The sequence below is a fragment of the Thermodesulfovibrio yellowstonii DSM 11347 genome (assembly GCF_000020985.1).
GTDB classification, from domain to species: Bacteria; Nitrospirota; Thermodesulfovibrionia; order Thermodesulfovibrionales; family Thermodesulfovibrionaceae; genus Thermodesulfovibrio; species Thermodesulfovibrio yellowstonii.
Window position 1 is genome coordinate 1 of the sequence record NC_011296.1, and the last position, 57,671, is coordinate 57,671.

Below are 57,671 nucleotides of genomic sequence, written 5' to 3' on the forward strand. Positions count from 1 at the left end.
AGGCTTCTGTCAAATGTATCCCCGAGTTCTTATAGCAGGTGTTCGTGGTGGAGCAGGAAAAACAACTGTTACACTCGCAGTTATTTCAATTCTCAGAAAAAAGGGGCTGAAGGTTTTTACTTTTAAAAAAGGACCTGACTATATTGACAGTGGTTGGTTAAGTCTTTTTTCAGGAAATCCCTGTTATAATCTTGACACATTCATGATACCTCCTAACAAAATTCTTGAATCATTCACAGAAAGAGCAAAAGGAGATGTCTCTGTAATAGAAGGAAACAGAGGACTCTTTGATGGGCTTGATACAGAAGGCTCTGTAAGTTCTGCTGAACTTGCTAAGCTTTTAAAATGTCCAGTAATTTTAGTAGTTGACTGCACAAAAATAACCCGTTCAGTAGCTGCATTGATTAATGGGTTTATCACATTTGATAAAGAGGTTCAGATAAAAGGTGTCGTATTAAATCAAGTTGCCAATCCAAGACATGAAAAAATAATAAAAGAATCAATAAAGAAATACTGCTCTGTTGAAGTAGTCGGATCAATACCAAGATTTAAGGATTTAAAAATGCCTGAAAGACATATGGGGCTTTTACCCTATCAAGAACATGAAATGCAAAAAGAAGCAGAAGATTTCATAAACAGGGTCTCTGAATATTTAGATAAAGAAAAAATCTGGCAGATAGCAAAAAATGCTCAGGATATATCTGATATTCAGAAAAGTAATAAATTTAATATAAATGATGCTGGAATTAAAATCGGCGTTATAAGAGACAGAGTATTTCAGTTTTACTATGAAGAAAATCTTGAAGAATTAAAAAAATATGGGATGAAGCTCGTTTTCATTAATTCTCTTGAGGATAAAGCTCTTCCAGAAGTTGATACCTTATATATAGGAGGCGGTTTTCCTGAGACTAATGTTAAATTTCTTTGTAATAATCTTCCATTAATGAAAGACATAAAAGAAAAAGCAGAAAAAGGACTTCCCATATATGCTGAATGCGGTGGATTAATGTATTTATGTAAAAGCCTAATTACAGATGAAGGAGAATTCCCCATGGTGGGGGTCTTTCCATTTAGACTAAAGATGTTTAAAAAACCTCAGGCACATGGATATGTCATAGCTAAGGTAAATAGTAATAATCCTTTTTATGAAGAAGGAGTGGAGCTAAAAGGGCATGAGTTTCACTATTCAAAGGTGATAGACTATAATACTTTGCCTCACATGAGCTTTATTATGATGAGGGGCGAGGGAATCATAGAAAAAATGGACGGTGCCTGTTATAAAAATACACTTGGCACTTATGTTCATATTCATGCTCTTGGCTGTGATGATTGGGTAAAAGGTATCTTAAAAAGAGCTAAAATCTATAAGGAGTCAAAAAATGCCTAAAAGAGAATTGCCCACCTGTCTTTTTTGTGGAAGAGCAATAAATCCTCCTCAGGAAACTTTTACAGAAATAGGAGACGTAATATATGGGAAATGCGCCTGTGGTGCAATTTATGTATGCGAACCAACAGGTCATAATCAAGGAGATGCTCTGGTTGATGCCATGCTTCTTGCCTCTCCTGAAGGAATTGATAATGTTGAATTGGGAGTAAATTTTGAATTAAGAGAAAGAGACTATGACTTGAGAACTCATCAGTATGTTTATATGAAAACTTCACGTTTTAATGGAAGACTTTTTTTTATTAAAGCATTGACTGGAGGATTAAAGTCCGCTGTTCATGAAAAAATTAATATCAATAAAAAGGACTTTATATCCCTTCTTGAAAACTTAGATTTTGAAACAATTGAAAAAGCATCTTTACAAAATAAAAATATATTTGGATGGCTAATTTCTCTTTCTTATGATAAAGACAATCCCCTTTCATGGAAAGCAATAGAAGCAATGGGGCATGTAGCAAAAGCACATGTTTCTGCTCAAGATATAGAACCTCTCAGAAATACTATTAGAAAGCTTCTATGGTCAATGACCGATGAATCAGGTGGAATTGGATGGAGAGCTGCTGAGCTAATAGGCGAAATAATATATGCAGAGCCTTCACTTTTCAGTGATATAATACCAATACTGTGGTCACAAAGAGAGGAAGGAAGCTTTCTTGAAAGCGTTCTAAGAAGCATGATCAAACTTTCCAATAAAATCAATCTCAGTGATTATATAAAAATTAATAAAGAAGAATTAGAAAATCTTCTAATTCATGAAAATGATGAAATCAAGGCTCTTGCAGCAATTCTGATTAGCAAAATTAAAAGTCATATTCCTATTCCTGAGGATATTAAAAATATAATTTTATCAGTTTATACCAGAGGCAACATAATAAAACTTAAAACCTCTAAGGCTGAAAAATTTTTATAAAATTATAAACTAAATTTATTTGACTTTAAAACTCATTATACTTTAAAGTTGTTTTACTTTTTAAAATGCAAATATAACTTGAAGTTCTTTTTCTAAAGAAGTTAAAATATTTGCAAAAAAAACTAAAAGGAGGTTGGAAAATGCCTTACATTGAATTTAAGGGAAAGCAAATTGAGCTTGATGAGGATGGTTACATTCAGAATCTTGATGATTGGACACCAGAGCTTGCAGAGTATATGGCACAGCAAGATGGGCTTACATTAACTGAACAACATTGGGAAGTTATTAACTTCTTAAGAGACTATTATCAAAAATATCAAATTGCACCAATGATTAAAATTCTTGTTAAAGAAATGGCAAAGATGTTTGGACCTGACAAGGGTAATACAAAATATCTCTATGGATTATTCCCAGACGGACCAGCAAAGCAAGCCTGTAGATACGCTGGTCTTCCAAAACCAACAGGATGCGTATAATTTCTTTTATAAAGGGGCAGGAAACTGCCCCTTTTTTTCTACCGAAAGGGGGGATAACAAAACTAATTACAGGAGAAGGAGATGCCTATTAAAGACCTCCTTTCAAAAAAAAGGAAGGCAATAGTTAACAAATCCTTTGAATTAACCATAGCTACTTATCCTGAGGAAAGTCAGAGTTTTTTAAAAGACAGTTCAAGACAGTTTACTAATCCTATTGGATACAATCTTTATCAATCAATTGAACAGATAGTAGAAAAAATAATCAATGAAGAACCTATTGAAAGCTTTCTTCCTCCCTTAGAGGAAATCATTAAAATAAGAGCAGTTCAAGATTTTACTCCATCTCAGGCAGTAGGATTTATATTTCTTATCAAAAAAGCTTTTCAGGATGAACTTGAAAAGGAGATAGAACCGTTTCAAATATTGGATTTTCTCTCAAGAATAGATTCTCTCTCACTTATAGCTTTTGACATATTCATGAAGTACAGAGAAAAAATCTACGACCTGAAATCAAAGGAACTTATAGACAGAACATGGTGGATTTTAAAAAAATGGAACATTGTTTCAGAGATTCCAGACAAAACAGTACAAACCAAATAAAAATTAAAAAGTGAGGTAGGGTGAGATGGGTATAGGATTAGCTTTTATAATTGTTTTAGGTTTAATCCTTTTTGCCTACATAGGTACAGAACTTTTAGGCTTAAAAAGCCTATTCGCTGTTGTTTTCCCTTATGCAGCCCTGATTGTTTTCTTGATAGGCTTTATTCGCAGGATGGTTAAGTGGGGTAAATCTCCAGTTCCATTCAGGATACCAACAACAGCAGGACAGCAGTTTTCACTTCCATGGATTAAGTACAGCAAAATTGACAACCCGGCTACAGGCTGGGGGGCGGCTTTAAGAATGTTTTTTGAAATTGCCTTTTTCAGATCTCTTTTTAGAAACACTAAAGCTGAGATAATGAATGGAAAACTCTATGTTGGTTCAAACAAATGGCTATGGATTGGAGCTTTAGCCTTTCACTATTCATTTCTTATTATACTTGTCAGACACCTGAGATTTTTCATGGCGCAGACTCCATGGTGCATATCTGTTGTTGACTCTGTAGATTCCTTCTGGCAGATAGGTCTTCCAATGGTCTATATGACTGATATAATTATCGGTGCGGCTCTTCTATATCTTCTTGGAAGAAGAATTTTCAATCCTCAAGTTAAATACATTTCTCTTCCATCAGATTATTTCCCTTTATTCCTAATTATTGGCATAATAGCCACAGGTGTAATGATGAGATATTTTGCAAGAGTTGATATTACAGCAATAAAAGAACTCACCTTAGGACTTGCATATCTCAAACCATCAGTTCCTGAAGGAATAGGAAGCCTCTTTTACATTCATCTTTTCCTTGTAAGCGTCCTTTTTGCATATTTCCCATTTAGTAAACTTATGCACATGGGTGGAGTGTTCTTAAGTCCGACAAGAAATCTTGCAAATAACAACCGAATGGAAAGACATGTGAATCCATGGGATTATCCGGTTAAACATCGTCATTATGAAGAATATGAAGATGAATTTAGAGAAAAAATGAAAAAAGCTGGAATACCAGTAGAAAAGGAGTGAGACCATGGGACTTCCAAGACCAGAAGAATTAATTTCAAATGTTAATTTAAAGAAGATGCCATCCAAATGGTGGATGGATACTTTGCCAGTTGAATTTAAGCCTGGCTTTTACTGTTATGGTGCAAAGGGTAAAAATTTAGAGTATGTAAACTTCCCCAATGCAAGAGATTTTCATGTTACTGATGAAGACTGGAAACTTCCAGAAGACTGGAAGAAAATTGTCATTGAGGGAATTAAACAGAGGCTTGAGAGATTTAGAACCTTCCATGTATTCATGGATATCTGTGTTCGTTGCGGTGCCTGTGCTGATAAGTGCCACTTCTTCATAGGAACAGGGGATCCAAAAAATATGCCTGTTCTTAGAGCAGAACTTTTAAGGTCCGTGTACAGAAAATATTTCACCTCTGGCGGAAAGTTATTTGGAAGAAATGGCGGAGCAAGAGACCTTGATATTGATGTTTTAAAGGAACTCTGGTATTACTTCTACCAGTGTACAGAATGCAGGCGTTGTTCTCTTTTCTGCCCCTACGGAATTGACACAGCAGAGATAACAATAATAGCAAGAGAACTGCTTAATCTTCTTGGGTTAAATACTGACTGGATATCAGGACCGGTTGCCAACTGTTACAGAACAGGTAACCATCTTGGAATAGAGCCTCATACAATGAAATCTACTCTTGAATTTATGTGTAATGATATTGAAGAGATTACTGGTATCAAAATTGAGCCCCCAATAAATAAAAAAGGTGCTGAAATTCTCTTTATAACCCCTTCAGGAGACCTTTTTGCAGACCCAGGAATATACAATGCCATGGGCTACATGATGCTTTTCCATGAACTCGGGCTTGACTACACATGGAGCACCTTTGCCTCAGAAGGTGGAAACTTCGGTTTCTTTACATCAATGGAGATGGCAAAAAGACTCCATTCTAAGATCTATGAAGAGGCAAAAAGACTGAAGGTTAAATGGATACTTGGTGGAGAATGCGGACACATGTGGAGAGTATGGCATCAGTATCATAATACATGGTATGGTCCTGTAGATTTTCTTGAAGAACCCGTGTCTCCAATTACAGGGACAAAGTTTGAAAATGCAAAATCAAATAAAATTGTCCACATAAGCGAATTTACAGCAGATTTAATAAAACACGGTGTTTTAAAATTTGACAAATCAAGAAATGACAACCTTATAGTAACCTTCCATGATTCCTGTAACCCCTCTCGTGGTATGGGAATTTTTGAAGAACCAAGATATATTATTAAAAATGTATGCAATCACTTTTATGAAATGCCTGATGAAACAATAAGAGAACAAACATTCTGCTGCGGGGGTGGTTCTGGATTAAACGCCGGTGAGATTATGGAACTAAGAATGAGAGGAGGCTTCCCCAGAGCCAATGCAGTAAGATATGTTCATGAAAAATTCGGCGTAAACATGCTTGCAAATATATGTGCAATTGACAGAGCAACGCTACCACCACTTATGGATTACTGGGTACCAGGAGTTAGAGTATCAGGAGTTACAGAACTTGTAGCCAATGCAATGATAATGAAGGGAGAAAAAGAAAGAACAATGAACTTAAGGATGGAGCCACTACCAGGAAAGGAGGAAGAGTAAAATGTATGATGGATGGAAAATAATTCTTGGCTTAGTAGTTTTTGTAATAATCGTAACGCTGCCTTTTACAATGAGTATAGGAAAAACTTATGTGCAGCCTAAACCAAGTATTGATACTCCTGAAATCCAAAAAATGGAAAAGAAACAATGTATTGAATCAAAACAGTATATGCGCGAAGCTCACATCAAGCTTCTCTATTCCTGGAAAGATTATGCTACAAGAGAAGGTAAAAGAGTTTATATAGCATCAGACGGCAAACAATACAATATAAGCCTTCAGAATACCTGTATGAAATGCCATTCTAACAAGGAAAAATTCTGTGATGAATGCCACAACTATGTGAGTGTTAAGCCCTATTGCTGGGATTGCCATATTGAGCCTAAGGTGGGAGGGTTAAAATGATAAGTAGAAGAGATTTTCTAAAGATAACAGCCTTCACTTCTTTGCTCGGCTTGGGTGGTGCATTTACTATTAATGCATTAGAAAAAGAGTCAGGGCAGAAAGTATTACAAGATATTAAAGCAATGAAGGGTAAGAGATGGGCAATGGTGATTGATACAAGGAAATTTAAAACTGAACAAGACTTTGAAAAAGTCATCAAAGCCTGTCATAAAGCTCACAATGTTCCTGAAATTATCAATCCTCTTCACGAAGTAAAATGGATATGGACTGATGATTATGAGCATTCCTTTGCTGGGACAGCAGAAGAATATATATCAGAAGAGATCAAACATAGAAAATTTCTACTTCTTTGCAATCATTGTGATAACGCACCCTGCGTAAGAGTTTGCCCTGTTAAGGCAACATTCAAAAGAGCTGATGGTATTACAATGCAAGATATGCATCGTTGCATAGGTTGTAAATTTTGCATGGCTGGATGTCCTTATGGTGCAAGAAACTATAACTTTCTGCCACCAAGAGACTATATCAAAGAATTAAATCCTGAATATCCAACAAGAACAATCGGCGTTGTTGAAAAATGCACATTCTGTAATGAAAGAATAGATAAAGGTCTTCTTCCATATTGCGTAGAGGCTTCAGAGGGGAAAATAGTATTCGGGGATTTATTTGACACTAAATCTGAAATCAGAAAAGTTCTTTCTGAAAATATAGTTATTCGCAGAAAAGTTGAACTTGGCACACAACCAATGGTTTTCTACATAATTTAACGGGAGGTAAGAGATGCTTGATTTAGCGTTAAAAGGCAAACCAAGATACTGGATTTGGGTATCCTTTTTAATAACAATGATACTTATTGGATTTATATGCTGGATGAGAGAACATCACATCGGCGCAGCTTTTACAACAGGATTAAGCAGAGATGTAACATGGGGATTTCATGTTGGACAATTAACCTTTTTTGTTGGTGTTGCTGCTTCTGCTGTACTTGTTGTTCTCCCATACTATTTTCATAACTATAAAACCTTCGGAAGACTGGCTGTAATTGGCGAGTTTCTTGCTGTTGGATGTGTTTTGATAGCCATGCTATCTGTTTTTGTTATCATGGGACAGCCTTCTCGTGTATGGAATGTCTTACTTCATGCTACACCTCATTCAATTATCTTCTGGGATATGGTGGTTCTTATAACTTATTTATCTTTAAATTTACTCTGTGGATGGACAGTTCTTCATGCTGAGAAAAAAAGCGCTCCACCGCCAAAATGGATCAAACCATTTATATATTGGGCAATTCTGTGGGCGCCCTCAATCCATACAGTAACAGCCTTTCTATATGCCGGTTTACCTGGAAGACCTCACTGGATGACAGCCCTTCAGGCAGCTCACTTTCTTGCCACCGCCTTTGCAGCAGGACCTTCATTGCTCATAATTCTTAGCATGATAATAAGAAAAGTCTCCAAGTTTGACCCAGGGCAGCAGGCAATCAACAAGCTTGCAGAGATAGCAACCTATGCATTAATAATTCATCTGTTCTTCATCGGGCTTGAATTCTTTACAGCATTCTACAGTCAGATACCTGATCACATGAAATCATTGATATATCTATATTACGGACTTGAAGGACACGAAAAACTTGTTCCATGGATGGCTATATCAACACTACTTGCATTTGTTGGATTGATTATTTTCATATTTCCGCCTCTTAGAAAATGGAATGTAACCAAATTGATTGCTGCTGTTTGCATATTTTTCTCAATATGGATGGATAAGGGATTTGCATTTGTAGTAAGCGGTTTTATTCCAAATCCATTTGACAGAGTAACAGAAGCATGGATTGCTTTAAATGAATTTCTTGTTGCTGCTGGCGTATGGTCAGTAGGTGCACTTGTCATAACTGTTCTTTACAAAATTGCTATTACAGTAAAAGAAAAGTCAGTTTTTGACAAATACGGGCAGAAACAGATTGTTGATTAAAAAAATTATTGGTTATAACTAATAGAGAAGCGGGAGACATTCTCGCTTCTCTATTTATTCTTCTCGTAAATTTTCTCTATTCTTGATGCCACTTTTTATTGGTTCACTAAAAATTAAAAAGAGAAGGCTTTTCCTTTAAAGATGCTCTTATGAATTCTCTGAATAAAGGATGAGGTTTAAAAGGCTTTGATTTAAATTCTGGATGAAACTGACATCCTAAAAACCACGGATGTTCCTTTAATTCAACTATCTCTACAAGTTGTCCATCAGGAGAAGTGCCGCTAAAAACAACGCCTTTTTCTTCAAGAATGGGAATGTATTTATTGTTAAATTCATATCTATGTCTGTGTCTTTCTGAAATTTCTTTTGTTTTGTAAGCTTCATATGCTTTTGTCCCTTCTTTAAGCATGCACGGATATGCGCCCAATCTCATTGTGCCACCCTTTTGAGATTCTATTGTTCTAATTTCATATCTGCCTGTTCTTGGATTAAACCATCTTTCCATAAGATAAATAACAGGATGTTCTGTGTCAGGATCAAATTCTGTAGAATGTGCATTAAGTTTTGCAAGATTTCTACTTAACTCTATAACTGCACACTGCATTCCAAGACATATTCCAAAGAAGGGAATTTTATTTTCTCGTGCATATCTTATTGCTTCAATTTTACCTTCAATTCCACGGCTTCCAAATCCTCCAGGAATCAAAATACCATGAGCGTCACTGAGATATATTTTTGCTCCGTCCTTTTCTATGTCCTCTGAATTTACCCATAATATGTTAACCTTAGAGTTATTAGCTATTCCTCCATGTATTAAAGCTTCATTAAGACTCTTGTAGGAATCCCTTAAACCAACATATTTACCCACCACAGCAATATTAACCTCAGTTTTTGGATTTTTAATCTTGTTTACTACTTCTTCCCATGCTGATAAATCCTCTAATCTATGCGGCAGAGAAAGTTTCTTTTCAATAAGAAGGTCAAGCCCTTCATTTTTGAAATTGAGGGGAACTTCATAAACTGTCTCTACATCGTGAGCAGAGATTACAGCATCAAAGTCAAGATTGCAGTGTAAGGCAATTTTTTTCTTAAGTCCATAAGGAATAGGTCTGTCTGCCCTGCATAGTAAAATATCAGGCTGGATTCCAATTGCTCTTAAACTATTTACACTGTGCTGAGTTGGTTTAGTTTTAAGTTCACCCGCACTCTTGATGTATGGTACAAGTGTTAAATGAATATAAAGAACATTTTCTCGTCCAACATCATATCTGAGTTGCCTAATTCCTTCAAGAAAAGGAAGTCCTTCAATATCTCCAACTGTGCCTCCAACTTCAACAATCACAATATCATATTCATTATCTCCTGCAGCAGATTTAATTGCTTCTTTTATTTCATCAGTAACATGAGGTATAACTTGCACAGTATGTCCAAGATAATCACCTCTTCTTTCTTTAGAAATAACATTAAAATAAATTTTTCCAGATGTATAATTATTAACGTGAGAGGTAGTTAAATGGGTAAATCTTTCATAATGCCCCAAATCCAAATCTGTTTCACATCCATCGTCAGTTACATAGACTTCGCCATGTTCAAAGGGACTTAATGTTCCAGGGTCAACATTTATATATGGATCAAGTTTCTGTATTGTTACTTTAAAACCCTTTGCTTCAAGAAGTGCACCTATGGCAGCAGCTGCTATCCCTTTTCCTAAGGCTGATACAACACCTCCTGTTATGAATATGTATTTAGGCATTTTTCTGCTACCTCCAAATCTTCTGGGGTATCTATTCCAAAGGAATCATATTCGGTTAAACCAACTTTAATTTTTATTCCATTTTCAAGTGCTCTTAATTGTTCAAGAGATTCTATTTCTTCAAGCCTTGACATAGGGAGTCCTACAAAATTTTTAAGAATTCTTACATTATAACCATAAATTCCAATATGCTTATACATAAAGTTATTCTTAGAAAAACCTTTTATGAACTTTTCTCTGTCAAAAGGAATAGGACTACGTGAAAAATAAAGAGCATATCCATTTTTATCAAATACTACCTTAACAATGTTAGGATTGAAAAAATCATCTTCTTTTTCAATACGCTTTGCAAGCGTACCTATTGAGTCATTTTCATTTTTCATTAAATCTATTAATTGATCAATCATCTCTTTTTTAATGAGAGGTTCGTCTCCTTGAAGATTTATTACAATTGAGCTTTCTTGTAAATTATATCCTTCCTGTAATAATTTATCAACTGCTTCAGCAATTCTATCTGTTCCTGAAGGATGTTTAGAGGATGTCATTATAGCTTTACCGCCAAAGGATTCTACAGTGTGTAAAATTCTACTGTCATCAGTAGCTACAAAAACTTCATCTATCATTTTAGAAGATTTAGCCCTCTCATACACATGCTGAATAATGGGTTTATTTTTTAAGAAAGCAAGAGGTTTTCCAGGGAATCTTGTTGAACCATATCTTGCAGGGATTACACATATAGTAACCATAACATTAATAATTATGATAACATAAATATCTAATGCTTTGGCCAGATTTTATAGAAGAAACAAAAACTTATCTGATTAATGGACTAAAAAAATATTTTTTGGTAGCATTATCAGCTTTTGCTTTAATCTTAAGTTTTCCACCTTTTGACCTTTATTTTCTTGCATGGTTTTGTCTTTTACCATTTTTTTTCTTCCTATATAAAACCACCGATTACAAAACTATTTTTAAAGGTGGTTTAATTTTTGGTTTTCTATATTTTTTAGGAAATGTTTACTGGATATATCATTCCCTCTATTATTATGGCTCTGTTCCTCTGATTTTAAGCTATTTTATTGTTGCCCTTTTGGCTTTATATCTTGCATTATATCCTGCATTTTTTGCATTGATATATAAAAATTTATTTAAAAATATGCTTCCAACCTCATTTTATGCTCCTTTTATATGGGTTAGTCTTGAGGTTTTAAGAAACTATCTTTTTACAGGATTTCCTTGGGCAATTATAGGTTACACCCAATATAAATTTTTAATAATTGCACAACTTGCTGATATTACAGGAATTTATGGTATTTCTTATCTTGTTATTTTATTTAACTGTTTTATCTTTGATTTGTTAATCTTTAAGAAAAATAAAATCAGATATCCTCTTTTATCATATATACCTACTGTTATAAGCATAATTCTTGTTTTTTTAGTTTTTCTTCTAACTATAGGGTATGGAATAAAAAGATTTTATGAACCAATTAATGGAAAAATCTTTAGAGTTGCTGTAATTCAAGGAAGCATACCTCAAAATGAGAAGTGGGATTTTAATAAAATAAATGAAATTTTAAATATTTATAAAAATCTTACACATCAAGCTAAAACCTACAATCCTCAATTAGTTGTCTGGCCCGAAACAGCAGTTCCTTTTATCTTTGAAAAAAATAAATATTTTAGTTCGGAATTAGTAAACTTTGTTAAAGAGCAGAATATATATTTACTTTTTGGGAGTATAATGGAAAGACAGCAGGATAAATACACAAACAGTGCTGTTTTAATTGATCCAAATGGTATTATGGCTTATTATTATGATAAAATACATTTAGTACCTTTTGGTGAGTATGTTCCATTAAGAAAAATTTTATTTTTTATTGATAAATTAACAGTAGGTATTGGAGATTACCAAGCTGGTAATGGTTACAATATAGCAACCACCCCCTTTGGAAATTTTGCAACTTTAATCTGTTATGAAAGTATATTCCCTGGGCAGGTAAGAAAATTTTATCAGAAAGGTGGAAGTTTTATTGTAAACATTACAAATGATGGGTGGTTTGGAACTACATCAGGACCTTATCAGCATTTTTCAATGGCTGTGTTTAGAGCCATTGAAAATAGAAAACCTTTGATAAGAGCTGCTAATTCTGGGATTTCAGGTTTTATAGATAGTAAGGGAAGAATTATAAGCAAAACAAAACTATTTGAAAGAGTTTATTTAGTTGAAGATATTCACGGAAATGATAAAGTAAGTTTTTATACAAAATATGGTGATATATTTGCTTATGTCTGTATAATTTTTTCGTTAATATTTATAATTGGAAATATAAAATTTGGAGGTAAAAAATGGTTACATCTGAGGATTTAAAAATTTATTTAAAAGAAATTAAAGAAAAAATTTTCTCTTTAAGAGGTTGTCTTTGAAATAGAGAAGCTTAAAAATAGATTAGACGATCTGGATAAAGAACTTCAGAAAGAGGAAGTCTGGAATGATTTAGAAAAGATAAAAAAAATTCAGCAGGAAAAAAATAAACTTTTAGAAATAGTTGAACCTGTTGAAAACATTACTAATCGTTTTTCATATATTGAGGAAGCTTTGGTTATTGCAGAAACAGAAGAAGATGGATACTTACTTTTAAAAGATTTAGAAGAGGAAGTAGAAAATATAAAATCACAAATTGAACATCTTGAAATAAAGCTTTTACTAAAAGGAGAGCACGATAAAAATAATGCTATAGTGTCAATTCATCCAGGAGCAGGTGGCACAGAAAGTCAGGATTGGGCTGAGATACTCATGCGTATGTATTTAAGATGGGCTGAAAAAAAAGGTTTTAAAGTTGAAATTGTTGATTTACAATTAGGCGAAGAAGCAGGAATTAAAGATGTTACTTTTACAGTTGAAGGTCAATATGCCTATGGATATTTAAAATGTGAATCCGGTGTTCATAGACTTGTAAGAGTTTCACCTTTTGATGCAAATAAAAGGAGACATACTTCTTTTGCTGCTGTGTCTGTTTTGCCTGAAATAGAAGATAATATTCAAGTTGAAATAAAAGATGAAGATATAAGAGTTGATACTTTTAGAGCTTCAGGAGCAGGTGGTCAACATGTAAATAAAGTTTCATCTGCTGTAAGAATTGTTCATATTCCAACAGGTATTATTGTTACTTGTCAGACTGAAAGATCTCAACATAGAAATAGAGAAATTGCAATGAAAATTTTGAGATCAAAAATTTATGCCCTTTTACAAAAGGAACAAGAAGACAAGATTAAATCTATTACAGGTAATAAAAAGGAAATAGCATGGGGAAGTCAGATAAGGTCATACATTCTTCATCCTTATAGGTTAATAAAAGACCATAGAACTGATATTGAAGTTTATAATGTTGAAGATGTTTTGGATGGTAATATAGATATTTTTATTGAGACGTATCTTAAAAAGTTTGCTTCAATTTCTTAATTTTTAATTTTTTGTTATAGAAGTAGTTATAGGGGATGCTTTTTGTGTTTAAATCTGTTTTTTATGCTTTTTTTATGAGTGCTTTGAGTGTTGAAAAAGTAAGTTATTTTGTTCACAGATTTAACAAGTTTGAATTGAAATTATTTTATAAATGATTAAAATGTTAATAACTTTGAAGTTTTAAACAATTTATTGCTCAGTTTGTTAATTATAGGATATAATGAAAAAGTTTAAAATTAACGCTATATCTATAAGCCTTTGAATTTTAAGTCTTTTTAATTTAACAGGCTTTTAACATAGAAGTTTTTAACAAGTGTTAAAAAGTTGTTGAAAAATGAATGAAATAAATAAAATCTGGCAAAAAATTTTAGAGATTATATTAGAGAAAGTGGGAGAATCAACTTTTGAATTATGGTTTTCTCCTATAAAGCTTTTAGATATAAAAAATTCTGAGGCTTTTATTGAAGTTCCAAATAGATTTTTTAAGGATTGGATAGAAGATAATTTCCCTTCAATAATCAGTGACTCATTTTATCAAATTACAGGCAGTCAAGTGGAAGTTAAATATATCATCACAGGTAAGGAACATGAAACAGGCTTAATTGAAGAAAAAAAACAGGTAATAAAAAAAGGTAACCTGAATCCAAAGTATACTTTTGATACTTTTGTTGTAGGTCCGTCAAATCAGTTTGCACATGCAGCCTCCTTTAGAGTAGCTGAAAATCCGGGATTTGCTTATAATCCTCTTTTTATATATGGAGGAGTCGGACTTGGTAAAACCCATCTTATAACAGCTATAGGAAATTATATTTTAGATAAAAAACCTGAAATGAATGTTTGTTATATCTCTTCAGAACAATTCACAGGAGAATTTGTTTCTGCAATAAGACATGAAAAAATGCCTGAATTCAGAAATAAATATAGAACAGTAGATGTATTTTTAGTAGATGATATTCAATTTATTGCAGGGAAGGATTCAACACAGGAAGAGTTCTTTCATACATTCAATGAGCTTTATAGTAAACAGAAACAGATAGTCATATCAAGTGATAGACCGCCAATGGAAATTTCAGATATTACTGACAGACTTCGTTCAAGATTTGGGATGGGGCTTATAGCAGATATTCAACCACCAGAAATAGAAACACGGCTTGCGATTTTATATAAGAAAGCAGATATGGAAGGTGTTAAATTACCAGAAGATGTAGCATATTTTATAGCCTCAAGAGTGAAATCAAATGTAAGAGAGCTTGAAGGCTCTTTAATCAAGCTTTGTGCATATACTTCTCTTACAAAAGTACCAATAAGTATGGATGTAGCAAAATATGTGCTAAGAGATTTACTTCCTGATGAAAATAAGCCAATTACAATTGAATTAATCCAGAAAGCCGTATGTGAGGCTGTAGGGCTTAAGATTCAGGATATTAAATCAAAAAAAAGAACAAAGGAAATATCAAATGCAAGAAAATTAGCCATGTATATAACAAAAAAACTTACGAATCTTTCTCTTGCAGAAATAGGTAATGCATTCGGTGGCAAGGATCATGCAACAGTTATATATGCTTGCAAACAGGTTGAAAAAGAGAAGGAAAAGGATGAATCTATAAGTAGACTAATAGATAGCATAATAAAAAAAGTTACAGGACAATAAAGAAATTTTAAGGAGGCAAAACTATGCATTTAAAACTGAAAAAACAAAAAATACAGGAAAGTCTTTCAAAAATTCAAAATATTGTTGAAAAAAAGAGCATAATGCCTGTATTAAATCATTTTCTAATGGATGTTACAGAGAATGCTGTATTTATTTTAGCCACAGACCTGGAAACAGCAGTAAAACAACCACTTGAAGCAGAAGTGCTTGAGATAGGCAAAGCATGCATTCCTGCAAGAAAATTTTATGAAATTGTAAAAGAATTAGATGAAGATATAGAAATAATGCTTTTAGAACAGTGGATTAAAATTCAGTCTGGAAGGTCAAATTTCAGACTTGCCAGCCTTGATCCTTCTGAATTTCCTGTATGGCCACAGATTGGAGACGCTACACAAATTAATTTATCAAGAGATTTTCTTCTTACAGCAATAGAGAAAACAATTTATGCTTCAGGCGAAGCTGATGCGAGATATGTTTTAAATGGACTTCTTTTTCAAATAAAAGAGCCTGCAGAATTTAATGTGGTTGGTACAGATGGACACAGGCTTGCTCATTTTAAGGCAACGGTTGAAGACATAAGTTCAATAGAAGGAGAAAAAAAAGTTATTCTTTCAAAAAAATCTTTAAATGAACTTAGAAAATTTCTATCTGATACGGAAACAGTTTCTATTCATATTGGTAAAACACATGTTATGTGCGAAATTGACGGGATAAACTTTCTTACCCGAATGATAGAGGGTAATTATCCAGACTATGAAACAGTAATACCAAGACATAATGATAAAATCGCTATTGTTGATAAAAATTCGTTAATAGCTTCATTAAAAAGAGTTTCTGTTTTAAGCAGAGAACGACAGAATGCTGTAAAAACAGAATGGGATAAAGATTTACTCATCATATCTTCATCAGACCCTGAAATTGGTGAGGCAAGAGATGAATTGACCGTTGATTATCAGGGTGAACCTTTTATTATCGGATTTAATGCAAGATATCTAATAGAGGCTCTTGAAAGAATTACATCAGATAAGGCAAAAATCACTATGAGCGAGCCAGATAAAGCTGTATATATAACAGATGGAGAGGCTGCCTCCTTTGTCTATGAATGTGTTGTTATGCCATTGAGGCTTTAATATTTTGAACAAAAAGGATTTTGTAAAAATCGTAGGAGGTAAGGTGAATAAAGAAGAGAGCTATAAAGCAGAACATATAAAGATTCTTAAAGGACTTGAAGGAGTAAGAACCCGCCCTGCAATGTATATTGGTTCAACAGGGGTTGAAGGACTTCATCATCTTGTTTATGAAGTGGTTGACAACAGTGTAGATGAGGCACTTGCAGGATTTTGCAATAAAATTGAAGTAAGGTTACATACAGATGGTAGTTGCTCTGTTATTGATAATGGTAGAGGCATTCCTACAGAAATTCATCCAGATGATCCTGAAAAAAGGACAGCTCTTGAGATTGTTCTTACAGAACTTCATGCAGGAGGAAAGTTTGAATCAAAGGCATATAAAGTATCAGGTGGACTTCATGGAGTAGGATTGAGTGTTGTTAATGCTCTTTCTGAATGGCTTGAGGTTGAGGTGCAAAGAGATGGTAAAGTAGTAAGACAAAAATATTGTCGTGGTATTCCAGTTACAGGGGTTGAGGTTATTGGACAAACAGAAAAGACAGGCACAAAGATAAAATTTAAAGCTGATCCAGAAATATTTGAAGTTACAGAGTTTTCAAGAGAAATTCTCGCCCACAGATTTAAAGAGTTATCCTATTTAAATAGAGGATTAAAGATCATTCTTATTGATGAACGTGATGGCTATGTGGAAGAGTTTATAAAAGAAGGCGGCATAGTTTCTTTTGTAGAAGATTTAAATAAAGGGAAAAAGCCTTTACATCCTAAGCCCATATATATTACAGGGCAAAAAGATAGAGTTATTGTTGAAATAGCTATCCAGTATAATGAAGGTTATTCAGAAGAAATTCTTACTTTTGTTAATAATATTAATACTAAAGAAGGTGGAACACATTTAGTAGGTTTTAAATCTGCTCTTACGAGAACAATAAATAGTTATGCAATGCTAAATGGACTTTTAAAAGAAGGAAAAGAATCACTTTCTGGTGAAGATGTAAGAGAAGGGATTGTTGGTGTAATAAGTGTAAAGATTCCTGAGCCTCAGTTTGAGGGGCAAACAAAAATGAAACTTGGTAACAGCGAGGTAAAGGGAATTGTAGAGACTATACTTAATGAGAAGCTTAGTAGATGGCTTGAAGAAAATCCTAATTATGCTAAAAGAATTATTGAAAAAGCAAAAGATGCGGCAAGAGCTCGTGAGGCAGCAAAAAAAGCAAAGGAATTGACACGAAGAAAGGGTATTCTTGAAGATACCACCTTACCCGGTAAGCTTGCTGACTGTACGGAAAAAGACCCTTCTCATGCTGAACTTTTCATTGTTGAGGGAGACAGTGCAGGTGGTTCTGCTAAACAAGCAAGGGACAGACGCAGTCAGGCTGTGCTACCTTTAAGAGGAAAGATTTTAAATGTAGAAAAGGCAAGAATAGACAAGATGTTGACATCTGAAGAGATAAAAACTCTCATTACAGCAATAGGGGGCGGCATTGGTAAGGAACATTTTGAACCTGAAAATGTCAGATATCATAAAATAATTCTTATGACAGATGCAGATGTAGATGGTGCGCATATAAGAACTCTTCTTTTAACGTTTTTTTACAGACAGATGCTTCCTTTAATTGAAAAAGGTTACCTCTACATAGCCCAGCCACCTCTTTACAGAATAAAAAGGGGTAAATGGGAGAGATATATACAGACAGAAGATGAATTTCATGAATTTCTTATGGATATTGCAGTTGATGAAATATCATTTATTGAAGAATCAGAATTGAGCACAAAAAAAAGTTTTTTGAAACTACTTTTTGAGTATGGAAGAATTCTTGAAAATTTTGAAAGAAAGGGATTTTCTCCATTTTATATAGAAAACATACTTGAAACACTGCAATTTCAACAAGATAATCAGATTGTTGATTTAAGGGATTTTGAAACCCTTCAAAATATATTTGAAAAAATTAAATTAATTCAGGGAATAAGAGAAGATAAAAACTACATTATTCGGATAAAAACTGAAGCAGTAAAAACAAAATCTCTTTGGGAACTTTACAATAAAGTTATGGATGCTGTAAAAAAAGGACTTACAATACAAAGGTACAAGGGACTTGGTGAAATGAATCCTGAGCAGTTATGGGAAACAACTATGGATCCTGAGAAAAGAACATTACTCCAGGTTACAGTTGAGGATGCTCAAAGAGCAAATGAGATATTTACGATACTTATGGGAGATGAAGTAGAGCCAAGAAAGGAATTTATTGTAAGGCATGCCCTTGAGGTGAGAAATCTTGATATATAAGAGCAAACATGCTTGATATAAAATTTGTAAGAGCAAATCCTGAAAAACTAAAGGAAGCTTTAGACAAGAGAGGCTATCAGATAGACTTTGAAGAGTTTCTCTCTCTTGAAAGAGAAAGACTTTTGCTTTTAAGAGAGATTGAGCAAAAAAGAGCGATAAGAAACTCTGTTTCCCAAGAAATTGCCCACCTTAAAAAGTTAAAGAGTGACAATGAAACAATAGATAAACTTATAGCTGAAATGCGTAAACTTGGAGAAGAATTAGGCTCTATTGAGCAAAAACTACGGGAAATAGAAGATAAGGTTCAAAACTTCTTGCTTTTTCTCCCAAATATCCCTCATGATTCTGTCCCTCTTGGTAAAGATGAAAATGAGAATGTAGAGATAAGACGTTGGGGTGAACCCTCTCATTTTGATTTTGAGCCAATGAATCATTGGGATATAGGAGAGATTCTTGGAATAATAGATTTTGAGCGGGCAAGTAAAATTGCGGGAAGTAGATTTGCCATAATGAAAGGTATGGGAGCCCGACTTGAGAGAGCACTTATAAACTTTATGCTTGATCTGCACACACAGAAGGGATATATTGAGGTATTACCGCCAATTTTGGTAAATAAGGTTTCTATGACAGGGACAGGACAATTGCCTAAATTTGAAGAGGACCTCTTTAAAATAGTAGACCCAGAATTTTATTTAATTCCTACTGCAGAAGTTCCCGTAACAAATATTCACAGAGAAGAGATTCTCTCTGAAGATGAGTTGCCAATTTATTATGTATCTTATACTCCTTGCTTTCGTAAAGAAGCTGGATCACATGGCAAGGATGTAAGGGGACTCATTAGGCAGCATCAGTTTAATAAGGTTGAGCTTGTAAAATTTGTAAAACCTGAAGACTCCTATGAAGAACTTGAGTCTCTTACAAGGGATGCGGAAGAAGTTCTAAAGATGCTTGGGCTTCCCTATAGAGTAGTTGCTTTATGCACCGGAGATTTAGGATTTGCTTCAGCAAAAACCTATGATATTGAAGTATGGCTTCCAGGACAGGGTAGATACAGAGAGATTTCTTCTTGTTCCAATTTTGAAGACTTTCAGGCAAGAAGAGCTAATATAAGATTTCGTAGAAGAGATAAAAAAGGAACAGAGTTTGTCCACACATTAAACGGTTCAGGACTTGCCATTGGTAGAACATTGGTGGCAATTCTTGAAAACTATCAACAAAAAGACGGTTCTGTAATAGTGCCTGAAGTTTTAAGACCCTATATGGGTATAGATGTAATAAGATGATTCAGCCTATAATTGACTCTTCAGGCGTAATTCATATATTTAAAGGCAAACAGGCAGAGCCTATCAAGCTTGTAGTTGGTGAGATTCTAGCCGCAGAGATAATGGACATATTCCCCACTGGAACAATGCAACTAAAAATTAACAATAGAATAATAAATGCTCAGCCTCAGAGAGAATTGCCCTTAAACAAGGGAGACACTGTGATGGTAAAGGTAGAAAAGCCTCTTGAAGAGGGTATAATTCCTTTGAGAGTTTTATCTGCTTCTGAAGCCAAAGAGGTTCAGAAAGCCATGATACAGGCTGAAACTGAAATATCGGATCAAATCTTTAAATTAATTGAATCACTCTTTTCTAATAATCCGAACTCAATAAAAGAAACAAAACAACAAATGGATATAATTAAAACAATTTTTTCTTTTCCAACGGAAAAGCTTTCTGAAACACAAAAGACGGTGCTTATGAATAAAATAATTGATGTAATTTTTTCACAGCAGGATACATCAGAAAATCTTCATGAATTAATAAAGCTTCTTGAACAAAATGATTTTCCAAAAGAGCAGATTTCTCAGCTAAAAAATCTAATTATTACAACTCATGAGGAAATAACTCCTGAGAAATTAAAGCAAACTTTATTAAATTCTGGAGTATCCTTTGAAGCAAAAATGAAGCAGGCTCTTTTTGATTCTGTTAAAATTGAGCAGATTAAGGAAGACTTAAAAGTTATTCTTAATCAAATTATAAAGGAAGCAAAATCACAGAGTATTGAAGAAGTAGCCCTTAAGGCAGAGCAACTTTTAAGGCAAATAGATGGATATCAGATTCTTTCCAAAACCTATCAAAGCTTTTTTACCTTTTTACCTCTTTTATGGCAGGATATAGAAGGAGGTAATATAGCGTATAAATCTTTTAAAAGAGAGGGGAAGGAATATCACACAGTTTTTGTCACCCTTAATTTTAAAGAAGAATATCTTTCTTTTATTGTAACAATGATAAACAAAAGCTTTTTTATTAGCTTTTCAGGTCAACCTGAAATACTTAGTTGCCTTAAGGATAAAGAGGCAATATTAAGAGAGAGATTTCAAGATAAAGGAATGCTCCTTAGTGGAATAAACTATGTTTCAAAAACTGAAGAACTAATTAAACAGTGGAACATTAAAGAAGGCAGTGTGAGTTTAACAGTATGACAGATAGCAAAAAGGCAGTTGCATTAAAATACGAAGCAGAGAAGGATGCAGCTCCGAAGGTTGTTGCAAAAGGTAGGGGTTTTATAGCTCAGAAGATAATTGAACTGGCAAGGCAGCATGGAGTTCCTATGAAAGAAGATGAGGCTTTAGTGGAGGTTCTTTCAAAGCTTGATATTTATGAAGAGATTCCTGTGGAATTGTATAAGGCTGTAGCAGAAATTCTTGTTTTTGTATATCAAGTCAAAGGCAGGATAAAAGGATGAATATATTACAGAGGATAGTGGAAAGAAAAAAGTTAAGAATTACGGAACAGAAAAAAGTTTTATCCTTTGAAGATATTAAAAAAAAGGCTTTGGCTTTTGGGAATAAGTCTGATTATCTGTTTTATAAAAAAATAAAAAGACTTCCCCATGAACCGATAAAACTTATTGCAGAAATAAAAAAAGCATCTCCTCTAAAGGGTATATTGAAAGAATATGATATAGAGGAAATGGCAAATATTTATGTATCCTCAGGTGCAGATGCAATTTCAGTTATAACCGAGGAAGATTTCTTTCTTGGAAACCCTCAATTTCTGGTGACTATTAAAAAAAATCATCCTCATATTCCGGTTTTAAGAAAAGATTTTATTTTTGATGAATACCAGGTCTATGAATCAAAATTGCTACATTCAGATGCAATTCTTTTAATTGCAAGCATTTTAACTAAGGAACAATGTAAAACTTTATATGAACTTACAAAGAGCCTTGGCATGGATGTTTTATTTGAGATTCATGATGAGGAAGATTTAGATAAATCATTGTTTGCTGGCGCTGATATAATAGGAATAAATAATAGAAATCTTAAGACTCTTCAGATTGACATTAACACAACTTTCAAACTTAAAAAATTAATTCCTGAAGGCAAGGTCATTGTTAGCGAAAGTGGGATTTCTGGAAAATCACATGTTCAGGAGCTTATTAAGCAAGGAGTAGATGCTATTTTAGTAGGGACATCAATTGTTTTAAGCGATAATCCTGCTGAAAAGATAAAAGAACTCAAATTTAGTTAATGTTGTTGCCATACAAACTTATTTTAATTTTAATTTGAAACAATAGAGTATTTTTTCCTATCATATATAGATGCCCAGATTATATCTTTCAGGCAATGAAGCGATTGCTTATGGTTTAATTCAGGCAGGAGTTAGATTTATCACTGGTTATCCAGGAACTCCATCAAGCGAGATTATTCCTACCTTTCAAAAAATAATTAAAAACAAAGGATTAAAGGCATTTGCAGAATGGTCAGTAAATGAAAAGGTTGCCTATGAAGTTGCCTACGGAGCAAGCCTTGCAGAAATTAAGACAGCTGTTACAATGAAACAAGTTGGACTTAATGTGGCAATGGATCCGTTTATGAACTCTGCCTATGTGGGAACAAACTCTGCTATGGTGCTTGTAAGTGTGGATGACCCTGGTCCTCATTCTTCTCAAACAGAACAGGACAGCCGCTTTTTTGCAGTGGCTGCAAAGATACCTATACTTGACCCTTCAACAGTTCAGGAAGCCTATGATTTTGCAAAAAGGGCAGTTGAACTAAGCAGAAAATATGGTATACCAGTTATGCTCCGGGGTACAACAAGGGTTTCTCATGGAAGGGCTGATGTAGAGCTTAAAGGAAATTTTGTAAATGAGCCATTAAAAGCTCAATTTAAAATTCTAAAGGATTGGGATAAAAAACTTTGGCGTTATGCAGCTACTCCTCGTCAAAGACTTATGCTTCATGCTGCTTTAAATGAGAAAATTGCTGAAATAGAGAGAACAAATGAATTAAGATTCTTTTTCAAAGGTGATATTCTTATAATCTCAAGCGGAGCAGTTTTTTCTTATCTTTATGAGTTAATTGAAGAGTATGGACTACAAAATAAGTTGACTTTAGCAAAGGTAGACATGCCCTATCCACTTAAAAAATTTGATTTTTCAGGCTACAGTAGAGTCATTGCTATAGAAGAATCCATGCCAGTGCTTGAGTTACAACTATGCACTGAAGGAAGAAGAAACGGGATAGTGCCAAAGCAGGGAGAGCTTACTCCAGAGGTTTGCGAGGAGATTTTAGGAAGAATTGGATTAATAAAGCGAGGCAAAACCATAACTGTTCCTCCACTTAAAAGACCCTCTCTTTGTCCTGGCTGTGCACACAGAATTGCTCTTTATGCGGTAAAAAAAGTTTTCGGCAAAAAAGCAATTTATGCAGGAGATATAGGCTGTTACACCCTTGCTCTTAATTTTGGAGTTACAGATACGGTTTTATGTATGGGAGCAAGTGTCTCCTTTGGTTTTGGATTTAAAAAAGCCTTTCAATTAGCTGGCACTGAGCAGGATGTGGTATCTATAATTGGAGATTCTACATTTTTTCATACAGGAATACCTCCTTTAATTGATGCAGTCCATTACAGAGTTCCCTTTTTAACAATTATCTTAGATAACAAAACAGTAGCAATGACAGGAAACCAGAAAACTCTTTCTGATGAAGTAAGTTCCTCAGGTGAACCAGTAACACCAATAATTATTGAGAATGTTGTAAAGGGAATTGGAATTAACTTTGTTCAAACTGTGGACCCCTACGATTTTGATGTTTCAGTAAAAGTACTAAAGGATGCAAAGAAGTTTCTTAAGGAGAGAAATGAAGTAGCAGTTATAGTTTTTAGACACCTATGTGTAAACACAAAGGAAGGATTAAGTGCCAATCCAAGATATAATGTAGCTGTAGTGAAAGAACTATGCAAAGGCTGTAAGCTTTGTCTTACCGAGTTTGAATGTCCTGCAATAGTATTCAAGGAAGAAGATGTCAAAGCAGAAATTGACCATACCATTTGTGTAGGATGCGGATGCTGTGTCCATATATGCCCTACTAAAGCAATTCGTTTGATATAATAGAAGACTATGAAACTCGTTATACTTGGCAAAGGTGGACAGGGAGTTATATTTTTTTCAAGAGTGATTGCTCAGGCATCAATCAATAAGGGACTTTCTGTTTGTTCTACAGAAATTAAAGGAATGGCTAAAAAGGGTGGTGCTGTTGAGATACAGATGAAGATCGGTGAAGGAATGAGCGGAATGATTAGAAGAGGAACAGCAGATATGGTTGTTCTTTTGAGCAGAGAGTTGCTTGAGTATGCAAAAACTTTCAGTGAAAATACATTTGCTTTTACTGATGATGAAATACAAACTGCGAGGGCAAGTGTGCCCATGAGATATGTTAATACCTTTTTACTCGGTGTTTTTGTAAAAAAGACAAAACTTTTTGAGTGCCAAGATTTCATAAATATTCTTGATGAGGAAAACAAAAAATCATTTATAAAGGGGTGCGATTATGTTCAATCCTGAGAAAGAAACACTTCCAAGAGAAGAAATTGAAAAACTGCAACTTACAGGGTTGAGAAAAACCCTCAGATTTCTTAAAAATTCACGCTCAAAGCTTAAGGAAAAATACAGAGATATAGAGCCTGAAGATATCCGTAGCCTTGATGATCTTAAGAGCCTTTCCTTTGTCACAAAAGATGACCTAAGAGACTGCTATCCCTTTGGGCACATTGCTGTTGAGCCTTCTGATTGTGCAAGAATGCATATGAGTTCTGGCACCACAGGAGTACCAGTAATAAATGCTATGACAAAAAATGATATTGCCCAGTGGGGAGAGATAATGGCAAGATGTCTGGCAGCAGCTGGACTGACTGAAAAAGACAAGCTTCAGATCATGCCTTCCTTTGGACTTTTTAATGGAGGATTTGGCTTTCACTATGGAGCTGAGCGTCTTGGCTGTTTCATAGTTCCTGCAGGTGCTGGTAGGTCACTCATGCAGCTTAAACTGATAAAAGACCTTGGAGTTACAGCCTTTGGTGCAATTGCTTCCTATCCTGCAAGACTTATAGAGGTCGCGAAGGACAACGGCTTTGATTTCAGAGAGACAAAATTAAGAGCTGCAATCTTAGGAGCAGAAACATGGTCTGATGAATACAGACGTAGAATTGAAGGAGAGATGGGCATAAAAACTTTTGATATTATTGGACTTACTGAAACAGGAGGAGTTGGACTTGGAATAGACTGTGAGAGAAAAACAGGAATTCACATCTGGGAAGATCACTATATTGTAGAAATTATTGACCCTGAAACAGAAAAACCTCTCTCTATCGGCGAGGAAGGAGAGATGGTTATCACAACTCTTACCAGGGAAGGACTTCCTCTTATAAGGTATCGCACAAGAGACATATCAAAAATTTTGTCATATGAAAAGTGCGATTGCGGAAGAACACATATTCGTGTTAGCAGAATTCGCGGCAGAACAGATGATATGCTCAAGGTAAAGGGCGTTAACTTTTATCCTTCGCAGGTTGAACAGATTTTGTTGAAACATAAAGGACTTTCCTCTTATTATCAACTTGTAATAGAAACAGCGAAAGGCAAAGATGAGATGACAATAATAGTTGAAAAGGCTGATAATGGCATTACTCAGCGGGAACTTGATCAACTTGACCTTGAACTTTATGATTTTTTAGGATTTCATAGTAAAATTCAGGTAGTGCCAGAGGGAACCATTCAAAGGGTCCCCGGAAAAGCAGTAAGAATCATAGATAAAAGAAAGAAAGTTTAAAACTATAGTTTGTTAGAAATGTTCCACGTGGAACATTTCTAACAAACTCCTCCCTTTGTTACAAGTACAGGACTGTCACTATACTCTACAACATTTCTTGAAACAGAACCCCACAAAATTCCCTCTATGAAGCCCTTTCCATGAACGCCCATTGCTATACAAGTTATATCTTCTTGTTTTGCTAAATTTATAATTTCTGCTGAAGGTTTCCCTACAGAAAGATGAGTTTTAACTTTAAACCCTTCTTGTTCAAGTTTTAACTTAAGGCTTTCAAGTTTTTCCATATTTATTCTTTCAAATTCTCTGAATTTTTCAAGAGGCTGTAGTTTCATAGATTTTTCATCCATAATATGAGCTATCACAATCTCTTCAACTGAATTTTTTAGTCTCAAGATATATTTAATTGCGCTTTCAGCACAATCAGACCAATCTGTTGGATACAGAATTTTTTTGAAAGGATTTTCACAATAACGTTCGCATGCTGAAAAATCATCACCGAAGCAAGCAGGATATTTTGGGACATAAACAGGAAATCTGCCGTAACGAATTATTTTATCTGTATTTGAGCCAATAAATATTTCTCCCAGGAGGCTCTTTCTCTGCCTTCCTGAAATAATAAGCGAAACACTTTCCTGTTCAGCTACTTTAAGAATTTCTCGGTAAGGAACTCCAGTGGAGATAAATTTTTTTGATGATAAACCTGCCTCGGAGATTAATTTAAGGGCTTTTTCCATTTTTTTATCTGCGATTTCTGTTAAAGTTTTTACAAAATCTAAGTCATATCCTGCATATTTCTCCATCGGCAGTTTTGATACATCAACTACATGAATGAGAATTATTTCCTTTGTTCCAACTTTTTTGAAATTTAGCATACACTTCAAAATATCCATTGAAAATTCTTCAAATTTAATTGGATAAAGAATTTTTTCATACATAGGCTTCTCCTTATTTTTGAATTTTAAAAAGTCTATATTCTGTCTTTTTTGCAAAACCTACTAACGCAAGCATTACAGGAACTTCAATTAGTGGTCCTATTACTGTAGCAAGGGCAACTGTCGGATTAAATGCAGAAATTGCAATTGCGATAGCTATTTCAAAATCTCTTCCTGTAGAATTAAATGCTACTGCTACAGAATCCTCATAATTTAACTTAAATTTCCAGCTTACAAGGTAAACAATAACAAACATTGTCCAAAAGAAAATCGTCATTGGAATAGCCATCTGAACAATAAAAATTGGTTTTTCAAGAATTAAATCTCCCTTAAGAGCAAACATTACAATAAGAGTGAAAAGAAGTCCTGCAATTGACATTGTGTCAAGATAAAATTTGAGTTTTTTAAACCATCCCTCTCCAAATCTTTTAACTCCTAAAAATCTTGTGAGCATTCCAGCAGCTAAGGGCACTCCAAGATATAAAACCACGCTTTCGCCTACAACCCAAACATCAAATTGAACATCTCCAAGAAGTAGTTTTGCATATACAGGAATTAAGAGCATCTGAACAATGGAGTTAAAGGCAACAAGAATTATCGCAAGAGGACCATTTCCTCCTGCAAGATAAGTAAAGACAATTACCATTGCAATGCATGGAGCAAGTCCGTACAATACAAGCCCAGTATACAAATCCAGCTCACCAATTAAGAAAAATTTAGCAAGTAAAAGCATAAAAAAAGGTGCAACAGCATAATTAAAAAAGGCTACAATGGCAAGCTGTTTAGGGGATTTCATTGCTTTTCCAAGATCTTCAAACTTTATGTTTGCCATTGCAGGATACATCATCATAAACAAACCAACTACTACTCCGAGAGCTAATGTATTGGGCAAACTAAACTCATAGCCACCTTTAAATATTGATTTAATAGCATCAATTGGCGGTGTAAGTTCAAAATTTGAAATACCATACCACTTACCTATTGCAATTCCGATAATCATACTGATAATCACGAAAAAGGGAAGGAGTCTGAAGTTGTGCAACTTCTCAAGAAATTTTTTCATTCAATCCTCCGTTATTTAAAATTTTTGATTGTTAAAATTGAACTCTTTTTGTCTATTGGAATTAGTTCAGATGCAGCGATTAAGCTTGCCTTAATTATCAAATTTTCAGGAATAGCTTCATAAATATTCCCTCTAAACTGAATGGTTCTGCATTCTTCATCGCCACATACACTACAACATTTAGACTGTCCTGTTTCTGCACTAATCCATGCCTCAAGAGGTTTATCATTGATCAGTATGAGATTGGAAATTAAGGGGTTTTTATTGAATTCTGTCTCGGTTAATTCATGTTTTTCTAATAAGACTTCAATGTTAAAGTGCTTAAGAGATTCCTTAAGCTTAATATAAGCCTTCTCAATTTCCAATCCAGTATCTGCACATCTTGGACATGTAGTATTATTTTGAACAAGTCTTTGCCATTTAATAATTAGTTTTTTCATATTTCCCCCTAAAAATAAAATTGAAATATAATAAAAATATTTTATAAAAATACTAAATTTTTTGCAATTTTTAGACAATTTTTAAATTAAATATAAAAATAATTCAATTTAAATTAATTTAAAAACACGATTTTCATAAATAAAAGCTTCCAGTTTTTGCTCAAGAATTTTTTGCTTTTTAACTACACGTTAGTTTATGTTAATATTGTAAAAATATTTTGAAAAAATGTCTGAATTAAGATTAAATCTTATAACTAATGATTGGGTCATAATGATAGGGAGAGAAACCTCCCCTCGGGATTATGTTGTCAAAGAGAAAAGAAAATTACCAGAATTTGTTGAGAGTTGTCCCTTTTGTCCTGGAAATGAGATATATACACCTTCAGAAGTTTACAGCATAAGAGATGAAAAGGGTTGGAGGATAAGGGTTGTGCCTAATAAATATGCTGTTTTATCTGGTGATATGGAAAAAATAAGGAGTGAGGATGGATTAAGAAAAACTATTACAGGAACAGGTCTGCATGAAGTAATCATAGAATCTCCACTTCATAACCTAACAACAGCAATTATGCCTGTGAGTCAGATAAAAGATGTTCTCCAAACATATAAGGAGAGATTTCTTGCCTTTTACAGTGATAGAAGAATAGAGCATGTAATAATTTTCAAAAATCAGGGACCCTTGTCTGGGACAACTATTCAACATCCTCATTCTCAGATAGTAGGGCTTCCAATTGTGCCTTTCCAAATAAGAGAAAGAACGGCAAAGGCGATGCATTTCTTTGATAGCACAGGAGAATGTATTTTTTGCAAAACCTTAGATGAAGAACTGTCTTGCTCTATAAGAATAATCTGTAATACCGAACATTTTGTTTCCTTTATTCCATATGCTTCTCTTTCTCCTTTTCACATATGGATATTCCCAAAAAGACATTCTGGTTCTTTTGCAACAATAAAAGAAAATGAAATCTGGGACCTTGCTTTTAATTTGAAGTCTACAATGGCTAAACTTTATTATGGACTTGAAAATCCTGACTTTAATTTAGTATTAAGGTCAGGTAGCATTGCAGAAAGTGAATTAGAATATTTACACTGGTATATCAGTATTGTGCCAAGAATTGTTCAAGCTTCTGGATTTGAACTTGGTTCTGGCATGTATATAAACCATCTTTTGCCAGAAGTAGCCTCTGAATTTTTAAGGAATATTAAAGTATAAATAGGGAAAAAGCGTATTTTGATTTAATGATATTTTTAGGGGAGAAAGCAGAAAACCTTCTCCCCTATGCTTAATTATTTTCTTCCTGTTATCAATTCTTCTACAACAGATGGATCTGCAAGGGTTGATGTATCTCCGAGTTCTTCCAGTGCGCCAGAGGCAATTTTTCTTAAAATTCTTCTCATTATCTTACCGCTTCTTGTTTTTGGAAGTCCGCCAGCAAACTGTATTTTATCTGGAGTTGCGATAGGTCCTATCATCTGTCTTATGTGAGATATGAGCAATTTTTCAAGGTCCCTTGATGGCTCATGTCCTTCTTTAAGAACAGCATAAACATATATTCCCTCACCTTTTATATCATGTGGAAATCCTACTACCGCTGCTTCGGCAACAGCTGGATGAGCAACAAGAGCTGATTCAACCTCAGCTGTTCCTATTCTATGTCCTGATACATTTATAACATCATCAATTCTTCCCATAAGCCAGTAATCGCCATCTTCATCTACTCTTGCTCCATCACCAGTAAAGTATTTGCCTGGAAAACGTGAAAAATAGACTTCTTTAATTCGTTTGTTTTCAGGGTCTCCCCATGTTCCTCTAAGCATACCCGGCCATGGTTTTTCAATTACCAGGTAGCCTCCTTCATTTACTGCTGCAGGAGAACCATCTTCTTTTAGAACTCTCGGAACAACACCAAAAAATGGTCTTGTAGCAGACCCTGGCTTAAGAGTCATAGCACCAGGAAGAGGAGTTATCATGAATCCACCTGTTTCAGTCTGCCACCATGTATCTACAATTGGACAACGTTCTTTACCAACATGTTTGTAATACCACATCCATGCTTCAGGATTAATTGGTTCACCAACAGTGCCAAGAATTCTTAAACTTGAAAGGTCATGCTGATACGGCCATTTTTCTCCCTCTCGCATAAGAGCTCTAATGGCAGTTGGAGCTGTATAGAATATGTTAACTCTGTGCTTTTCAACAATTTCCCAGAATCTTCCTGGGTTTGGATAGGTGGGAACTCCTTCAAACATTAGAGAGGTTGCTCCTGCGCTGAGTGGTCCATAAACTATATAACTATGCCCTGTTACCCAGCCTATATCAGCTGTGCAGAAGAATATTTCCTCTGGTTTATAGTCAAATGTTAATTTAAAAGTAATATTTACATAAACCATATATCCACCAGTTGTATGTAAAACTCCTTTTGGCTTTCCAGTAGAACCTGAAGTATAAAGAATGAATAATGGGTCTTCTGCATCCACCTGTTCAGGTTCGCAATAGTTTCCAATCTCAGGGTCATTCATCAGGTCATGCCACCAGAAATCTCTTTCAGGGTCCATGTCAACAAAATTTGGAGTTCTTTTTACAACAATTAATTTTTCTACAGAGGGTGCACCTTCCAGTGCTTGATCAGCATTTGCTTTTAAGGGTACGAGTCTTCCTCCTCTTAGTCCCTGATTGGCTGTGATAAGTAGTTTTGCTCCGCAGTCATTTATTCTGTCTCTAAGAGATTGAGCTGAAAAACCTGCAAAGACTACGCTGTGAATTGCACCAATTCTTGCGCAGGCAAGAAGGGTTATAGGAAGTTCAGGAATCATGGGAAGATAAACAGCAACCCTATCTCCTTTTTTAATGCCAAGCTTTTTTAGAACATTAGCAAATCTATTGACTTCTCTGTAAAGTTGCCAGTAGGTGTATGTTTTTACCTCGCCATCATCAGCTTCCCAAATGAGTGCAGCCTTATTACCTAAGGTTGAAAGATTGCGATCAAGACAATTATATGAGGCGTTTAGCTTTCCACCTATAAACCACTTTATGTAAGGTTTATTAAAATCATAGTCTAAAACTTTATCCCATTTTTTATACCATGTAATATTTTGTTCAGCAATCTCAGCCCAAAAACCCTCTGGATCTTCTACAGAACGCTTATACATAGCTTCATATTCGGCCATGCTTTTAATATAGGCTTTTTCTGAAATTTCTTTTGGTGGAGGGAAAACCCTCTGTTCTTTAAGTAATACATCAATTCCTTGTGTCATAGATTACCTCCTTTTTTTCTATTGATTTTAACATTATTTTAGAATTTTATTCAGCACCGATACCTATATATGACCTTATTTTTTCAGTTTCAAATTTTTCTTCTGCTTCCTTTTCTTTTGTAAGCCAAGAAACTACTATACCAGCTATAAATGAACCAAAGAATGAAACTATTCCTGGATTTTTCAAAGGAAATATGGGTTGAGTATTTTTCAATATATCAACCCAAACTGTTGGACTTAAAATTATCAATATAACACTCAACAAAAGTCCTGTATATATGCTCCAAACAGCCCCCTGAGTGGTGAATTTTTTCCAAAATATAGACATAAACAGAGCTGGAAAATTAGCAGAAGCAGCTACTGCAAAGGCTAAACCAACCATGAAAGCAACATTCTGTCCTTTAAATACAATTCCAAGTATTATTGCAAGCAATCCAAGGCAAAGAGTAGCTATTTTAGCTGCTTTTACCTCCTGTTTTTCATCTGCTCTTCCTCTCTTAACCACGCCTACATAGATATCATGCGACACTGCTGATGCACCTGCAAGAGTTAATCCGGCAACTACAGCTAAAATAGTTGCAAAAGCAACAGCCGCTAAGAATCCTAAAAATATTTCTCCTCCAAGTGCTTCAGCAAGTAAAGGTGCTGCCATATTGCCACCTTTGTCAATTTTACTAATTATCTCATGTCCTACCAATGCGGCTGCTCCAAACCCAATAGTAAATGTAAGTATATAAAAGTAACCTATGAACCCAGTTGCATAAAATACTGATTTTCTTGCTTCTTTTGCATCAGGAACTGTATAAAATCTCATTAAAATATGGGGAAGCCCTGCTGTACCAAACATCAGAGCTATGCCAAGTGATATGGCATCAATGGGATTTTTTATTAAACCACCTGGCTGAACAAACTTATCACCATACTTAGATGTAACATTTGAGAATAGTTCAACATAATTAAATCCAAATTGATAAAGAGTGAGAAAAACTAAAATTGTGGCACCTCCAAGAAGAAGACATGCCTTTATAATCTGAACCCAAGTTGTTGCAAGCATTCCTCCGAATAAAACATAAGCTATCATTAGACACCCTACTATAATTATTGCCAATTCGTAAGGAAGTCCAAACATTAATTTTATTAAAGAACCTGCACCGACCATCTGAGCAATTAAATAAAAAAGGACAGTTATTAAAGCTCCTGTTGCAGCAGCTGTTCTGATAGGTCTCTGTCTAAGTCTGTATGCAACAACATCTGCAAAGGTATATTTACCAAGATTTCTGAGCGGTTCTGCAATTAAGAACATTACAATAGGCCACCCAACAAGCCAGCCTACTGCGTATATTAAACCATCATATCCTTTCAATGAAACCAGTCCAGCAATTCCGAGAAAACTTGCTGCAGACATATAATCTCCAGCGAGAGCAAGACCATTCTGTAGTCCTGTTATACTTCTTCCTGCTGCATAAAACTCTGCTGTTGTTCTTGTTCTTTTTGCTGCCCAATATGTTATATACAATGTTGCGGCAACGAAAAGCAAAAAGAAAAATATTCCTGTCAGTGTTGGTTGTCCAAGAACAGTTTGCATTATTATTCACCTCCTATTTTTTCTCTTATCTTAGAAACTTTTTCATCATAAACCTTGTTAGACCATAAAACATAAATTCCTGTAAGTAGCCAACTTAGTATTATTACTCCTATTCCTATGGGTATACCAACAGTAACAGAACCGTATAGTTTCTCTCCAAGAAACTCTTTGTTGTAAGCGACCAATAAAACAAAACCAAAATAAATAATTAACTCTAACACGGTAAGAATAAGAGAGATAGAATTTTTGCTCCTCACAATCTCCTTAAATAGAGAAGATTTTAGTAACTCTTCCTTCATAAAAAACCTCCTTAAAGTTGATAGGCTTCTTTTTTAATGGTTGTTCCGAAGCTTTTTTCATAAATAGAGCCTATTTCTAATAATTCACCAACGGTGAATATTTTTAACTCTCCAAGATAAGCAAGTAATCTCTGGAAGATTTGTGCTGTAATAAATGCATCTGACAAAGCATCATGTAGTTCTTTTGGTTCAATATCAAGAGATAAAGCAATGTCTTCAAGTGAATTTTTATTTGAGAAATCAGATGGTAAAATCTCTTTTTTAATAAGCCATTTATAAATTAGTAATGTGTCTATGCTAAAGGGTTCAAAAATCTCTCTCAAATTATTTCTTATTTCTTTTTTTAAAAAAGTTAAGTCTATATCAACACAATGTCCTACAACTAAACAATTCTTGGAAAATTTTATGAATTCTCTTAGAATAGGTTCTATTTGAGGACATTTTTCAAGTTCAGAGGGTGTTATTTCATGAATCATTATGCTTTCCTTTCGGAATTTCTTTGTTGAGGGGCTTACTGTTCTATAAAAAATATCTCCTATCTTTATAGTTCTTCCCTTCATTTTTATTGCACCAATGGCTATTATGTTATCCCTGAACTCATTTAAACCTGTAAGTTCTGTATCAACAACTACAAAATCTGTTTCGCTTATTAGCTGTTGAGAGATAATGCCTTTGTCTCTCTTTTTTCTAAAAAATTTAATCATACCTATATTATCATCAGCTTATATCTCTCAATAAGAATATCCTGAAGCTTTGATATAAGCTGGAAAGTATCTTTTAAGAGTTTTTTCTCAAGATTACTTAATGATTCAGGATTAATAAAATTATCAGGCATATTGCCCTGTAACACTTGTTCATACTGATGACGCATTCTTAAAAACATGAGAAACTCAAAAGCATATGCCATTTCGTCTGCATAATCCCTTACAACAGTATGCTTACTTTTTAATGTTTCAATTCTTTCTAAGGTTGAGGTCTCTCTTATTCCCTTTTCAAGGCTGAAAAGTCTTACTATGTCAACAATAGGAGCAATACCCTTAATTTTTAGATTTAGTTTATCTTTATGTTCACCGCTTTTTTCTACAACAAAAGTTTTGAAAAAACCAAGTGGAGGTTTGTTTCTCACTGCAAGATTAGCTAAATATCCAAGAAATACTTTCTGGTCTTTAACAATATTGAGAAGATAATCTCTTAGATTTTCCTCTAAGGAAAGGTCTCCATAAATTCCTCTAAAATCAAAAAATATATTTGAAAGGTTGATGTTTTCACCCTTTGGTGTATAAATCCATTGAGAGAAATACTTTTTCCAGACTTTGAGAGGCTGACACCATTTAGGATTACTTGCCATGATATCTCCAGGACAAGGTGGAAAACCACATTTTAGAAGATTTTCCTTTATCCAAGCTGTAAGTTCAAGAAAATATTTTTGCACCGCCTCCTGTTGTGCCTGAGGCGGATCAGCATAGATAAGTGCATTATCTTGGTCAGTTTTAAAGGTTTGTTCTTTTCTGCCCTCTGAGCCAAGAGCAATCCAGCAATAGGGGACAGGGGGTTGCCCAAACTCTCTTTCAGCAAACTGAATAATTTTTCTGACAATTCTATCATTTATCTCTGTTATGATTCGGGTTATGTTGCTTGCTTTAGCTCCTTGAGAAATCAGATTTCCTGCAATAGTGTTTACTTGTTTGGATGTATTCATTAAGCCTTCTACTGTTTGCTGAATTTCTAAATCTCTTACAATCGTAACTGGTGAAAAACCCTGAAGCATCATTATGTCGTGATTTGTAATAATTCCTTCAATCTTTCCATTTTTTATTACTAAAAGATGGTGTATATTGTATTTAAGCATTCTTACGACCGCTTCAAAACAGAAATCCTTTGCATCAATCTTTATAATTGGATAACTCATTATGTTTTTAACAGGCTCATCAACATTTCTTGCTGAGGCAACTACTTTTCTGCGTAGGTCTTTGTCTGTGATTATTCCAACTGGAATTCCTTGGCTATCCATAATGATTAGAGAACTTATAGAGTTTTCACACATAAGCCTTGCAGCATCTCTTATTGAAGTATTTTCAGGAACAGAAATAACGTTTTTAGTAGCAATTTCTTCAACAGGAGTGGTAAAAAGAAGTTTATCAACTGTATAAGTTAGTGTTTTTTTAGACTGCTCTTCTCTGTATCCTTTGTCAAAGTATATGTTCATAAAAGACCTTAAGAAAAAGTCTCTCACTTCAGAATATTTATTTATCAGATTAGAGATAGTTTCCTTTGGTATTAGATAGCAGATTGTATCATCAATTGCAACAACATTTGCTCGTGATTTATCTCCACTCATCAAAGAAACAAAGCCAAAACTGTCTCCCTCGCTTCTGTAGTCTATGACAATTTCCTCATTTTCAACTCTTCGGTATACTTTAACTCCACCTTTTTTAATAACATAAAGAAACTCACTGGGAGGACCGTCCTGAAGAAGAATATGAGTCCCCTTAGGATAATATTCCATAGATGTTTTAACTGTTACAGAATTAATAGCTTCATCACTTAAGAATTCAAAAGGAGGAACAGATTTTAGAAAATCCATGATATCTTCAATTATCTTTACCATATAGTTTTCAATGAAGCAAATATTATGCCATAGCTTAAAGGTGCTCAGATATTTAAGAGGTTAATTAACTCATTCTAAAAATGTTACTAAAAGTAACTAAGGATGTTTATTTGGGTAACAAATTTATGAAAAATATCTAAGATTATACTTATCAAAAAGAAGTTTTTGAAATTCCTCTATTTTTTTAAAAACATCAATGAGAATTTCTTTTTCTGTTTTTGATAATTCCTTCGGATTTATATAGTTGTCTGGAGGTATATTATTTCTTATTTTCTTAGCTTGTGATTTTAGTCGAAGAGTCATTAAAAACCTGTATCCTTCTTCCAGATCTCTTGCAAAATCAGGTGTAAAAATAGATAAATCTTTTAATTTTCTAATTCTCTCAAAGGTATTTGTATTTCTTATCTCATTATGGAGAGATAAAACTCTTATACCTTGAGTTATAGGGAAAATACCGTATTTTTTTATGTCAATCTCTCCTTTATACTTCCCTTCTTTTTCAGTCTTCAACTTGCCTAAAAAACCTACAGGAGGAGTGAATTTTATTGCCTCTGAGGCAAGAAAAGGTAGAAAATGTTTGGAAATTCTTATCCTTTGGAATATAAACTGCCATAGTTCATCTATTAATTTATCTTCACCGAAAACATTTCTGAAATCAAAAAATATACTTATATTTAAAACATTTTCAGGTTTAGGATTTTCCATCCATCTACCAATTTCCTTGAACCATTCTTCTTTTGTTCTTCTCCAGTAAGGATTACTAATCATAACATTTCCCTGACAAGGGGGAAAGCCGATATCAAGCAAATATTTTATATATAGTTCTGAAAACTTCTCAAAATATTCCCTATTTGCAGAATTACCTTCAAAAATTAGAGCATTATCCTGATCTGTTTTGAGGCTCTGTTCTCTCCTTCCTTCTGAGCCTATAACCATAATAGAATAATTACAGGGTGGTAAACCAATTTCTTCCTCTACAAGCCTGACTACCCTTGCCATAAAATGGTCATTAAGTTCTGCTATATATTTTCCAACATATTCAGGATCTAATCCAGACATAACACCATCAATTACGCTTTCATTTACAAGAGAATAAAGGTAGGAAAGTTCCTCTGTGCTTTTAGCTCTATCAATTTCCTTAATAAGAAAAATTATGTTTTTACTCTCATGGGATATAACCACTCTATCGTCAAGTATTCCCCAGATTGCCCCTGAATCCATTATTACTAATTTTCTTATTCTGTGTTTTGCCATTGTTAGCAGTGCATTAAAAAGCGGTTCAGAGGCATCCATTGTAATTATCGGAAAAGTAGCTACATCTTGAGCTTTTGCAAGAGAAGGATTTATCTCCTTTGCAAGGATTTTTTTTATTATATCTCTTTCTGTAATAATGCCTATTTCTCCATCCTTTTGAACAAGGCAGAATGTAGAGTCATGCTCAGCCATTGTTTTTGCTGTATCTATTATGTTCATGTTTCCTTTGATTAACAGAGGCTCTTTAATTTTAATGTCTTTTATTCTTACATCAAGAAGTCTTTCCATCTGGAAGGAACTTCTTAGCTTAGGGACCTTGTGAACTCTTTTTGCAAGTTCTTTTGTGAAATATTTAGAAAAACTCTCATATTTACTCAGCAAATCAAGAAATTTTTCTTTTTTTATCTGAAGAATTTTTGTATTATCCTCAACAATTCTTGCAGTAGATACAGGTGACATCTCACTAACTAAAGATACATAACCAAATATGTCTCCTCCTTTGAGATGAGCTATTAGCTGAGAATTTTTTTCAAGAAATACCTCACCTTCAAGAATTATGTATAAGAAATTAAGTGGTTCACTGCCTTCTTTAAAGAGTATTTCATTTTTTTTATAAGTTTTCAATTCAGCTATTGAAACTATTTCTTCAATCTCTTCTATGGGAAGGGTATCAAAGGGATATATTTTTTTGATTTTCTCTAAATCTTCCATAACATCAAAAATATTTTACAACTAAAAGGCGAAGAATAACTATAAAGATTATTATAAAAATTGTTGTTCCTTTAGGGAATATCCTTCTTGCTAATGTATATAAGGGTTCAGTTGTTCTCATAAAAAGTCCATAGATGGGGTTTTTAGGATCTTTTGTAAAAAAAGATAAAATGGCTCGTCCTATGACGAGCCACATTATAAAGGAAAGGGTATAATTGAGAAAAAGCTTTAATGTCATTCCTCAACTCCACCTTTTACTGCACCTTTGGGATATCTTATACTGTCAACAAATTCCTGGAGTTCTTGAGAGGGTGCAGCTGTAATTCTTGATACGACCAGAGCCACAATAATATTTGCAGGAAGTCCAAATATGCCTGCTGCAATTGTTTTTATCCCAAACCAGTCTATTCCATAAAATCTGCTTCCAATTATATAATATGTAGTAATTAGTAGCCCAACGATCATTCCTGTTACTGCTCCAGTTTTGTTCATTCTTTTGTCCCATATTCCAAGTACAACAGCTGGAAAGAATGTAGCAGCAGCAAGGGAAAATGCCCAGGCAACAAGTTCAACAATTATTGCCAGTTTAAAACTTGCCACATAGGCACCAATTGCAGCAACAACGATTAAGAGAGCTTTTCCAATTTTCACTCTTGTGGACGGTGATATATTTGGATTAATGATTTTGTAATAAAGGTCATGGGATATGGCATTTGAAATGGTGATTAGAAGTCCATCAGCAGTGGAAAGCGCCGCGGCAAGCCCTCCTGCAGCGATTAATCCAGCAACTACATAGGGGAGTCCTGCAATTTCTGGAGTTGCAAGCACTACTGCATCAGCCCTTATTATAATTTCAGAAAACTGAATAATTCCGTCTCCGTTCATGTCTTTTATAGAGATTAATCCTACTGAAGCCCATTTGGCAACCCATCCAGGAAGAGAGGTAAAAGCCTGCCCAACTATGTTTGTAAGAATCTCACTTCTTGCAAAAGCTGCGTAAGCTGGTGCAGTAAAGTAAAGCAAGAATATGAAAAATAAAGCCCAGGCAGCAGAACTTCTTGCTTCACGAACTGTAGGTGTAGTATAAAATCTCATAAGAACATGAGGTAACCCTGCTGTTCCAACCATCAGACAAAAAGTAAGTGCAAGAAAGTTAATTATTCCTTTTGTATCCGAAGGTGGAGATACATAGGACTTAGGTGGCTTAGACATTACCTGCGCTTCTTTCATCGTAGCAGTCCATTTTTCTTTTGCTTCTTCTGGTGTCTTAGGATAGTCTTTCAGAGCTTTTTCAGCCTTTGTTCTTTCAGGGTTTTCTGTAGGTAAGTTTTTGAGCTTTTTTTCAAGCTCGGTCTTTCCTTTTTGCCAACTTTCTGGTAATTCTTTAATTTTTGCATTTAATTCCTCAGCCTTCTTTTTCCATTCCTGTCTAACCTCTATTTCTTTAACGTCATTTACAAGAGCTTTTTGTTTTGACTCAATCACCTGTAAAGCTTGTCCATACATAACCTGCGGAATTGGGATTCCTGTATGTTTATAAGAAATGGCAACAACAGGGATCATATAGGCAGTTATCAATATTATATACTGAGCAACCTGTGTCCATGTTACTGCTCTCATGCCACCCAGAAACGAACAGACTAATATGCCTGATAAGCCAAGAAATACACCTGCTTCAAAGGGAATTCCCACAAATCTGCTTGTAATAATTCCAACACCTACAATTTGTGCCACAAGATAGGCAAAAGAGACTATTATGGCAGATACAATTCCTATCATTCTTGGAAGTTTACCACCATATCTGGCTTCCAGAAAATCTGGAATAGTAAACTGACCAAATTTTCTTATGTAAGGTGCAACCATAACTGCTAAAAGAACATATCCACCTGTCCATCCCATAATAAAGGCTAAACCGTCATAGCCCTGCAAATAGAGAGCACCTGCCATTCCAATAAAAGAAGCTGCACTCATCCAGTCTGAAGCTGTAGCCATACCATTAAATATTGCAGGAACTTTCCTACCCGCAACATAATATTCAGCAACAACTGAAGTTCTTGACAGGATGCCTATCGCAGCATAAACTCCAATTGTTCCAAATAGAAAGGCATAACCTATATACTTCTGTTGAAGCCCCATATTTTCTCCAATCCAAAGGGCTATAACAAAAATTAGAAATATACCAGTGTATACTCCATAAATCTGCCTTAATTTTTTCTTCCATGCTTGCATTGCATCATTTGCCATGGTTATTCCTCCTCTAATCCATATTTTTTATCAAGTTCATTCATCTTCATGGAGTAAAAATAATTAAGAAGAACAAATACTATAAGAGAACCCTGTGAACCCATGTAGTAGCCAAATGGAAAGCCTAAAATTGTAATGCTATTAAGAGAAGAAGCAAAAATTGCTGCCAAATAGGAGACAGCAAACCAGATTAGCAAGATAACATACATTAGAATTCTGTTATCTCGCCAGTAAGCATCAAGCGTTTCCTTCGTTACCATAAATACCTCCTTTAAAATTGATAGTTTTTTTCATATTTCCCAAACATGTATCCGGATACAGTTGGTTTCCCTATTTTTTTCAGTAAATCAAACCAGGAAGCATTGATTTTTTGAACCATGATAATCTCTCTTTGAAAAATTTGTGCTGTTATAAAGGCATCATAGAGAGCATCATGAAGCATGTCTACTTTTATATCAAAGGCTTCCGCTATTTCAGGCAATGATTTTGCTCCTTTGAATTTTTTAGATATAATTTCTCTTTCTATTAACCAGTTAAATATTATGTATGTATCAATTGCTTCAGGAGTGAAGCCTGTATTTAGCCATTTTGAAGTCTCCTTTCTCAGAAACTTAATATCAATCTCAATAAAATGTCCTACAATTGGTCTATTTTTGATAAAGTCAATAAATTCTTTAAGAATAAGTTTTATATCAGGACATTGTTCCAACTCCGTTGATGTCAATTTATGTATTAATACAGCTTTGTCTTTTGGCTTACACTGAGGATTTAAAATTCTATAGAAAATATCCCCAATTAAAATGCTTCTTTCCCTCATTGTGATTGCGCCGATGGATATAATACTGTCATTTTTTTCATCTAATCCTGTGAGTTCGGTATCAATAACAACAAATTCTTTATTACGGAAAATTTCTGATTCTATCCTGTTTTTTCTAAAAAATTTAAACATGAAAAAAGATTACTCAAATAACATGCCAGAAGACAAATTAAGTAAAATAAGGTTTTCCCCAATCATTATGAGAAAATCAAGCTGTTACATAAAGTAAAACAACAAGAAAAAAAGTAACAGAAATAAATAGAGGGATTTTAAAATATGTCTATTTAGTTTGAATTTAGCTTTTTATTGTTTAAGAAAAAAAGTGCAACAATAATACCGATGAGACTACATACAGCCACAAAAGGAAAAACCGAAAAATAAGAACCTTGTAAATCTTTAATCTGTCCTGAAATTAAAACTCCAGTGATTGCTCCAGTTCCGTATGCTGTGAATACCAGTCCATAGTTTTTTCCATAAAATTTAGTTCCATAAAAAATTTTTGTTGCTGTAGGAGCGATTGCAAGCCATCCACCAAGATTTAACCATAGTAAACAGAATCCAATAATAAATATGATTTTTTCACGAACTCCATATATTAATAAAGAAGCTCCTCCGATTATCAAAAATGACAAAATTGCAGCAGCTTTTGGTTTTATTTTGTCAGTTAGCCATCCAAAAAAGGGCCTACCTAAAAAATTAAAAATTGCATATAGAGAAACCGCAAGCGCAGCCATTTCGTGTGTTAAACCTACTTCTTTCCCCGCAGGAGCGGATATTCCAATAGCCATTAATCCAGCAAAACAACCTATAGTATAGGTTAGCCATAATGCCCAGAATGAGTTAGTTTTTATCATTTCCTCTCTGTCAAGTTCTATATTATTTGAAGTAGGATTAGAAGAAGTCTTTGCAATAAAACCCGCAGGCTTCCATCCCTCAGGAGGGAATTTGTAGGGTATAGAGAGAATTATGAGTATTATTAAGAAAGCTATTCCTAAATATAAGAAAGTACTTAATGGTCCGACTGAACCAATTAGTTGCTTGATTATCGGAGCTGTTATTAATGCTGAAAGTCCAAATCCACCAACTGTTAATCCAATTGCCAAACCAGCCTTGTCTGGAAACCATTTTGCAGAAGTTGCAATAGGGGCGCCATACATAATACCAACTCCAGTGCCACCTATTACTCCATAGAGTAAAGTTAGGCTATTGATATTTGTTGAAAAAGAAGCAGCAATCCATCCTATTCCAACCAGAATACCACCTAAAAACATTGTAGTTTTAGGTCCCCATTTTTGCATTAAATTTCCTGCAAAAGGCATAGCAAAAGCGAACATGGCTAAAAATATCATAAATGGTAATCCGCTCTCTGTTGCAGTTATATCCCAGAGTTTTTCAAGAGGAGGTCTGAAAATACTGAATGCATAAATAGCACCAAGACAAATATTTATTATAAGTCCAAAAATTACATAGAACCATCTACCACTTTCTGCTTTTATTCCTAAAATTCTTATATCTTGCATAATCTGTCTCCGTAAATAGATATGTAAAAAAATGAAGGAAATTTTAAAATAAATTTGGATGGAAATTAAAATAAAATAAACTGAACTAAATATAAAAAATTCTTATAATAGAATTAAGCAGACCTTGGAATTCCCCACTTTTTTCTCTTTTCCCATAAAGCCTTTCTTGTAATACCAAGCATATCAGCAAGTTCTTGCTCTGTATAAATAGATTGATATTTAAGAATAAATTCCTTGGTGTATTCTTCAATAGAAAGCACGGGGATTTCCTTTGCTCTATCAAAAAATTTTTCAGGATGCTGTATATATTCTGGAAGGTCCTCTGGCATTATTGTATCTGTTTCGCAGAAAACAACCGCCTGTTCAATAACATTTTGTAACTCTCTTATGTTCCCTGGCCATGGATGTTTGTAAAGAAGTTTCAGAGCCTGAGAGTCTATTTTTTTCAAATTTTTGCCCATTTTTATTGCAAATTTCCGCATAAAATGATGAGCAAGAATCTCAATATCTCTACCTCTTTCTCTTAGAGGAGGAATGCTTAAAGTAATAACATTCAATCTAAAAAAGAGGTCTTCTCTGAATTTTCCTTCTTTTACCTCTTCAATTAAATCTTTATTAGTTGCAGAGATAAATCGGAGATCAACTTTTTTACTTATGACGCTACCAAGTGGACGAATTTCTCTATCCTCTAAAACTCTGAGAAGTTTTGCCTGAAGACTTAATGGTAGATCTCCAATTTCGTCAAGGAAAACCGTACCTCCATCAGCTATCTCCAGAAGCCCCTTTTTGTCAGAAGCAGCTCCTGTAAAAGCTCCTTTTATAAAACCAAAAAGTTCACTTTCAAGAAGATTTTCAGGAAGACTTGCGCAATTGATTGCCACAAAAGGTTTTTTTCTTCTATAACTTGCCTCATGTATTGCTCGTGCAAAAAGTTCTTTACCAGTGCCTGTCTCACCAAGAAGCAGAACATTTGTTGGAGTATTAGCAATTTTTCTGATTTTTTCAAAAAGAAGTTTAATCTCTACTGATTCACCTATTATTGCACAGAGTTCTTCTTTTTCTTTAAAGGTTGGTATTTTCTCCTTTGGCTCTTCAACTATTGATGGTTTAATGAGTTTTTTAAGAGAGAGTTTTATTTCATCATAAACAAAAGGTTTTATAAGATAATCTTCTACTTTTATTTTAATTGCTTTAAGAGCAGTGCTTATTGATGGATAGGATGTGGTAAGAATAATTTTTGCATTGGGATTTAAAATCTTAATTTTGCTTGCTAACTCTATACCGTCACCATCTGGTAGTTCTATTTCAATAATTGCAAGATCATGAATATAGGATGCATAAATATTTAATGCCTGCTGAAAATTTGATGCACAATCAACAATAAAACCCTCTTTTTGTAGATAATTACTCAGACTTTCTCTTAGAGTGCTGTTACCATCTGCTATTAGCAGTCTTTCACTCATGAATTGTTTTCAAGATTTAGCAAGACCTTAACACTATCATCCTCCACATGATGTCTTACAAATCCCAATCGTTCAGCGAGTCCTAACATATAAGTATTAATTCTTAATATATCCATCCAGATTCTTTTTACTCCTAAATCTTTTGCTACTTCAATAGCATAAGTGCATAATGCCTTTCCAACGCCTTTTCCCTGCCACTCATCTTCAACAAGTATAGCCATATCTGCATCTATTCCATCAGGGTCACGAGAGAGTCTAACGTCCCCAATTATTTTTTCTCCATCAATATCTTTTACAACACAAACAAAGGCTAAGTTTCTATCATAGTCAACCTGGCAGAATTTAACAAGATTTTCATGTCTTAGGTCAATTGCTCTCTGGAAAAATCTCAAGCTTATGGTTCTTTCAGAACATCTTCCAAGAAGATTTGCAATCAAAGTTTCATCTTCAGCTTTTATGGGCCTTACGATTGCTTTTAAGCCATCTTTCAGTTCAACCTCTTTATAAAGATGAACAGGATAAGGACATATGCTCAAATGAGGTGGACAAAACTCTCCTTTCACCACTGTTTTTTTCTTTGGTGCGGTTTTGTCTAAAATTATACTACAGTCAAGAGCAAATATCTCAGAGTCTGTGATAAATATAGGATTAATATCAAATTCTTTAATTTGTGGGAAATCAGATATGAGATAAGAAAATTTTACAACAGTTTCTTCAAGCTTAAGCAGGACATCTTCATAGTAGGGGTATTTTTTAAGATATCTATAAATTTTTGTTTCTTCCATCAGTCTTTTTGCGAGTGTCTGATTTAAAGGAGGAAGTCCAACTGAATAGTCTTCCAGTGCTTCAAGAAGATTACCTCCTGTGCCAAAAAGAATAACTGCTCCAAAAGTAGGATCTTTCTTTGCTCCAAGAGCAATCTCATATCCATATGTTATAACCATTGGCTGAACAATAACTGAAGCCTCAGCATCCCCGTGTTCATTAGCAAGTTTTTTAAGCCATTTAAATCCTTCAATAGCTTCTAATTCATCTCTTATGTCAAGAATCACACCACCTTTTTTAAATTTATGTATTATTTTTGGTGTGTCTATCTTTAAAACAATTGGATAGCCTATTTCAGTAATTGCACTTTTAAGTTCTTCTAAGGTATTTGCTCTTTTTGTAAGAATTACAGGAATTCCGTATGCAGAAAGAATTTCTGAAGCTTCAAAGAATGTAGGAATGGACCTACCTTCAGAAATTGCTCTTTCAATAATTTCTGCTGCTCTTTCTGCATTAAAAGTTACATCTTTAAGAATGGTTTGAGGTGTTTCAAGAAGAAGTTTAAGGTTGAAATCATAACGATACATATACATGAATGTTCTTACTGCCTGTTCAGGTGTTACAAATGTAGGAATTCCATGTGAATTAAGTAATTCCCTTGCTTCGTTAACCAGCGCAGCTCCCATCCAGTTAGTAAGCACAGGTTTATAAGGATTTTCTTTTACTATTTTTATAACTCTTTGAGCTGTTTCTACAGGCTGCGTTCCCAATGAAGGAGTAAACATTATCAGAGCTCCATCTACATTTTTATCTTTAATGATTATTTTTAAAGCATTTTCATAATCCTCAGGCTTTGCATCTGAGACTAAGTCAAGAGGATTTCTAATTATACGAGCAGGAACAATTCCTTCAAGTTCTTTTACTGTTTCCTGTGAAAATTCAGCAAGCTCTCCTTCAAGTTTAATCAGGCTATCTACCGCACTAACAGCTGGAGCGCCCGCATTTGTAATGATTGCAAGTCTTTTTCCTCTTGGTCTCCTCTGTTTTGAAAGAGTTTCAGTTATATAAAACATATCAAGAGTTTCATCTACCCTTACAGCGCCTGCTCTTTTAAAAGCGGTATCATAAACTTTGTCTTCTCCGGCAAGAAGCCCTGAATGTGTTAAAGCAACTTCCAGAGACTCAACAAATTTACCGGATTTTACTATGACAATGGGTTTTGAAAAAGCAAAAGAACGTGCAGAAGTCATAAATTTTCTGCCATTTTTTATAGATTGCATATATATGACTATTGCTCTTGTGGAAGGGTCAACGCCAAAAAAATCTATAAGGTCAGCAAAGTCTATATCTATGTCAGAACCGAGAGAAACAAAATAGCTGAAACCAATGTTTTTATCAGCTGCTCTGTCTAAAAGAGCAACTGAAAGAGTCGCACTTTGTGCTATTAAAGCAATATTTCCTTTATTAAGTTTTCTTCTGAAAAGACTTACATTCAGATTTATTCCTGGTCTTATAAAGCCAAGACTGTTAGGACCTAAAAGTCTGAAGCCATATTTTCTATGAATTTCCTCTATTTTTTCTTCAAGATGCATTGCTTCTTTAACTTTTGTTCTGAAGTCAGGGCAGAGCAGAATAACTCCTTTAGCACCTTTTTGCCCGCATTCTTCAAGAATATCCAGAACATTTCCTCCACATTCTTCTGCTAAGACAACGAGGTCTATTTCTTTTGAAATATCGTTTAGTCTTTTATATGCTTCAACTCCCTGAACAGAGTCGGATTTTGGATTTACAGGATAAACAATTCCTTTATATTCCTCACCAATAAGATTTCTGAAAACAGTATATCCGATTGTTCCAGGGGTATTATCAGCACCGATTACAGCAATTCTTCTTGGATTAAAGAAATATTCAAGATTATAGATTGACATCGTCTTCTCCTTCTAATATTCTGCCCATACTTACAACAGTATCATCAGCAGAAAGGTCTATTAATCTAACACCTGTTGTAGCTCTTCCCTGTGGACGGATTTGAGAAACCTTAAGCCTTATCATTTTACTGCTACTACAGATTATAATTTCATCATCTTCTTTAACCTGAAGGGATGACACTACATTGCCTGTTTTTAGAGAAAGCTTAATGTTTTTTACACCTGTGCCTCCCCTATGTTGTAAACGATATTCTTCAATTGGTGTTTTTTTACCAATTCCTTTTTCAGTGATTGTAAGAACAAAGGAGCCTTCAGAGACCACATCTGCAGATACTACTTCATCCTCAGGTTCTGAAAATCTGATTCCGATTACGCCCCGAGCTGTTCTACCCATTGGTCTTACATCTATTTCACTGAATCTTACTGCCATACCCATTTTTGTGGCAATTATTAACTGGTTGTTGCCCGTTGTTTTTCTTACTGATATCAGTTCATCACCTTCCTCAAGGTCTATAGCAATTACGCCTTTTTGTCTGATATTTTTGAATTCTTCAAGAGATGTTTTTTTGACAAATCCTTTTTTTGTGAACATCATAAGATAGCCTTCTTCTATGTCCTTGCAAACTAATGCAGTGGTTATTTTTTCTCCTTCCTGAAGAGGTAGAAGATTTACAATAGCTTTACCCTTAGAAACTCTGCCAGCTTCAGGAATTTGATAAACTTTAAGACAATACACCCTTCCAAAGTTGCTGAAAAACATTATGTGATCATGAGTTGAGCCTATCAAAACTGATTCAAGATAGTCATCTGTAACAGTTTCCATAGGAGTTAATCCTTTTCCTCCCCTTTTTTGACTTCTGTAATCAGAAAGAGAAGTCCTTTTTATGTAGCCAAGATGTGTAAGAGTTATGACCATATCTTCCTGTGTAATAAGGTCTTCAATGTTTATCTCTTTTGTTTCAGTTACTATTTCAGTTTTTCTTTCATCTCCATACTTTTGTTTTATTTCAATAAGCTCATCTTTAATAATATTTCTTACCAGTTCTTCACTCTCAAGGATTGCTTTTAGTCGTTCAATCTCTTTAAGTATTGTCTCATAGTCTTGGATAATTTTTTCTCTTTCCAATCCTGTAAGTCTTTGGAGTCTCATATCAAGTATTGCCTGTGCCTGGATTTCTGTTAAAGGAAATCTGTTCATGAGTTTCATTTTAGCTTCTTCAGGATTTTGAGATTTTCTAATAATGGAGATTACTTCATCAAGATTTTCAACAGCTATTTTTAATCCAAGCAATATATGTGCTTGATGTTCTGCTTTTTTTAAATCAAAAGCTGTTCTTTTTATTACAACATCTTTTCTATGTTTGAGAAATTCCCATAAGGCTTCTTTTAGATTCAGTATTCTTGGCTGACCATCAACAATTGCAAGCAGTATTCCTCCAAACGTAGTTTCCATTTGAGTATGCTTATATAAATTATTGAGCACTACCTCTGGCATCTCTCCTTTTTTAAGTTCAAGAACAACTCTTATTCCTTCTCTGTTTGATTCATCTCTTATTTCTGTTATTCCTTCAATTTTCTTTTCTCTTACAAGCTCTGCAATCTTTTCAATAAGTTTAGCTTTATTAACTTGATATGGAATTTCTGTGATTATAATTTTTTCTTTAAATGCTTTGCCTTCGGGCTCTATTTCAAATAGTGGAACTTCCTTGCTCTTTTTACCTTTTGTTTCTCTTTCAATTTTAACTTTTGCTCTTATTCTTATAAGTCCTCTGCCTGTTAAATAAAGATCTCTGATTCCCTCTATGCCATAAATTGTGCCACCCGTTGGGAAATCTGGTCCTTTTACAAATTCTAATAGTTCCTCCATTGAAATCTGAGGGTTTTCAAGAAGTTTAATTAATGCATCCACAATTTCGTTAAGATTGTGTGGTGGTATATTTGTTGCCATTCCTACTGCAATTCCTGAAGAGCCATTGATAAGAAGATTTGGAATCCGAGCAGGAAGCACAAGAGGTTCTTGTGTTGTAGCATCAAAGTTAGGGGCAAAGGGAACTGTTTCTTTATCTATATCCTGTAGTAATTCTTCAGCAATTTTTGTAAGTCTTGCTTCAGTATAACGATATGCAGCAGGTGGATCACCATCAATAGAACCAAAATTACCTTGTCCGTCTATGAGAGGATAACGCATATTGAAATCTTGAGCAAGTCTTACCAATGCATCGTATACTGCCTGGTCTCCATGGGGATGATATTTCTTTAATACCTCACCAACTACTCCAGCGCATTTTGAATATTTCTTCCCTGCAAGAAGTCCTTCACGAAACATGGCATAGAGGATTCTTCTTTGAACAGGTTTCAGTCCGTCTCTAACATCAGGAAGAGCTCTACCTATGATTACGCTCATTGCATAATCAAGGTAGCTTGTTTTCATCTCCTCTTCAATATTTACTTTTAAAACATTTGGCATAGGCTACCTCTTTGATTTTTTATGGAATTTATAACATGATTTAGAAATATATAATTTTTTCATAAATTACTTGCAGGTGCTACAGGAAGAAGACTTGCAGGAAGAACACATAGAATTACCTTTTTGAACTCCTTTCATTGAAAAGGAGGAAAGTTTTTTTGTTATTTGTTCTGAATTGCATTTAGGGCATACCACCTTTTTTTCTCCAAATACAAGAACCTCAAAATTTTCTCCACAACTTTTACACAGATATTCATATATAGGCATATTACCACCTCTAATAATAAAGTTTTAGCATTTTTATTATATCATAGCTTGCCTTATGGCTAAAAATTCTTTTAAAGTAAATAGTGTCAACAAAAAATCTTAGGAGGCATCTGTGATAAAAACTTTAAGAAAAAATGCAAAATATTTCTATTTTTTGTTTTTTCTTGTCATTATAACCTTTGTGTTTTGGGGTGTAGGCACAGTAGATAAGCCAAAGGTTGAATATGTGGCTGATGTTGATGGGCAGAAAATTTCTGCTGAAAGATTTTGGAGAAATTATGAGGAAATTAGAAGATTTTACAGAGAAGTATTTAAAGATAAAGCAGCAGAAATGGAACAGGGACTAAAAGAAAAGGTGCTTGAAGACTTAATTAATGAAGAAATTTTGCTCTGGCTTGCAAAGAAGTATGAAATTGAAGCAACAGACAAAGAAGTTCAGGACGCTATTGTTAATGACCCAAGATTTATGCGAAATGGCATCTTTCAAAGGGATATATATTTTCAGATTTTAAAGCTGAACAGATTAAATCCTGCTCAATATGAAGCTTCTTTAAAAAGAGAAATTACAATAGGCAAAACTATTCAGGTTATAGCTTTTTCTAAAGGAGCAAGTGAAATCTCTGATAGTGTTTATATAAAAGCCTTTTTAAACTCTATCAGAAGCCAGATTAAGATTAAAATAAACAAAGAGGCTTTATCGTAGAATGGAGAGATTTTTAAGTCAACTTAGATGGCAAGATCTAATTGACATTATTATAGTTTCTTACATCATATACAAGATTTTCATCCTTGTAAAGGGCACACGTGCTGCAAGAATGCTCATCGGAGTTGGTGTTTTACTTGCTCTTTCTCTTCTTTCAAGATTTCTTGAGTTATATACTCTTGACTGGCTTATTCAGAGTTTTTGGACACAGATTGTTATTGTCCTCATAATTCTTTTTCAACCCGAGATAAGAAAAGCTCTTGCTCAGATGGGAGAGACTCCACTTTTTCATAGATTTAGTTCTGCAGAGGAGATGAAAACCATAGAGGAGATAGTGAAAGCCTCTCAATCACTTGCAAATAAAAAGATTGGGGCTCTCATAGTATTTGAGAGAGATGTAAGCCTTGCGGAATACATTGAAATTGGAGTCCCTCTTGATGCAAAAGTTACAAAAGAGCTTCTAATGAGCATTTTTCATCCTACAAGCCCTATTCATGATGGAGCAGTGATAATCAAGGGGAATAAAGTCCTTGCAGCAGGATGTTTCTTGCCAATAAAATTAGGAGCAGACTTAAGTAAAACATATGGAACAAGACACAGAGCAGCACTTGGAATAACAGAAGAAACAGATGCAGTCGCAGTGATAATTTCAGAAGAAACAGGAGCTATTTCTCTTGCTGTTCATGGACAGCTTGAAAGTAATCTTGATATGGAAAAACTGAGACAAAGGCTCACAAATTTATTTACAACAGAAAGAGATAGAAAATGAACAGAATTTTTAAAAATATTCTTACAGAAAATCTTACAATCAAAATTATTTCTATTGCGTTAGCGGTTTTTTTGTGGTTTTTTGTTACTTTTAAAGGACAGACAGAAACATCTTTGGATGTTCCTTTAGAATTTAAAAATACTCCTTCTGAAATGGAAGTTTTAAAACAAAGTGCAAAAAAGATAACAGTTTCTATCTCTGCAAGAGAAAGAATTCTGAGAGAAATAGCGCAAAATGATATTAGAGTTATAGTTGATCTTTCAAATGTCAAGCTCGGAGAAAACTCAATTCCTCTAACAAAATCCTCTGTAAAACTCCCACGGGGCGTTGAAATACTGAGAATAGACCCTTCTACTGTGAAGTTATATTTAGATAAGAAAGAACAAAAAGCTGTACCAGTTAAAGCTGTTATTACAGGTAAACCTCAAAAGGGATTTGTTGTAAGCTCTGTAGAAATTAATCCTTCATCTATTAATATTGAAGGAGCAAAGAGAGAACTTGACAGGATTCGCTTAATTAAAACAGAACCTATTGACATAGAGGGAATAAAAGACAATCTTACTATCCAGGCAAAAATAGATCCTGAAGGCAAAATTTTCAGAACTGATAAAGATACTGTATACGTGACTGTCAAATTAAGGAGGCACTAATGAGAATTTTCGGTACTGATGGCATAAGAGGCACAATAAACAATTATCCTATGACACCTGAAGTTTGTTTAAGAGCAGGTATGGCTTTATGCTTTCTACTTAAGAAAAGACTTCCCCATAAGCCTAAAATTTTAATCGGTAAGGATACAAGAATTTCAGGATATGTCATAGAGTCTGCTTTAACATCAGGAATAACCTCAATGGGAGGAGATGTCTATCTTGTTGGTCCAATCCCCACACCTGCTGTTGCTTTTTTAGTTAAAAGTATGAGAGTTGATGCAGGCATTGTAATATCAGCTTCCCACAATCCTTTTAGTGATAATGGAATAAAGATATTCTCTAATGATGGTTTCAAGTTAACAGAAGAGCTTGAGAATGACATTGAAAAATTAATAAATGATAAGGATTTTCCTGCTATAAGACCTTCTGCAAGAGAATTGGGGAAAGCATACAGAATTGAAGATGCTCAGGGAAGGTATATAGAATTCATAAAGTCAACACTGCCAAAGGATTCAAATCTGGAAGGTTTAAAAGTAGCTATTGACCCAGCAAATGGGGCTGCTTACAAGATAACACCAACATTATTTCATGAACTGGGAGCTGAAGTTATAACCATCAATGATAAACCTGATGGAGTGAACATTAATAAAGAATGTGGAGCATTATATCCTGAATCTCTTATAAAAATAGTAAAAGAAACACAGGCACATTTTGGAGTGGCTCATGACGGAGATGCGGACAGAACAATTCTTGTAGATGAAAAGGGAAATATTGTAGATGGTGATTTTATTCTAACAATTTTGGCAGAGGAGTTAAAAAAAGAAAGAAAGCTGAAGAAAAATACAGTTGTTGCAACAATAATGACCAATATGGGAGTAGAAAATTATCTTAAAAATGCAGGTATTAAAATGATTAGAACTAAAGTAGGAGATAAGTATGTAGTAGAGGAGATGCTCAAAGGAGGCTATAATCTTGGAGGAGAACAATCAGGACACATAATATGTATGGATTATACAAATACAGGAGATGGACCAATTACAGCTGTACAGATGGCATATATAATCAAAAAAAATCAATTCTATCTTAGTGAATTAATAAAAAATATTCCAAGATATCCACAAGCACTAAAAAATATAAAAATTCCAGAAAAGTTACCAAAAGATGAAGTCAAAAATGTAATAAAAAAATTATCCCAAAAAGCATCCACGCTTGAAAAAAACATGCGAGGTAGAATAATCATCAGACCTTCAGGAACAGAGCCTAAAATAAGAATAATGGTAGAAGATGAAAATCCTGAGAGATTAAAACAAGTTTTGGATGAACTTGAAGCCGTAGCAAATATGATGTTAAGCTGATTTTATGCTTAAGTAGAAAATCTACGGAATTTGTTTGTCAGGATGTTCTTTATATATTTTGCCTTCCCTTATATAAAGCAAGAAATCACCCACTCTTTTTGTTGATTCTTTATCGTGAGTTGCTATGATTATGATTGAATTTAGCCTTTTTTTAAGTTGAATAATTATGTTTTCTATTATTTCTGTGTTTTTCCAATCCACAGAGGCTGTTGGTTCATCAAGAAATAGAACTTCAGGTTCTAAAACCAGAGCACGGGCAATTCCCATTCTTTTTTTCTCACCAGTAGAAAGAGTTAAAGCATTCTGCTCTTTCTTGTGAATAAGTCCTACAAACTGAAGAACTTCCTCAACTTTTTCTTTTATTTTATTGTTTTTAAAACCTCTTATCTTTAGTCCATAGGCAACATTTTTAAAAACTGTTGTATTAAAAACCCCTACCTCTGGGAAAAGAAGTGTTATTCTCCTCATAAGATTTATATCTTTTGGTAGAGCTCTGTTACCTTCAAAATAGCTTATCTCTCCTCTATCAGGACTCTCTAAAAGAGCACACATTCTTAAAAAGGTTGACTTGCCAGAGCCATTTGGTCCCATTAAAACATATATTCCGCTATGGTCAAAGGAGTATGAACAAGCCTCAAAAAGTGATTTTTCATTATGATGCTTATAAATATTTGAAACAACCAGTCTTAATCCCACTGAAAGTCCTCTTTTACTCCTCTTTTCTGAATTAAAAACATAAAAAAGTTTATCATCAAAGAAATCAATAACAGAACTATGCCCAGTGCCATGGCAAGCTCAAAATTGCCTTTGTCTGTCTCCATAGCTATTGTTGTTGTCATAACACGGGTGTATCCTGCTATGTTTCCTCCTACAATGAGAATTGCTCCTACCTCTGCCATTACTCTTCCAAGTGCTGCTATTACTGCTGACATTATGCCATATCTTGCTTCTTTAATAACTGTAAGAGTTGTTTGAAAAGAGGTTGCACCAAGACTGCGCGAGGCAAGCTTTATAATTGGAGCAACCCTGACGACTGCTGAATGAGTAAGTCCTGCAACAATGGGAAAGGCAAGTATTGTTTGAGCAATAATCATTGCGGTAGGGGTATAGAGAAGACTTAAAAAGCCCAATGGTCCGCTACGAGAAAGCATTAGATAAAGAAACAGCCCAACAACAACTGGCGGAAGTCCCATAAAAGTGTTAAGAGTTGTTATTAATAGTCCTCTTCCAACAAATCTTTTCAATCCAACAAAAGCACCAAGAGGCAATCCGATCACAGTTGCCGTAAAAAGAGCTATCCCAGAAACTTTAAGAGAAAGAAAAATTATCTGAAGCAACTCCCTGTCTAAGTTTAAAATTAAGTTTGTTGCCTGGTTAAATGACTCTAAGATAAAGTTCATCTTTTATTTCGCATTGGGAATAAAAAGTTGATTTCCATTTTTATCTTTAAATGAGCCTATCAAACTCTGTCCTTCCTTTGATATTAGCCAGTTTATAAGTTGTATCGCCTCTTTGTATCTTACATGTTTATGTCTCTGAGGATTAACTGCCATAACTCCATACTGATTAAAAAGAAGAGGGTCACCTTCAAAAAGCAATGAAAGTTCAAGTCTGCCTTTCATAGCAAGCCATGTTCCTCTATCTGTGAGTGTATAGGCGCTTTTTTCATTTGCGATTCTTAAGGTTTTTTCCATTCCCTGTCCTGCTTCTAAATACCAGTTCTGCCCTTTTGGATTGATGCCTGCAAGCTTCCAGAGATTCAACTCCTTCATATATGTTCCTGATTTATCAGCCCTTGAAACAAAAAAACTGTGTGTAATTGCTATCTTTTTAAATGCTTCTGAAGCTTTTTTAAATCCCTTTATCTCTGCTGGGTCATTTTTGGGTCCTACAACAATAAAATCATTGTAACAAACATCATGACGATTTATAAAAAATCCTTGTTTTACAGCTTCAAGCTCAAGCTCCTTTGCATGAACAAAAACTAAATCAGCATCTCCTCTTTTACCCATCTCAATGGCTGCACCTGTTCCTCTTGCAATAACTTTTACCTTTATACCTGTTTTTTTCTCAAAGGCAGGAAGAATATAACTTAATAGCCCAGAGTTTTCAACAGAAGTGGTGGTAGCAAGTAATATTACATTCTGTTCAGCAAAAGCACGCCCGACAAAAATTAGTAAGAACAAAATAGTGATTAAAAATCGTTTCATCTTACCCTCCAACTGTCATTTTAAGCCTCTTTTCTGTCAATCCGAGGCTGCGTAAGCAGCTGAGGAATCTCTTAACATTCAAAGGAGACCCTTCGGCTTCACCTCAGGGTGACAAAAAGGTGGAGATTCCTCGCACCCATTGAGGGTGTTCAGGATGCAGAGGAGAAGATTCCTCAGGCAAAGCCCTCAGGATAACCCTTAATAATTGAACAGCCTCTTCTTTTAACAGACATTTTATTTAGCGCCTCTTTATATTCAATTAAACATAACGATGGAACATAAAAAAGCTAAATTTCAAAATTTTTAATCTCCTTTGAAAGAAATTTTTTAAATTTTTTATGAATCCTCCAGAACTGTTCTATTGCTTTTTCTCCCGCTTCTGTAAGTTTTGTGCCTCCCCCATTTTTCCCTCCTATCTGCGTTTCAACAAAAGGCTTTCCAGCTTGCCTGTTCATTGAACTGATAAGTCTCCACGCTTGCCTATAAGACATATTTATTGATTTAGCAGCTTTTGAAATTGAGCCATACTGCTTGATTTTTTCAAGCAAAGCAATTCTTCCATAACCAAGAAAGGTTCCTTCATTTCCATCAATCCAGATTTTTCCTTTAAGTTCATATCCTTCGTGTTTTCCTCCTCCAGTTACACAGAAATGATGCGGATCTTTAAGAGCTTTTCTGCCTCTTTTTTTCATAGTATGGAAATATATAATAAGACATAACGAAATGTCAAGAAATTCTTAGCCGAAAGAAATTTTTATATAGTAAGCAAGATGATTTTTTGAGCCTAAAAAAGTGTTCTATTTTTCATCAGGGAAAAGAGAAGAAAGCTGGATGCAGGATTTTCCTTCAAATTTTCCCCCTTCTTCAATGGAAATTTTTACGGTGAATATTTCTCCTGTTACACTTCCTTTATGAGTAATTGTGATAATTTCGGAAGCATTTATAGTTCCGTTAACATTTCCGCCAACTACAATACCCCTACATGTAATGTTTCCTGTAATTTTTCCTGAATCTCCCACTGAAATCCAATCAGCTTTTATTATTCCTTCAACTGTTCCGTCAATCTTTATACTGCTATTTGAAGTAATCTCTCCCTTAATAAAAGTCTCAGCGCCTATTACTGTTTCCATTTTTTGTTGTTTTTTTATAAACATTAGAAATCCTCCTTTAGATAGGACAAAGGACTAACAGGAGAATTATTTTTCCATACTTCATAGTGAAGATGTGGTCCTGTTGTAGAGCCCGTGTTTCCTGAAATGGCAATAATATCTCCTCGTTTTACTTTTTGTCCTACATTTACAAGGTTTTGTTTGTTGTGAGCATAAACTGTGGTGAATCCATAACCATGTTTAATCATTACTACATTTCCGTTACGACCCTGATATCCTGAAAAAACAACGATGCCATCTGCTGTTGCTTTAATCTCTGTACCTGGGGGCACAGAGACATCAATACCAGTATGAAATTCTTCATAGCCGTATTTTGGATGCTCTCTTTTACCAAATGGCGAGGTAATTTCCCCTTTTACGGGCCATCCAAGAGGAGTTGATTTGTATATGTCCTGTTGCTCTGATAAGAAATTTTTTATCTCGCTGACTGTGTTTATAGCCTTTTCAGCATGTTTTTTTAATTCTTCTATATCAATATCACCAGAGGGATGAAAATTTATTGATTCAAGGATTTCCTTTTTTGACCTCAATGAGAAGATTTTATTAAATTCTGCTTCAGCATGTTTTAGAGCGATAATTGTAGACTTAAGTTCATTAAACTTATTCATTATAGATGAAAGATTTTGTTTCATCTGATAATACTCAATTGTATTGACAGCTATAGAAAAAACGTAAATATTAAAAGCAAGCCAGCAGCAGATAAATAAAAATATTAATAAAAAAGGAATTTTTACTCCATAAACTTTTGTTCTTCCGTGCGGAATAAGCATGATTGTTATAGGAGAAAAAATTTTTAATATCAGTTTCTTGAGTTTATACACAAAATCACCCCCTTTTTTCAATCTTGGATAAACTATTATTTCAAATTTTAAATCAATATTCAAGTGTTAAATTTTTTTAATGCTTGTCTAAATTTTCCAAAGCTTAATATAATAAAACTATGATTAAAAATACATTTTTACTGCTTGATGGAATTGGAGAAAAAAGAGAAAAGAGACTATGGAGAGAAGGAATTCTTACATGGGAAGACTTTTTTCACTGTAAAGAAGTTTTAGATATAGACTTTGAAAGAAAACGAATTTATGATGATTTTTTACACAGAGCTTTTGAAGCTTTATCTTGTAAAGATTGCAGTTTTTTTTCAAAAAACCTCAAAAAAAGAGAACACTGGCGGCTGTTTCAGGAATTTATAAATAATGCAGTCTGCCTTGATATAGAAACAAATGGTTTGACCCATGAAAAGGGTGGATATGTGACAGTTGTTGGTTTATATTCAATAGGAGGGTATAAATCTCTAATTAGAGGAGAAAACCTGACAGAGGAAAATTTACAACGAACCCTTAATGAATACAAATATCTAATTACTTTTTATGGAACTATTTTTGA

53 protein-coding genes (1 of these 53 running past the window's edge) are annotated in these 57,671 nt (G+C 34.3%); 27 read left to right on the top strand and 26 right to left on the bottom strand.

Annotated features, from left to right (window positions below):
- Window positions 1–13: 13 nt before the first annotated feature.
- The 9 genes from THEYE_RS00005 to dsrP all read left to right on the top strand — a co-directional run bounded on the left by THEYE_RS00005 (window position 14) and on the right by dsrP (window position 8,437).
- Window positions 14–1,387, top strand: a complete 1,374-nt coding sequence (locus THEYE_RS00005) for a cobyrinic acid a,c-diamide synthase CobB (RefSeq protein WP_012545628.1) — start codon at window positions 14–16, stop codon at window positions 1,385–1,387.
- Window positions 1,380–2,354 (top strand): DVU0298 family protein, encoded by a 975-nt coding sequence (locus THEYE_RS00010; protein ID WP_012546340.1) that lies wholly within the window; start codon window positions 1,380–1,382, stop codon window positions 2,352–2,354. Before THEYE_RS00005 ends, THEYE_RS00010 begins: the two co-directional genes overlap by 8 nt.
- 140 nt (window positions 2,355–2,494) lie before the next feature.
- Window positions 2,495–2,830: a TusE/DsrC/DsvC family sulfur relay protein gene (locus THEYE_RS00015; RefSeq protein WP_012546467.1), complete on the top strand. Its 336-nt coding sequence runs from the start codon at window positions 2,495–2,497 to the stop codon at window positions 2,828–2,830.
- Between the two features lie 81 nt (window positions 2,831–2,911).
- Window positions 2,912–3,430, top strand: coding sequence for an RsbRD N-terminal domain-containing protein (locus tag THEYE_RS00020; RefSeq protein WP_012546412.1), 519 nt, complete (start codon window positions 2,912–2,914; stop codon window positions 3,428–3,430).
- 25 nt (window positions 3,431–3,455) lie between these two features.
- Window positions 3,456–4,445 carry a sulfate reduction electron transfer complex DsrMKJOP subunit DsrM gene (gene dsrM, locus THEYE_RS00025; RefSeq protein WP_012544992.1) on the top strand — a complete coding sequence of 330 codons (990 nt, stop codon included), beginning with the start codon at window positions 3,456–3,458 and terminating at the stop codon, window positions 4,443–4,445.
- A 4-nt stretch (window positions 4,446–4,449) separates the two neighbouring features.
- Window positions 4,450–6,063 (top strand): sulfate reduction electron transfer complex DsrMKJOP subunit DsrK, encoded by a 1,614-nt coding sequence (dsrK, locus tag THEYE_RS00030; protein WP_012546048.1) that lies wholly within the window; start codon window positions 4,450–4,452, stop codon window positions 6,061–6,063.
- A gap of 1 nt (window position 6,064) precedes the next feature.
- Window positions 6,065–6,466, top strand: coding sequence for a sulfate reduction electron transfer complex DsrMKJOP subunit DsrJ (gene dsrJ, locus THEYE_RS00035; RefSeq protein WP_012546711.1), 402 nt, complete (start codon window positions 6,065–6,067; stop codon window positions 6,464–6,466).
- Window positions 6,463–7,233 (top strand): sulfate reduction electron transfer complex DsrMKJOP subunit DsrO, encoded by a 771-nt coding sequence (gene dsrO, locus THEYE_RS00040; RefSeq protein WP_012546852.1) that lies wholly within the window; start codon window positions 6,463–6,465, stop codon window positions 7,231–7,233. The genes dsrJ and dsrO overlap by 4 nt, the downstream gene beginning before the upstream one ends.
- A 13-nt stretch (window positions 7,234–7,246) precedes the next feature.
- On the top strand, window positions 7,247–8,437 hold the full coding sequence (gene dsrP / locus THEYE_RS00045) for a sulfate reduction electron transfer complex DsrMKJOP subunit DsrP (RefSeq protein ID WP_012545494.1): 1,191 nt from the start codon (window positions 7,247–7,249) through the stop codon (window positions 8,435–8,437).
- A 106-nt stretch (window positions 8,438–8,543) separates the two neighbouring features.
- Here the strand turns inward: dsrP and THEYE_RS00050 are convergent, their stop codons facing one another.
- Window positions 8,544–10,190: a CTP synthase gene (locus THEYE_RS00050; protein WP_012546318.1), complete on the bottom strand. Its 1,647-nt coding sequence runs from the start codon at window positions 10,188–10,190 to the stop codon at window positions 8,544–8,546.
- Window positions 10,169–10,936, bottom strand: coding sequence for a 3-deoxy-manno-octulosonate cytidylyltransferase (kdsB, locus tag THEYE_RS00055; protein WP_012545187.1), 768 nt, complete (start codon window positions 10,934–10,936; stop codon window positions 10,169–10,171). The genes THEYE_RS00050 and kdsB overlap by 22 nt, the downstream gene beginning before the upstream one ends.
- 32 nt (window positions 10,937–10,968) lie before the next feature.
- On the opposite strand from kdsB, the gene lnt reads away from it, so the two are divergent.
- The 12 genes from lnt to THEYE_RS00115 all read left to right on the top strand — a co-directional run bounded on the left by lnt (window position 10,969) and on the right by THEYE_RS00115 (window position 25,811).
- Complete coding sequence (gene lnt, locus THEYE_RS00060; protein WP_012545206.1) at window positions 10,969–12,558, top strand: apolipoprotein N-acyltransferase; 1,590 nt, start codon at window positions 10,969–10,971, stop codon at window positions 12,556–12,558.
- A protein-coding gene (gene prfB, locus THEYE_RS00065) for a peptide chain release factor 2 (RefSeq protein ID WP_338065295.1) occupies window positions 12,537–13,650 on the top strand; the annotation gives its coding sequence in 2 pieces (ribosomal slippage) (window positions 12,537–12,611 and window positions 12,613–13,650; 1,113 coding nt in all). The genes lnt and prfB overlap by 22 nt, the downstream gene beginning before the upstream one ends.
- Window positions 13,651–13,984: 334 nt before the next feature.
- The gene (gene dnaA, locus THEYE_RS00070) at window positions 13,985–15,301 is read left to right on the top strand and encodes a chromosomal replication initiator protein DnaA (RefSeq protein ID WP_012545093.1); all 1,317 of its coding nucleotides are present in this window, start codon (window positions 13,985–13,987) and stop codon (window positions 15,299–15,301) included.
- A 23-nt stretch (window positions 15,302–15,324) separates the two neighbouring features.
- Entirely contained in the window at window positions 15,325–16,431 is a 1,107-nt protein-coding gene (dnaN, locus tag THEYE_RS00075) for a DNA polymerase III subunit beta (protein ID WP_012546822.1), read from the top strand.
- 43 nt (window positions 16,432–16,474) lie between these two features.
- On the top strand, window positions 16,475–18,715 hold the full coding sequence (gene gyrB / locus THEYE_RS00080) for a DNA topoisomerase (ATP-hydrolyzing) subunit B (protein ID WP_028842096.1): 2,241 nt from the start codon (window positions 16,475–16,477) through the stop codon (window positions 18,713–18,715).
- An 8-nt stretch (window positions 18,716–18,723) separates the two neighbouring features.
- On the top strand, window positions 18,724–19,998 hold the full coding sequence (gene serS, locus THEYE_RS00085; protein WP_012545752.1) for a serine--tRNA ligase: 1,275 nt from the start codon (window positions 18,724–18,726) through the stop codon (window positions 19,996–19,998).
- Window positions 19,995–21,182, top strand: a complete 1,188-nt coding sequence (locus tag THEYE_RS00090) for a hypothetical protein (protein WP_012546619.1) — start codon at window positions 19,995–19,997, stop codon at window positions 21,180–21,182. The genes serS and THEYE_RS00090 overlap by 4 nt, the downstream gene beginning before the upstream one ends.
- A complete protein-coding gene (locus THEYE_RS00095; RefSeq protein ID WP_012545507.1) occupies window positions 21,179–21,445 on the top strand; it encodes an EscU/YscU/HrcU family type III secretion system export apparatus switch protein in 267 nt (88 codons plus the stop codon). Before THEYE_RS00090 ends, THEYE_RS00095 begins: the two co-directional genes overlap by 4 nt.
- Window positions 21,442–22,233: an indole-3-glycerol phosphate synthase TrpC gene (trpC, locus tag THEYE_RS00100; protein WP_012545376.1), complete on the top strand. Its 792-nt coding sequence runs from the start codon at window positions 21,442–21,444 to the stop codon at window positions 22,231–22,233. The genes THEYE_RS00095 and trpC overlap by 4 nt, the downstream gene beginning before the upstream one ends.
- A 70-nt stretch (window positions 22,234–22,303) precedes the next feature.
- The gene (locus tag THEYE_RS00105; RefSeq protein WP_012545125.1) at window positions 22,304–24,094 is read left to right on the top strand and encodes a thiamine pyrophosphate-dependent enzyme; all 1,791 of its coding nucleotides are present in this window, start codon (window positions 22,304–22,306) and stop codon (window positions 24,092–24,094) included.
- 9 nt (window positions 24,095–24,103) lie between these two features.
- Window positions 24,104–24,547, top strand: coding sequence for a 2-oxoacid:acceptor oxidoreductase family protein (locus THEYE_RS00110; protein WP_012546200.1), 444 nt, complete (start codon window positions 24,104–24,106; stop codon window positions 24,545–24,547).
- Window positions 24,534–25,811 carry a phenylacetate--CoA ligase gene (locus THEYE_RS00115; protein ID WP_012545255.1) on the top strand — a complete coding sequence of 426 codons (1,278 nt, stop codon included), beginning with the start codon at window positions 24,534–24,536 and terminating at the stop codon, window positions 25,809–25,811. The genes THEYE_RS00110 and THEYE_RS00115 overlap by 14 nt, the downstream gene beginning before the upstream one ends.
- A 38-nt stretch (window positions 25,812–25,849) precedes the next feature.
- Here the strand turns inward: THEYE_RS00115 and THEYE_RS00120 are convergent, their stop codons facing one another.
- Genes THEYE_RS00120 through THEYE_RS00130 form a run of 3 tightly spaced genes read right to left on the bottom strand, consistent with a single transcriptional unit; the run spans window position 25,850 to window position 28,246 of the window.
- Window positions 25,850–26,746, bottom strand: coding sequence for a universal stress protein (locus tag THEYE_RS00120; protein WP_012546572.1), 897 nt, complete (start codon window positions 26,744–26,746; stop codon window positions 25,850–25,852).
- A 10-nt stretch (window positions 26,747–26,756) separates the two neighbouring features.
- The gene (locus THEYE_RS00125; RefSeq protein WP_012545026.1) at window positions 26,757–27,806 is read right to left on the bottom strand and encodes an arsenic resistance protein; all 1,050 of its coding nucleotides are present in this window, start codon (window positions 27,804–27,806) and stop codon (window positions 26,757–26,759) included.
- An 11-nt stretch (window positions 27,807–27,817) separates the two neighbouring features.
- Window positions 27,818–28,246 carry a DUF2703 domain-containing protein gene (locus THEYE_RS00130; protein WP_012546393.1) on the bottom strand — a complete coding sequence of 143 codons (429 nt, stop codon included), beginning with the start codon at window positions 28,244–28,246 and terminating at the stop codon, window positions 27,818–27,820.
- A gap of 226 nt (window positions 28,247–28,472) precedes the next feature.
- Between THEYE_RS00130 and THEYE_RS00135 the strand changes: the two genes are divergently transcribed.
- A complete protein-coding gene (locus tag THEYE_RS00135; RefSeq protein ID WP_012546734.1) occupies window positions 28,473–29,459 on the top strand; it encodes a galactose-1-phosphate uridylyltransferase in 987 nt (328 codons plus the stop codon).
- Window positions 29,460–29,533: 74 nt separating this feature from the next.
- Here THEYE_RS00135 and acs read toward each other — a convergent pair whose 3' ends face one another.
- The 15 genes from acs to THEYE_RS10640 form a co-directional block, all read right to left on the bottom strand.
- Entirely contained in the window at window positions 29,534–31,501 is a 1,968-nt protein-coding gene (gene acs / locus THEYE_RS00140; RefSeq protein ID WP_012546141.1) for an acetate--CoA ligase, read from the bottom strand.
- Window positions 31,502–31,547: 46 nt separating this feature from the next.
- Window positions 31,548–33,086, bottom strand: coding sequence for a cation/acetate symporter ActP (gene actP / locus THEYE_RS00145; protein ID WP_012546484.1), 1,539 nt, complete (start codon window positions 33,084–33,086; stop codon window positions 31,548–31,550).
- 2 nt (window positions 33,087–33,088) lie between these two features.
- The gene (locus THEYE_RS00150; RefSeq protein WP_012545871.1) at window positions 33,089–33,385 is read right to left on the bottom strand and encodes a DUF485 domain-containing protein; all 297 of its coding nucleotides are present in this window, start codon (window positions 33,383–33,385) and stop codon (window positions 33,089–33,091) included.
- An 11-nt stretch (window positions 33,386–33,396) separates the two neighbouring features.
- Window positions 33,397–34,089, bottom strand: a complete 693-nt coding sequence (locus tag THEYE_RS00155) for a 3'-5' exonuclease (RefSeq protein ID WP_012546015.1) — start codon at window positions 34,087–34,089, stop codon at window positions 33,397–33,399.
- Window positions 34,090–34,091: 2 nt separating this feature from the next.
- Window positions 34,092–35,993, bottom strand: a complete 1,902-nt coding sequence (locus THEYE_RS00160) for a DUF294 nucleotidyltransferase-like domain-containing protein (protein ID WP_012545360.1) — start codon at window positions 35,991–35,993, stop codon at window positions 34,092–34,094.
- Between the two features lie 123 nt (window positions 35,994–36,116).
- The gene (locus THEYE_RS00165) at window positions 36,117–37,958 is read right to left on the bottom strand and encodes a putative nucleotidyltransferase substrate binding domain-containing protein (RefSeq protein WP_012546223.1); all 1,842 of its coding nucleotides are present in this window, start codon (window positions 37,956–37,958) and stop codon (window positions 36,117–36,119) included.
- Window positions 37,959–37,962: 4 nt separating this feature from the next.
- Window positions 37,963–38,196: a YggT family protein gene (locus THEYE_RS10635; protein WP_038058694.1), complete on the bottom strand. Its 234-nt coding sequence runs from the start codon at window positions 38,194–38,196 to the stop codon at window positions 37,963–37,965.
- The gene (locus THEYE_RS00175; protein WP_012545400.1) at window positions 38,193–40,202 is read right to left on the bottom strand and encodes a sodium:solute symporter family protein; all 2,010 of its coding nucleotides are present in this window, start codon (window positions 40,200–40,202) and stop codon (window positions 38,193–38,195) included. Before THEYE_RS00175 ends, THEYE_RS10635 begins: the two co-directional genes overlap by 4 nt.
- Before the next feature lie 2 nt (window positions 40,203–40,204).
- Complete coding sequence (locus THEYE_RS00180) at window positions 40,205–40,462, bottom strand: DUF4212 domain-containing protein (protein WP_012546253.1); 258 nt, start codon at window positions 40,460–40,462, stop codon at window positions 40,205–40,207.
- 11 nt (window positions 40,463–40,473) lie between these two features.
- Window positions 40,474–41,151 carry a 3'-5' exonuclease gene (locus tag THEYE_RS00185; protein ID WP_012544928.1) on the bottom strand — a complete coding sequence of 226 codons (678 nt, stop codon included), beginning with the start codon at window positions 41,149–41,151 and terminating at the stop codon, window positions 40,474–40,476.
- Between the two features lie 152 nt (window positions 41,152–41,303).
- Window positions 41,304–42,539: an L-lactate MFS transporter gene (locus THEYE_RS00190; protein WP_012544926.1), complete on the bottom strand. Its 1,236-nt coding sequence runs from the start codon at window positions 42,537–42,539 to the stop codon at window positions 41,304–41,306.
- A 113-nt stretch (window positions 42,540–42,652) separates the two neighbouring features.
- Complete coding sequence (locus tag THEYE_RS00195) at window positions 42,653–44,002, bottom strand: sigma-54-dependent transcriptional regulator (RefSeq protein ID WP_012545848.1); 1,350 nt, start codon at window positions 44,000–44,002, stop codon at window positions 42,653–42,655.
- Entirely contained in the window at window positions 43,999–46,695 is a 2,697-nt protein-coding gene (locus tag THEYE_RS00200; protein WP_012546831.1) for a bifunctional acetate--CoA ligase family protein/GNAT family N-acetyltransferase, read from the bottom strand. The genes THEYE_RS00195 and THEYE_RS00200 overlap by 4 nt, the downstream gene beginning before the upstream one ends.
- Complete coding sequence (gene gyrA, locus THEYE_RS00205; protein ID WP_012545423.1) at window positions 46,682–49,162, bottom strand: DNA gyrase subunit A; 2,481 nt, start codon at window positions 49,160–49,162, stop codon at window positions 46,682–46,684. The genes THEYE_RS00200 and gyrA overlap by 14 nt, the downstream gene beginning before the upstream one ends.
- Window positions 49,163–49,228: 66 nt before the next feature.
- Window positions 49,229–49,429, bottom strand: a complete 201-nt coding sequence (locus THEYE_RS10640; protein ID WP_012545791.1) for an FmdB family zinc ribbon protein — start codon at window positions 49,427–49,429, stop codon at window positions 49,229–49,231.
- A 112-nt stretch (window positions 49,430–49,541) separates the two neighbouring features.
- On the opposite strand from THEYE_RS10640, the gene THEYE_RS00215 reads away from it, so the two are divergent.
- Genes THEYE_RS00215 through glmM form a run of 4 tightly spaced genes read left to right on the top strand, consistent with a single transcriptional unit; the run spans window position 49,542 to window position 52,906 of the window.
- A complete protein-coding gene (locus THEYE_RS00215) occupies window positions 49,542–50,132 on the top strand; it encodes a SurA N-terminal domain-containing protein (protein WP_012546615.1) in 591 nt (196 codons plus the stop codon).
- A gap of 1 nt (window position 50,133) precedes the next feature.
- On the top strand, window positions 50,134–50,901 hold the full coding sequence (cdaA, locus tag THEYE_RS00220; protein ID WP_012545037.1) for a diadenylate cyclase CdaA: 768 nt from the start codon (window positions 50,134–50,136) through the stop codon (window positions 50,899–50,901).
- The gene (locus tag THEYE_RS00225) at window positions 50,898–51,551 is read left to right on the top strand and encodes a CdaR family protein (RefSeq protein WP_012545937.1); all 654 of its coding nucleotides are present in this window, start codon (window positions 50,898–50,900) and stop codon (window positions 51,549–51,551) included. Before cdaA ends, THEYE_RS00225 begins: the two co-directional genes overlap by 4 nt.
- Window positions 51,551–52,906 carry a phosphoglucosamine mutase gene (glmM, locus tag THEYE_RS00230; protein ID WP_012546798.1) on the top strand — a complete coding sequence of 452 codons (1,356 nt, stop codon included), beginning with the start codon at window positions 51,551–51,553 and terminating at the stop codon, window positions 52,904–52,906. Before THEYE_RS00225 ends, glmM begins: the two co-directional genes overlap by 1 nt.
- A gap of 21 nt (window positions 52,907–52,927) precedes the next feature.
- Here the strand turns inward: glmM and THEYE_RS00235 are convergent, their stop codons facing one another.
- The 6 genes from THEYE_RS00235 to THEYE_RS00260 form a co-directional block, all read right to left on the bottom strand.
- Window positions 52,928–53,602, bottom strand: a complete 675-nt coding sequence (locus tag THEYE_RS00235) for an ATP-binding cassette domain-containing protein (protein WP_012545462.1) — start codon at window positions 53,600–53,602, stop codon at window positions 52,928–52,930.
- On the bottom strand, window positions 53,593–54,306 hold the full coding sequence (locus tag THEYE_RS00240; protein WP_012546597.1) for an ABC transporter permease: 714 nt from the start codon (window positions 54,304–54,306) through the stop codon (window positions 53,593–53,595). The genes THEYE_RS00235 and THEYE_RS00240 overlap by 10 nt, the downstream gene beginning before the upstream one ends.
- A 3-nt stretch (window positions 54,307–54,309) precedes the next feature.
- A complete protein-coding gene (locus tag THEYE_RS00245; protein ID WP_012545230.1) occupies window positions 54,310–55,116 on the bottom strand; it encodes an ABC transporter substrate-binding protein in 807 nt (268 codons plus the stop codon).
- Between the two features lie 287 nt (window positions 55,117–55,403).
- Window positions 55,404–55,808, bottom strand: coding sequence for a winged helix-turn-helix domain-containing protein (locus THEYE_RS00250; RefSeq protein WP_012546328.1), 405 nt, complete (start codon window positions 55,806–55,808; stop codon window positions 55,404–55,406).
- A 105-nt stretch (window positions 55,809–55,913) separates the two neighbouring features.
- On the bottom strand, window positions 55,914–56,270 hold the full coding sequence (locus tag THEYE_RS00255) for a bactofilin family protein (RefSeq protein ID WP_012544962.1): 357 nt from the start codon (window positions 56,268–56,270) through the stop codon (window positions 55,914–55,916).
- Window positions 56,270–57,106 (bottom strand): M23 family metallopeptidase, encoded by an 837-nt coding sequence (locus tag THEYE_RS00260; RefSeq protein WP_012545938.1) that lies wholly within the window; start codon window positions 57,104–57,106, stop codon window positions 56,270–56,272. Before THEYE_RS00260 ends, THEYE_RS00255 begins: the two co-directional genes overlap by 1 nt.
- Before the next feature lie 119 nt (window positions 57,107–57,225).
- Here THEYE_RS00260 and THEYE_RS00265 point away from each other — a divergent pair, with 119 nt between their 5' ends.
- Window positions 57,226–57,671 carry the 5' portion of a ribonuclease H-like domain-containing protein gene (locus tag THEYE_RS00265; protein ID WP_012545335.1) on the top strand. 361 nt of this gene lie beyond the right edge of the window, so only the first 446 of its 807 coding nucleotides appear in the window; its start codon is at window positions 57,226–57,228; the stop codon falls past the right edge of the window.

What these genes read in the sequence shown, in the direction of transcription:
- THEYE_RS00005 (WP_012545628.1), top strand. Translation starts at nt 14, where the DNA reads ATGTATCCCCGAGTTCTTATAGCAGGTGTTCGTGGTGGAGCAGGAAAA.
- THEYE_RS00010 (WP_012546340.1), top strand. Translation starts at nt 1,380, where the DNA reads ATGCCTAAAAGAGAATTGCCCACCTGTCTTTTTTGTGGAAGAGCAATA.
- THEYE_RS00015 (WP_012546467.1), top strand. Translation starts at nt 2,495, where the DNA reads ATGCCTTACATTGAATTTAAGGGAAAGCAAATTGAGCTTGATGAGGAT.
- THEYE_RS00020 (WP_012546412.1), top strand. Translation starts at nt 2,912, where the DNA reads ATGCCTATTAAAGACCTCCTTTCAAAAAAAAGGAAGGCAATAGTTAAC.
- dsrM (WP_012544992.1), top strand. Translation starts at nt 3,456, where the DNA reads ATGGGTATAGGATTAGCTTTTATAATTGTTTTAGGTTTAATCCTTTTT.
- dsrK (WP_012546048.1), top strand. Translation starts at nt 4,450, where the DNA reads ATGGGACTTCCAAGACCAGAAGAATTAATTTCAAATGTTAATTTAAAG.
- dsrJ (WP_012546711.1), top strand. Translation starts at nt 6,065, where the DNA reads ATGTATGATGGATGGAAAATAATTCTTGGCTTAGTAGTTTTTGTAATA.
- dsrO (WP_012546852.1), top strand. Translation starts at nt 6,463, where the DNA reads ATGATAAGTAGAAGAGATTTTCTAAAGATAACAGCCTTCACTTCTTTG.
- dsrP (WP_012545494.1), top strand. Translation starts at nt 7,247, where the DNA reads ATGCTTGATTTAGCGTTAAAAGGCAAACCAAGATACTGGATTTGGGTA.
- THEYE_RS00050 (WP_012546318.1), bottom strand. Translation starts at nt 10,190, where the DNA reads ATGCCTAAATACATATTCATAACAGGAGGTGTTGTATCAGCCTTAGGA.
- kdsB (WP_012545187.1), bottom strand. Translation starts at nt 10,936, where the DNA reads ATGGTTACTATATGTGTAATCCCTGCAAGATATGGTTCAACAAGATTC.
- lnt (WP_012545206.1), top strand. Translation starts at nt 10,969, where the DNA reads ATGCTTTGGCCAGATTTTATAGAAGAAACAAAAACTTATCTGATTAAT.
- dnaA (WP_012545093.1), top strand. Translation starts at nt 13,985, where the DNA reads ATGAATGAAATAAATAAAATCTGGCAAAAAATTTTAGAGATTATATTA.
- dnaN (WP_012546822.1), top strand. Translation starts at nt 15,325, where the DNA reads ATGCATTTAAAACTGAAAAAACAAAAAATACAGGAAAGTCTTTCAAAA.
- serS (WP_012545752.1), top strand. Translation starts at nt 18,724, where the DNA reads ATGCTTGATATAAAATTTGTAAGAGCAAATCCTGAAAAACTAAAGGAA.
- THEYE_RS00090 (WP_012546619.1), top strand. Translation starts at nt 19,995, where the DNA reads ATGATTCAGCCTATAATTGACTCTTCAGGCGTAATTCATATATTTAAA.
- THEYE_RS00095 (WP_012545507.1), top strand. Translation starts at nt 21,179, where the DNA reads ATGACAGATAGCAAAAAGGCAGTTGCATTAAAATACGAAGCAGAGAAG.
- trpC (WP_012545376.1), top strand. Translation starts at nt 21,442, where the DNA reads ATGAATATATTACAGAGGATAGTGGAAAGAAAAAAGTTAAGAATTACG.
- THEYE_RS00105 (WP_012545125.1), top strand. Translation starts at nt 22,304, where the DNA reads ATGCCCAGATTATATCTTTCAGGCAATGAAGCGATTGCTTATGGTTTA.
- THEYE_RS00110 (WP_012546200.1), top strand. Translation starts at nt 24,104, where the DNA reads ATGAAACTCGTTATACTTGGCAAAGGTGGACAGGGAGTTATATTTTTT.
- THEYE_RS00115 (WP_012545255.1), top strand. Translation starts at nt 24,534, where the DNA reads ATGTTCAATCCTGAGAAAGAAACACTTCCAAGAGAAGAAATTGAAAAA.
- THEYE_RS00120 (WP_012546572.1), bottom strand. Translation starts at nt 26,746, where the DNA reads ATGTATGAAAAAATTCTTTATCCAATTAAATTTGAAGAATTTTCAATG.
- THEYE_RS00125 (WP_012545026.1), bottom strand. Translation starts at nt 27,806, where the DNA reads ATGAAAAAATTTCTTGAGAAGTTGCACAACTTCAGACTCCTTCCCTTT.
- THEYE_RS00130 (WP_012546393.1), bottom strand. Translation starts at nt 28,246, where the DNA reads ATGAAAAAACTAATTATTAAATGGCAAAGACTTGTTCAAAATAATACT.
- THEYE_RS00135 (WP_012546734.1), top strand. Translation starts at nt 28,473, where the DNA reads ATGTCTGAATTAAGATTAAATCTTATAACTAATGATTGGGTCATAATG.
- acs (WP_012546141.1), bottom strand. Translation starts at nt 31,501, where the DNA reads ATGACACAAGGAATTGATGTATTACTTAAAGAACAGAGGGTTTTCCCT.
- actP (WP_012546484.1), bottom strand. Translation starts at nt 33,086, where the DNA reads ATGCAAACTGTTCTTGGACAACCAACACTGACAGGAATATTTTTCTTT.
- THEYE_RS00150 (WP_012545871.1), bottom strand. Translation starts at nt 33,385, where the DNA reads ATGAAGGAAGAGTTACTAAAATCTTCTCTATTTAAGGAGATTGTGAGG.
- THEYE_RS00155 (WP_012546015.1), bottom strand. Translation starts at nt 34,089, where the DNA reads ATGATTAAATTTTTTAGAAAAAAGAGAGACAAAGGCATTATCTCTCAA.
- THEYE_RS00160 (WP_012545360.1), bottom strand. Translation starts at nt 35,993, where the DNA reads ATGGTAAAGATAATTGAAGATATCATGGATTTTCTAAAATCTGTTCCT.
- THEYE_RS00165 (WP_012546223.1), bottom strand. Translation starts at nt 37,958, where the DNA reads ATGGAAGATTTAGAGAAAATCAAAAAAATATATCCCTTTGATACCCTT.
- THEYE_RS10635 (WP_038058694.1), bottom strand. Translation starts at nt 38,196, where the DNA reads ATGACATTAAAGCTTTTTCTCAATTATACCCTTTCCTTTATAATGTGG.
- THEYE_RS00175 (WP_012545400.1), bottom strand. Translation starts at nt 40,202, where the DNA reads ATGGCAAATGATGCAATGCAAGCATGGAAGAAAAAATTAAGGCAGATT.
- THEYE_RS00180 (WP_012546253.1), bottom strand. Translation starts at nt 40,462, where the DNA reads ATGGTAACGAAGGAAACGCTTGATGCTTACTGGCGAGATAACAGAATT.
- THEYE_RS00185 (WP_012544928.1), bottom strand. Translation starts at nt 41,151, where the DNA reads ATGTTTAAATTTTTTAGAAAAAACAGGATAGAATCAGAAATTTTCCGT.
- THEYE_RS00190 (WP_012544926.1), bottom strand. Translation starts at nt 42,539, where the DNA reads ATGCAAGATATAAGAATTTTAGGAATAAAAGCAGAAAGTGGTAGATGG.
- THEYE_RS00195 (WP_012545848.1), bottom strand. Translation starts at nt 44,002, where the DNA reads ATGAGTGAAAGACTGCTAATAGCAGATGGTAACAGCACTCTAAGAGAA.
- THEYE_RS00200 (WP_012546831.1), bottom strand. Translation starts at nt 46,695, where the DNA reads ATGTCAATCTATAATCTTGAATATTTCTTTAATCCAAGAAGAATTGCT.
- gyrA (WP_012545423.1), bottom strand. Translation starts at nt 49,162, where the DNA reads ATGCCAAATGTTTTAAAAGTAAATATTGAAGAGGAGATGAAAACAAGC.
- THEYE_RS10640 (WP_012545791.1), bottom strand. Translation starts at nt 49,429, where the DNA reads ATGCCTATATATGAATATCTGTGTAAAAGTTGTGGAGAAAATTTTGAG.
- cdaA (WP_012545037.1), top strand. Translation starts at nt 50,134, where the DNA reads ATGGAGAGATTTTTAAGTCAACTTAGATGGCAAGATCTAATTGACATT.
- THEYE_RS00225 (WP_012545937.1), top strand. Translation starts at nt 50,898, where the DNA reads ATGAACAGAATTTTTAAAAATATTCTTACAGAAAATCTTACAATCAAA.
- glmM (WP_012546798.1), top strand. Translation starts at nt 51,551, where the DNA reads ATGAGAATTTTCGGTACTGATGGCATAAGAGGCACAATAAACAATTAT.
- THEYE_RS00240 (WP_012546597.1), bottom strand. Translation starts at nt 54,306, where the DNA reads ATGAACTTTATCTTAGAGTCATTTAACCAGGCAACAAACTTAATTTTA.
- THEYE_RS00245 (WP_012545230.1), bottom strand. Translation starts at nt 55,116, where the DNA reads ATGAAACGATTTTTAATCACTATTTTGTTCTTACTAATTTTTGTCGGG.
- THEYE_RS00250 (WP_012546328.1), bottom strand. Translation starts at nt 55,808, where the DNA reads ATGAAAAAAAGAGGCAGAAAAGCTCTTAAAGATCCGCATCATTTCTGT.
- THEYE_RS00255 (WP_012544962.1), bottom strand. Translation starts at nt 56,270, where the DNA reads ATGTTTATAAAAAAACAACAAAAAATGGAAACAGTAATAGGCGCTGAG.